Annotated in this window: 52 protein-coding genes and 1 tRNA gene (1 of these 53 running past the window's edge); 14 read left to right on the top strand and 39 right to left on the bottom strand. The window is 71.7% G+C overall.

The genetic code is table 11. The features are described from left to right. Both meaB and ACFWWQ_RS14535 read right to left on the bottom strand, forming a co-directional pair. Positions 1-403: the 5' end (the start) of a methylmalonyl Co-A mutase-associated GTPase MeaB gene (gene meaB, locus ACFWWQ_RS14540; RefSeq protein ID WP_384595452.1), read on the bottom strand. The gene continues 554 nt to the left of window position 1, outside the view; only the first 403 of its 957 coding nucleotides appear in the window; the start codon lies at positions 401-403; the stop codon falls past the left edge of the window. 71 nt (positions 404-474) lie between these two features. Continuing rightward, a complete protein-coding gene (locus ACFWWQ_RS14535) occupies positions 475-1,686 on the bottom strand; it encodes an acetyl-CoA C-acetyltransferase (protein ID WP_384595449.1) in 1,212 nt (403 codons plus the stop codon). Positions 1,687-1,823: 137 nt separating this feature from the next. Here ACFWWQ_RS14535 and mce point away from each other — a divergent pair, with 137 nt between their 5' ends. The 7 genes from mce (at position 1,824) to ACFWWQ_RS14500 (ending at position 12,657) form a co-directional block, all read left to right on the top strand. Continuing rightward, the gene (gene mce / locus ACFWWQ_RS14530) at positions 1,824-2,264 is read left to right on the top strand and encodes a methylmalonyl-CoA epimerase (RefSeq protein ID WP_384595446.1); all 441 of its coding nucleotides are present in this window, start codon (positions 1,824-1,826) and stop codon (positions 2,262-2,264) included. Positions 2,265-2,502: 238 nt separating this feature from the next. Further along, positions 2,503-6,861 carry a polarized growth protein Scy gene (scy, locus tag ACFWWQ_RS14525; RefSeq protein WP_384595443.1) on the top strand — a complete coding sequence of 1,453 codons (4,359 nt, stop codon included), beginning with the start codon at positions 2,503-2,505 and terminating at the stop codon, positions 6,859-6,861. Positions 6,862-6,975: 114 nt separating this feature from the next. After that, positions 6,976-7,911, top strand: coding sequence for a cellulose-binding protein (locus ACFWWQ_RS14520; RefSeq protein WP_384595440.1), 936 nt, complete (start codon positions 6,976-6,978; stop codon positions 7,909-7,911). 146 nt (positions 7,912-8,057) lie between these two features. Continuing rightward, a complete protein-coding gene (locus ACFWWQ_RS14515; RefSeq protein ID WP_384595437.1) occupies positions 8,058-9,062 on the top strand; it encodes an ABC transporter ATP-binding protein in 1,005 nt (334 codons plus the stop codon). Between the two features lie 2 nt (positions 9,063-9,064). Next, complete coding sequence (locus ACFWWQ_RS14510; RefSeq protein ID WP_384595538.1) at positions 9,065-9,835, top strand: ABC transporter permease; 771 nt, start codon at positions 9,065-9,067, stop codon at positions 9,833-9,835. A 174-nt stretch (positions 9,836-10,009) separates the two neighbouring features. Next, positions 10,010-11,254: an ATP-binding cassette domain-containing protein gene (locus ACFWWQ_RS14505; RefSeq protein ID WP_384595434.1), complete on the top strand. Its 1,245-nt coding sequence runs from the start codon at positions 10,010-10,012 to the stop codon at positions 11,252-11,254. A gap of 431 nt (positions 11,255-11,685) precedes the next feature. Further along, entirely contained in the window at positions 11,686-12,657 is a 972-nt protein-coding gene (locus tag ACFWWQ_RS14500; RefSeq protein ID WP_384595535.1) for an ABC transporter permease, read from the top strand. A gap of 244 nt (positions 12,658-12,901) precedes the next feature. Here ACFWWQ_RS14500 and ACFWWQ_RS14495 read toward each other — a convergent pair whose 3' ends face one another. Continuing rightward, positions 12,902-13,219, bottom strand: coding sequence for an ATP/GTP-binding protein (locus ACFWWQ_RS14495; RefSeq protein WP_384595431.1), 318 nt, complete (start codon positions 13,217-13,219; stop codon positions 12,902-12,904). A 190-nt stretch (positions 13,220-13,409) separates the two neighbouring features. On the opposite strand from ACFWWQ_RS14495, the gene ACFWWQ_RS14490 reads away from it, so the two are divergent. Beyond that, positions 13,410-14,459, top strand: a complete 1,050-nt coding sequence (locus ACFWWQ_RS14490) for an LLM class flavin-dependent oxidoreductase (protein WP_384595428.1) — start codon at positions 13,410-13,412, stop codon at positions 14,457-14,459. A gap of 150 nt (positions 14,460-14,609) precedes the next feature. On the opposite strand, the gene ACFWWQ_RS14485 is transcribed toward ACFWWQ_RS14490, so the two are convergent. Continuing rightward, positions 14,610-15,002, bottom strand: a complete 393-nt coding sequence (locus ACFWWQ_RS14485; RefSeq protein ID WP_384595425.1) for an SCO5389 family protein — start codon at positions 15,000-15,002, stop codon at positions 14,610-14,612. A gap of 249 nt (positions 15,003-15,251) precedes the next feature. Here ACFWWQ_RS14485 and nucS point away from each other — a divergent pair, with 249 nt between their 5' ends. Beyond that, positions 15,252-15,914, top strand: coding sequence for an endonuclease NucS (nucS, locus tag ACFWWQ_RS14480; RefSeq protein ID WP_384595422.1), 663 nt, complete (start codon positions 15,252-15,254; stop codon positions 15,912-15,914). Positions 15,915-16,035: 121 nt separating this feature from the next. On the opposite strand, the gene ACFWWQ_RS14475 is transcribed toward nucS, so the two are convergent. From ACFWWQ_RS14475 to ACFWWQ_RS14465, 3 genes are all read right to left on the bottom strand, one after another. Next, a complete protein-coding gene (locus ACFWWQ_RS14475) occupies positions 16,036-18,486 on the bottom strand; it encodes an ATP-binding protein (RefSeq protein WP_384595419.1) in 2,451 nt (816 codons plus the stop codon). A gap of 304 nt (positions 18,487-18,790) precedes the next feature. Continuing rightward, positions 18,791-19,114, bottom strand: coding sequence for an STAS domain-containing protein (locus tag ACFWWQ_RS14470; RefSeq protein ID WP_143940235.1), 324 nt, complete (start codon positions 19,112-19,114; stop codon positions 18,791-18,793). A gap of 204 nt (positions 19,115-19,318) precedes the next feature. Further along, entirely contained in the window at positions 19,319-20,167 is an 849-nt protein-coding gene (locus ACFWWQ_RS14465; protein WP_384595415.1) for a 3-hydroxyacyl-CoA dehydrogenase family protein, read from the bottom strand. Positions 20,168-20,420: 253 nt separating this feature from the next. Between ACFWWQ_RS14465 and ACFWWQ_RS14460 the strand changes: the two genes are divergently transcribed. Further along, on the top strand, positions 20,421-20,993 hold the full coding sequence (locus ACFWWQ_RS14460; RefSeq protein WP_384595412.1) for a cob(I)yrinic acid a,c-diamide adenosyltransferase: 573 nt from the start codon (positions 20,421-20,423) through the stop codon (positions 20,991-20,993). Positions 20,994-21,069: 76 nt separating this feature from the next. On the opposite strand, the gene ACFWWQ_RS14455 is transcribed toward ACFWWQ_RS14460, so the two are convergent. Continuing rightward, positions 21,070-21,645: a hypothetical protein gene (locus tag ACFWWQ_RS14455; RefSeq protein ID WP_384595409.1), complete on the bottom strand. Its 576-nt coding sequence runs from the start codon at positions 21,643-21,645 to the stop codon at positions 21,070-21,072. Between the two features lie 161 nt (positions 21,646-21,806). On the opposite strand from ACFWWQ_RS14455, the gene ACFWWQ_RS14450 reads away from it, so the two are divergent. After that, positions 21,807-23,117: a sensor histidine kinase gene (locus tag ACFWWQ_RS14450; RefSeq protein ID WP_384595406.1), complete on the top strand. Its 1,311-nt coding sequence runs from the start codon at positions 21,807-21,809 to the stop codon at positions 23,115-23,117. Continuing rightward, positions 23,114-23,800 (top strand): response regulator, encoded by a 687-nt coding sequence (locus ACFWWQ_RS14445; RefSeq protein WP_384595403.1) that lies wholly within the window; start codon positions 23,114-23,116, stop codon positions 23,798-23,800. The genes ACFWWQ_RS14450 and ACFWWQ_RS14445 overlap by 4 nt, the downstream gene beginning before the upstream one ends. Before the next feature lie 172 nt (positions 23,801-23,972). Here ACFWWQ_RS14445 and ACFWWQ_RS14440 read toward each other — a convergent pair whose 3' ends face one another. From ACFWWQ_RS14440 to ACFWWQ_RS14320, 25 genes are all read right to left on the bottom strand, one after another. Then, on the bottom strand, positions 23,973-24,422 hold the full coding sequence (locus ACFWWQ_RS14440; protein ID WP_384595400.1) for a DUF2550 domain-containing protein: 450 nt from the start codon (positions 24,420-24,422) through the stop codon (positions 23,973-23,975). 148 nt (positions 24,423-24,570) lie between these two features. Continuing rightward, positions 24,571-24,954: a F0F1 ATP synthase subunit epsilon gene (locus tag ACFWWQ_RS14435; protein WP_030981912.1), complete on the bottom strand. Its 384-nt coding sequence runs from the start codon at positions 24,952-24,954 to the stop codon at positions 24,571-24,573. A gap of 108 nt (positions 24,955-25,062) precedes the next feature. After that, a complete protein-coding gene (atpD, locus tag ACFWWQ_RS14430) occupies positions 25,063-26,517 on the bottom strand; it encodes a F0F1 ATP synthase subunit beta (protein ID WP_384595397.1) in 1,455 nt (484 codons plus the stop codon). Between the two features lie 5 nt (positions 26,518-26,522). Then, the gene (locus ACFWWQ_RS14425; RefSeq protein ID WP_384595394.1) at positions 26,523-27,446 is read right to left on the bottom strand and encodes a F0F1 ATP synthase subunit gamma; all 924 of its coding nucleotides are present in this window, start codon (positions 27,444-27,446) and stop codon (positions 26,523-26,525) included. 20 nt (positions 27,447-27,466) lie between these two features. Continuing rightward, a complete protein-coding gene (atpA, locus tag ACFWWQ_RS14420) occupies positions 27,467-29,059 on the bottom strand; it encodes a F0F1 ATP synthase subunit alpha (RefSeq protein ID WP_384595391.1) in 1,593 nt (530 codons plus the stop codon). A 214-nt stretch (positions 29,060-29,273) separates the two neighbouring features. Next, a complete protein-coding gene (locus ACFWWQ_RS14415) occupies positions 29,274-30,089 on the bottom strand; it encodes a F0F1 ATP synthase subunit delta (RefSeq protein ID WP_384595388.1) in 816 nt (271 codons plus the stop codon). Continuing rightward, positions 30,086-30,649, bottom strand: coding sequence for a F0F1 ATP synthase subunit B (locus tag ACFWWQ_RS14410; RefSeq protein WP_384595532.1), 564 nt, complete (start codon positions 30,647-30,649; stop codon positions 30,086-30,088). The genes ACFWWQ_RS14415 and ACFWWQ_RS14410 overlap by 4 nt, the downstream gene beginning before the upstream one ends. Positions 30,650-30,696: 47 nt before the next feature. Continuing rightward, a complete protein-coding gene (atpE, locus tag ACFWWQ_RS14405; RefSeq protein ID WP_143940224.1) occupies positions 30,697-30,939 on the bottom strand; it encodes an ATP synthase F0 subunit C in 243 nt (80 codons plus the stop codon). A gap of 76 nt (positions 30,940-31,015) precedes the next feature. Beyond that, on the bottom strand, positions 31,016-31,813 hold the full coding sequence (atpB, locus tag ACFWWQ_RS14400; RefSeq protein WP_384595529.1) for a F0F1 ATP synthase subunit A: 798 nt from the start codon (positions 31,811-31,813) through the stop codon (positions 31,016-31,018). 279 nt (positions 31,814-32,092) lie between these two features. Then, the gene (locus tag ACFWWQ_RS14395; RefSeq protein ID WP_384595384.1) at positions 32,093-32,530 is read right to left on the bottom strand and encodes a hypothetical protein; all 438 of its coding nucleotides are present in this window, start codon (positions 32,528-32,530) and stop codon (positions 32,093-32,095) included. Between the two features lie 302 nt (positions 32,531-32,832). Next, positions 32,833-34,176 carry an MraY family glycosyltransferase gene (locus ACFWWQ_RS14390; RefSeq protein ID WP_384595381.1) on the bottom strand — a complete coding sequence of 448 codons (1,344 nt, stop codon included), beginning with the start codon at positions 34,174-34,176 and terminating at the stop codon, positions 32,833-32,835. 141 nt (positions 34,177-34,317) lie between these two features. Then, positions 34,318-35,649 (bottom strand): serine hydroxymethyltransferase, encoded by a 1,332-nt coding sequence (glyA, locus tag ACFWWQ_RS14385; protein ID WP_384595378.1) that lies wholly within the window; start codon positions 35,647-35,649, stop codon positions 34,318-34,320. Between the two features lie 220 nt (positions 35,650-35,869). After that, positions 35,870-36,598: a protein-tyrosine-phosphatase gene (locus ACFWWQ_RS14380; protein ID WP_384595374.1), complete on the bottom strand. Its 729-nt coding sequence runs from the start codon at positions 36,596-36,598 to the stop codon at positions 35,870-35,872. Next, positions 36,595-37,242: an L-threonylcarbamoyladenylate synthase gene (locus ACFWWQ_RS14375; RefSeq protein ID WP_143940220.1), complete on the bottom strand. Its 648-nt coding sequence runs from the start codon at positions 37,240-37,242 to the stop codon at positions 36,595-36,597. The genes ACFWWQ_RS14380 and ACFWWQ_RS14375 overlap by 4 nt, the downstream gene beginning before the upstream one ends. A 50-nt stretch (positions 37,243-37,292) precedes the next feature. Next, positions 37,293-38,138 carry a peptide chain release factor N(5)-glutamine methyltransferase gene (gene prmC, locus ACFWWQ_RS14370; protein WP_384595369.1) on the bottom strand — a complete coding sequence of 282 codons (846 nt, stop codon included), beginning with the start codon at positions 38,136-38,138 and terminating at the stop codon, positions 37,293-37,295. Positions 38,139-38,182: 44 nt separating this feature from the next. Next, positions 38,183-39,262: a peptide chain release factor 1 gene (gene prfA / locus ACFWWQ_RS14365; protein ID WP_384595366.1), complete on the bottom strand. Its 1,080-nt coding sequence runs from the start codon at positions 39,260-39,262 to the stop codon at positions 38,183-38,185. Between the two features lie 163 nt (positions 39,263-39,425). Further along, positions 39,426-39,650: a 50S ribosomal protein L31 gene (gene rpmE, locus ACFWWQ_RS14360; protein ID WP_384595363.1), complete on the bottom strand. Its 225-nt coding sequence runs from the start codon at positions 39,648-39,650 to the stop codon at positions 39,426-39,428. Positions 39,651-39,869: 219 nt separating this feature from the next. Then, positions 39,870-40,994, bottom strand: coding sequence for an LCP family protein (locus ACFWWQ_RS14355; RefSeq protein ID WP_384595360.1), 1,125 nt, complete (start codon positions 40,992-40,994; stop codon positions 39,870-39,872). A gap of 371 nt (positions 40,995-41,365) precedes the next feature. Continuing rightward, complete coding sequence (gene rho, locus ACFWWQ_RS14350; protein ID WP_384595357.1) at positions 41,366-43,450, bottom strand: transcription termination factor Rho; 2,085 nt, start codon at positions 43,448-43,450, stop codon at positions 41,366-41,368. 377 nt (positions 43,451-43,827) lie between these two features. Next, the gene (gene thrB, locus ACFWWQ_RS14345; protein WP_384595354.1) at positions 43,828-44,745 is read right to left on the bottom strand and encodes a homoserine kinase; all 918 of its coding nucleotides are present in this window, start codon (positions 44,743-44,745) and stop codon (positions 43,828-43,830) included. A 320-nt stretch (positions 44,746-45,065) separates the two neighbouring features. After that, positions 45,066-46,151, bottom strand: a complete 1,086-nt coding sequence (thrC, locus tag ACFWWQ_RS14340; RefSeq protein ID WP_143940213.1) for a threonine synthase — start codon at positions 46,149-46,151, stop codon at positions 45,066-45,068. 8 nt (positions 46,152-46,159) lie between these two features. Next, the gene (locus ACFWWQ_RS14335; protein WP_384595350.1) at positions 46,160-47,461 is read right to left on the bottom strand and encodes a homoserine dehydrogenase; all 1,302 of its coding nucleotides are present in this window, start codon (positions 47,459-47,461) and stop codon (positions 46,160-46,162) included. Between the two features lie 138 nt (positions 47,462-47,599). After that, positions 47,600-48,991 (bottom strand): diaminopimelate decarboxylase, encoded by a 1,392-nt coding sequence (lysA, locus tag ACFWWQ_RS14330; protein ID WP_384595348.1) that lies wholly within the window; start codon positions 48,989-48,991, stop codon positions 47,600-47,602. 27 nt (positions 48,992-49,018) lie between these two features. Beyond that, positions 49,019-50,116 (bottom strand): ArgS-related anticodon-binding protein NrtL, encoded by a 1,098-nt coding sequence (gene nrtL / locus ACFWWQ_RS14325; protein ID WP_384595345.1) that lies wholly within the window; start codon positions 50,114-50,116, stop codon positions 49,019-49,021. 191 nt (positions 50,117-50,307) lie between these two features. After that, the gene (locus tag ACFWWQ_RS14320; protein WP_384595342.1) at positions 50,308-50,877 is read right to left on the bottom strand and encodes a PleD family two-component system response regulator; all 570 of its coding nucleotides are present in this window, start codon (positions 50,875-50,877) and stop codon (positions 50,308-50,310) included. 320 nt (positions 50,878-51,197) lie between these two features. On the opposite strand from ACFWWQ_RS14320, the gene ACFWWQ_RS14315 reads away from it, so the two are divergent. Then, positions 51,198-51,269: transfer RNA gene (locus ACFWWQ_RS14315), tRNA-Arg, on the top strand. Positions 51,270-51,400: 131 nt separating this feature from the next. Here ACFWWQ_RS14315 and ACFWWQ_RS14310 read toward each other — a convergent pair. The 6 genes from ACFWWQ_RS14310 to ACFWWQ_RS14285 form a co-directional block, all read right to left on the bottom strand. Then, a complete protein-coding gene (locus ACFWWQ_RS14310) occupies positions 51,401-51,760 on the bottom strand; it encodes a hypothetical protein (protein WP_384595338.1) in 360 nt (119 codons plus the stop codon). A 58-nt stretch (positions 51,761-51,818) separates the two neighbouring features. Continuing rightward, positions 51,819-52,877: a cytochrome c oxidase assembly protein gene (locus tag ACFWWQ_RS14305; RefSeq protein WP_384595335.1), complete on the bottom strand. Its 1,059-nt coding sequence runs from the start codon at positions 52,875-52,877 to the stop codon at positions 51,819-51,821. Between the two features lie 148 nt (positions 52,878-53,025). After that, a complete protein-coding gene (locus ACFWWQ_RS14300; protein ID WP_384595332.1) occupies positions 53,026-53,652 on the bottom strand; it encodes a hypothetical protein in 627 nt (208 codons plus the stop codon). Continuing rightward, complete coding sequence (locus tag ACFWWQ_RS14295) at positions 53,649-54,371, bottom strand: hypothetical protein (RefSeq protein WP_384595329.1); 723 nt, start codon at positions 54,369-54,371, stop codon at positions 53,649-53,651. The genes ACFWWQ_RS14300 and ACFWWQ_RS14295 overlap by 4 nt, the downstream gene beginning before the upstream one ends. Then, positions 54,368-55,651, bottom strand: coding sequence for a putative T7SS-secreted protein (locus tag ACFWWQ_RS14290; protein ID WP_384595326.1), 1,284 nt, complete (start codon positions 55,649-55,651; stop codon positions 54,368-54,370). Before ACFWWQ_RS14290 ends, ACFWWQ_RS14295 begins: the two co-directional genes overlap by 4 nt. 2 nt (positions 55,652-55,653) lie before the next feature. Beyond that, positions 55,654-55,977, bottom strand: a complete 324-nt coding sequence (locus tag ACFWWQ_RS14285) for a hypothetical protein (RefSeq protein WP_384595323.1) — start codon at positions 55,975-55,977, stop codon at positions 55,654-55,656. A gap of 189 nt (positions 55,978-56,166) precedes the next feature. Here ACFWWQ_RS14285 and ACFWWQ_RS14280 point away from each other — a divergent pair, with 189 nt between their 5' ends. Next, positions 56,167-56,742, top strand: a complete 576-nt coding sequence (locus ACFWWQ_RS14280) for a hypothetical protein (RefSeq protein ID WP_384595320.1) — start codon at positions 56,167-56,169, stop codon at positions 56,740-56,742. Positions 56,743-56,857 lie beyond the last annotated feature (115 nt).

Raw genomic sequence — 56,857 nt, 5'->3', positions numbered from 1 at the left:
GCACCCGGATCGCCTGCGGCGCCGCCCAGGCGAGGCCGCCCAGATGGCCCCGGGTGGCCATCGACCGGATGTAGACACCGGGGTCGGAGGCGTGGTCGCTCATCCGGATCCGGTCACCGAGCAGCGCCCCGCCGGAGAACGGCGAGGACGGGTCGACCGCCAGCACCCCGACCCGCTTCCCCGCCTTGCGGTACGCGGTGACCAACGCCGAGGTGGTGGTGGACTTCCCGACGCCGGGCGAGCCGGTCAGCCCGACGACATAGGCGTTGCCGGTCAGCGGGGCCAGCGCCGCCATCACCTCCCGCAGATGCGGGGAGGCGCCCTCCACCAGGGAGATCAGCCGGGCCACCGCCCGGGGCCGGCCCTGCCGTGCCTGCTCCACCAGCTGCGGAACGTCCACCATCGCTGCTCGGCTCCTTCGGCTTCCAGTGATTCGTAGGAACGGTGCGGTTCACCGGCGCGGGCCGGTGGTGCTCACTTCCCCGGGACGCGGAGGATCAGCGCGTCGCCCTGGCCGCCGCCGCCGCACAGGGCGGCCGCGCCGGTGCCGCCGCCGCGCCGCTTCAGCTCCAGCGCGAGGTGGAGGACGAGGCGGGCGCCGGACATGCCGATGGGGTGGCCGAGCGCGATGGCGCCGCCGTTCACGTTCACCTTTTCGTGGGACACCCCGAGGTCCTTCACGGACTGCACGGCGACCGCGGCGAACGCCTCGTTGATCTCGATCAGATCAAGATCCTCGGCGGTCAGGCCCTCCTTACCGAGGGCGTGGAGGATGGCGTGGGACGGCTGCGACTGGAGGGAGTTGTCGGGGCCAGCAACATTGCCGTGCGCGCCGATCTCGGCGATCCATTCCAGGCCCAGCTCCTCGGCCTTGGCCTTGCTCATCACCACGACCGCGGCGGCGCCGTCGGAGATCTGCGAGGCGGAGCCCGCGGTGATCGTGCCGTCCTTGGCGAAGGCCGGGCGAAGCTTGCCGAGCGATTCGGCGGTGGTCTCCGGGCGGATGCCCTCGTCCTGGCTGAAAACGACCGGCTCGCCCTTACGCTGCGGGATCTCCACCGGCGTGATCTCCGCCTCGAAGATCCCGTTCTTCTGCGCGGCGGCGGCGAGCTGGTGGGAGCGGGCGGCGAAGGCGTCCTGCTCGGGGCGGGCGATACCGAGGCGGGTGTTGTGCTTCTCGGTCGACTCCCCCATCGCGATGTTCTCGAACGCGTCGGTGAGGCCGTCGTGCGCCATCGCGTCGAGCATCTGCACGGCGCCGTACTTGTAGCCCTCGCGGGACTTCGGCAGCAGATGCGGGGCGTTGGTCATCGACTCCTGCCCCCCGGCGACGATCACGTCGAACTCCCCGGCGCGGATCAGCTGATCGGCCAGGGCCACGGCGTCCAGGCCCGAGAGGCAGACCTTGTTGACGGTCAGCGCCGGGACGTTCATCGGGATACCGGCCTTGACGGCGGCCTGGCGGGCGGGGATCTGGCCCGCGCCGGCCTGGAGCACCTGGCCCATGATCACGTACTGCACCTGGTCGCCGCCGATGCCCGCGCGGTCCAGCGCCGCCTTGATGGCCACCCCGCCGAGGTCGGCGCCGGAGAAGGAGCGCAGGGAGCCGAGGAGACGCCCCATGGGGGTGCGCGCCCCCGCCACGATCACGGAGGTGGTGCCGTTGGTTCCGTTCGTTGCAGACATGCGGTGCGGCCTTCCTTTGCAGGGAAGTTAACGAGGGTTCCCGTCAATGTACTGAGGGGTACGCGCCGGGTCACCGGCAAGTGGGTGTGACGGCGCGCACGTTGCGTAACCGGCCGTGCGAGCGGTGCACTGGAGCCATGCTGACGCGAATCGACCACATCGGGATCGCCTGTTTCGACCTGGACAGGACCGTCGAGTTCTACCGTGCCACGTACGGCTTCGAGGTGTTCCACTCCGAGATCAACGAGGAGCAGGGCGTCCGCGAGGCGATGCTCAGGATCAACGAGACCTCGGACGGCGGCGCCTCCTACCTCCAGCTGCTGGAGCCCACCCGCGAGGACTCCGCGGTCGGCAAGTGGCTCGCCAAGAACGGCGAGGGCGTGCACCACATCGCCTTCGGCACCGCCGACGTCGACTCCGACGCCGCGGACATCCGCGACAAGGGCGTCCGGGTCCTCTACGACGAGCCCCGGACCGGCTCCATGGGGTCACGGATCACGTTCCTGCACCCCAAGGACTGCCACGGCGTGCTGACCGAACTGGTCACGGCGGCGCCCTCCGCCCCGGCCGGCCACTGACCGATGTCCTCCCCGGCCGGTAGAGTGCTGCTTCGGCCGGGGTACGAGGTGCTCACGCACGGTGCGAGCGCTTCCTGGGGATGGGGCTCGGTCCATACTCCGCCGATGATCTGACACCATTTCTTCGGAAGGGTCGGCTCCGGAGGCGCAGCCTCGTACGACGTGACGTGTACGGGTCGAGCGTCCGCAGCACCGGGGACGGCCACCACCATGACCATGGGACGGATGGGACCGCGCAGTGCGGGGCAACGAGCGCCAGGAGCGTCAGCGGGCTGAGGCCGATCACCTCTCGCAGTTCGAGGCCGAGATGGAACGGCTGAAGACCGAGCGGGACAAGGCCGTCCAGCACGCCGACGACCTCGGCTATCAGGTCGAGGTGCTGCGCGCCAAGCTGCACGAGGCGCGCCGCACGATCGCGAGCCGGCCCGCTTACGACAACGTCAGTCATCAGGCCGAACAGCTGCTGCGCAACGCCCAGATGCAGGCGGAGCAGTTGCGCGCCGACTCCGAGCGGGAGCTGCGCGAGGCCCGGGCGCAGACCCAGCGGCTACTCCAGGAGCAGTCCGAGCGGCAGGCCCGGATGGAGTCCGAGCTGCACGCCGAGGCGGTCGAGCGCCGCCAGCGGCTCGACGAGGAGCTGAACGAACGCCGTCAGACCGTCGAGTCGCACGTCAACGAAAACGTCGCCTGGGCCGAGCAGTTGCGCGCCCGTACGGAGTCCCAGGCCCGCCGTCTGATGGACGAGTCGCGGGCCGAGGCCGAGCAGGCGCTGTCGGCCGCGCGGTCCGAGGCGCAGCGGCTGGCCGAGCGGGCCCGGGAGCGGCTGGGCACCGAGGCGGAGGAGGCCCGCGCCGAAGCGGAATCCATCCTGCGCCGGGCGCGGGCCGACGCCGAGCGGCTGCTGAGCGTCGCCTCCACCCAGGCCCAGGAGGCCACCGACCAGGCGGAGCAGCTGCGTTCGAGCGTGGGCAGCGAGTCGGAGGAGGCGCGCCGCGCGGCCGCCGAGCTGACCCGTACCGCCGAGACGCGGCTGAAGGAAGCCGACACGGCGCTGCGCGAGGCGCGCGCCGAGGCCGAGAAGCTGGTCGAGGAGGCGCAGCAGAACGCCACCAAGCGCCTGTCGGCCACCGAGTCGGAGAACGAGCAGCGCACCCGTACGGCCAAGGCGGAGATCGCCCGGCTGGTCGGCGAGGCCACCAAGGAGGCCGAGGCGCTGCGGGCCGAGGCCGAGCAGCTGCGGGCGGACGCCGCGGCGGAGGCCGAGCGGCTGGTCGACGAGGCCCGCGAGGAGGCCCGGGGCAAGGCGGCGGAGGACTCCGCGGCGCAGCTGGCGAAGGCCGCGCGGACCGCCGAGGAGGTGCTGACCAAGGCGTCCGAGGACGCCAAGGCCACCACGAAGGCAGCGGCCGAGGAGGCCGAACGGCTGCGCACCGAGGCCGAGTCGGAGGCCGACCGGCTGCGCGAGGAGGCGCACGACACCGCCGAGCAGCTCAAGGGCGCGGCGAAGGACGACACCAAGGAGTACCGCGCCAAGACCGCCGAACTCCAGGAGGAGGCGCGGCGGCTGCGCGGCGAGGCGGAGCAACTGCGCGCCGACGCCGTCGCGGAGGGCGAGCGGATCCGCGGCGAGGCGCGCCGCGAGGCGGTCCAGCAGATCGAGGAGGCGGCCGGGTCCGCCGAGGAGCTGCTGACCAAGGCGAAGGCGGACGCCGAGGAGACCCGTACCAAGGCCGGTGCGGAGAGCGAGCGGGTCCGCACCGAGGCCATCGAGCGGGCCACCGCGCTGCGCCGCCAGGCCGAGCAGGCGCTGGAGCGGGCCCGTACCGAGGCCGAGGAGCTGCGCTCCGAAGGCGCGCAGGCCGCGGAGCTGGTCGCGTCGGAGGCGGAGGAGTCCGCGACGCGGCTGCGCGAGGAGACCGAGACGGCCGTCGCGGAGCGCCGCGAGGAGGCGCAGGCCGAGCTGGACCGGCTCACGGCGGACGCCGAGGAGAAGGTCGCGTCGGCCGAGGAGGCGCTGCGCGAGGCGCGCGCCGAGGCGGAGCGGCTGCGCCGCGAGACCCAGGAGGAGGCGGCCCGGCTCACGGCGGAGGCCGCCGAACGGCGCCGTACGCTCCAGCAGCAGGCCGAGGAGGAGGCCGAGCGGCTGCGGACCGAGGCCGCGCAGGACGCGTCGGCGGCCCGTACGGAGGGCGAGTCGGCCGCCGGGCGGCTGCGGACCGAGGCGGCGGCCGAGGCGGAGCGGCTCACGGGCCGGGCGCGGGAGAGCGCCGACCGGGTGCGGGCGGAGGCCGAGGCGGCCGCCGAGCGGGCCGGTAACGAAGCGGCCGAGGCGCTGTCCGCGGCGCAGGAGGAGGCCGCGCGGCGCCGCCGGGAGGCCGAGCAGCTGCTGGGCGAGGCCCGCGAGGAGGCCCACCAGGAGCGCACCTCGGCGCGGGAGCAGAGCGAGGAGCTGCTGACGTCGGCGCGTACCCGCGTCAGCGAGGCGCAGGCCGAGGCGGAGCGCCTGGTCGGGGAGGCCGAGCAGCACTCCGAGGAGCTGGTGACGACCGCCGAGACCGCCGCGCAGGAGGTGCGGGACGCGGTCTCCGGGCTGCACGGGCAGGCCGAGGAGGAGATCGCCGGGCTGCGGTCGGCGGCCGAGCAGGCGGCGGAGCGGACGCGGACGGAGGCCGGCGAGGAGGCCGAGCGGGTCCGCGCGGACGCCTACGCCGAGCGCGAGCGGGCATCCGAGGACGCGACGCGGGTCCGGCAGCAGGCGCAGGAGTCGTCCCGGGCCGCGCAGGAGCTGGCGGAGCGGACGGTCACGGAGGCCATCGAGGAGTCCGAGCGGCTGCGCACCGAGACCGCCGAGAAGGCCGAACGGCTGCGCACCGAGACCGCCGAGAAGGCCGAACGGCTGCGCGCCGAGGCCGCGGAGGTCCTCGACGAGGCGCGCCGGGACGCGGGCACGGCCCGTACGGAGGCCGCAGAGCAGGCGGACCGGCTGGTCACCGAGGCGACCGCGCAGGCCGAGAAGCTGGTCGGGGACGCCACCGCGCAGGCCGGGAAGCTGGTCGCGGACGCCACCGCCAAGGCGCAGCAGCTGCGGACCGACGCGTCGGACGCGCTGGCCGCCGGTGAGCAGGACGCGGCGCGGGCCCGTGCGGAGGCGCGGGGCGACGCCAACCGCATCCGGTCGGAGGCCGCGGAGCAGGCCGACCGGCTGGTCACCGAGGCCCGCGCGGAAGCCGAACGGATCGTCAACGAGGCAACGGAGCTGACCGCTTCGGCACAGGAGGACGCCGACCGTACGGTCAAGGAGGCCCAGGAGGCCGCCGAGCGGATCCGCGCCGAGGGCGAGGAGCAGGCGCGGGCGCGGCTGGCCGAGGCGACCGCGGAGGCGGAGCGGCTTCGGGAGGAGGCCGAGCAGGCGCTGGAGCAGGCGCGGACGGAGGCGGAGCGCACCGGCGACGAGGCGCGTAAGGCCGCCAACAAGACCCGTTCGGACGCCGCGGTCCAGGCCGACGAGCTGCTGAAGGAGGCGGGTACCGAGGCCGAGAAGCTGCGGACGGAGGCGGCCGCGACCGGCGCGCGGGCCGAGCGGGACGCCGACCGTACGCGGGCGGACGCCCGGGAGCAGGCCGACCGCATGGTGGCCACCGCGACCGCCGAATCGGACCGGCTGCGCACCGAGGCCGCCGAGACGGTCACCTCGGCGCAGGAGCACGCCACCCGTACCCGCAGCGAATCGGCCAAGGTCAAGGAGGACGCCGAGGCCGAGGCGGAGCGGCTGCGAGCCGAGGCGCAGGAGGCGGCCGACCAGCTGCGGGACGAGACGCGCAAGGACGCCGCCAAGCGCCGCGCGGACGCCGCCGAGCAGGCCGATCAGCTGGTCGCGAAGGCCCAGGAGGAGGCCGTGCGGGCGGCCGCCGCGGCCGAGGAGCAGGCCGACACGATGGTCGGCGCGGCCCGCAAGGAGGCCAACCGGATCGTCCAGGAGGCGACGACGGAGGGCAACGCGCGGGTGGAGAAGGCCCGTACGGACGCCGATACGCTGCTGAGCGAGGCGCGCGGGGACGCGACGGCCATAAGGGAGCGCACCGAGGAGCTGCGGACCCGCGTCGAGTCCGAGGTCGAGGAGTTGCACGACCGGGCGCGCCGGGAGTCGTCGGAGACGATGAAGAACGCCGGTGAGCGGGTCGACAAGCTCATCGCGCAGGCGACGCAGCAGCAGACGGAGGCCGAGGAGAAGGCCGAGAAGCTGGTGTCGGACGCGAACAGCGAGGCCAGCCGGGTCCGGATCGCGGCGGTGAAGAAGGCCGAAGGGCTCATCAAGGAGGCCGAGAACAAGCGGGCCGAGGCGGTGCGCAACGCGGAGCGGATGCACACCGAGGCCGAGGCCGAGGCCGCCCGGATCATCGAGGAGGGCCGTCGGGAGCTGGACGTCCTGTCGCGTCGCCGCAAGGACATCAACACCGAGATCTCGCGGGTGCAGGATGTGTTGGAGGCCCTGGAGTCGTTCGAGACGCCGGGTGCCGGGGACGGTAAGGCCGGGGGCGGCAAGGCCGCCGCAGGGGCATCGTCAACTCGTTCGAGTGGCAAGCAGTCTGAAGGGTAGCCACTCAAATGAGGGGTCATTCTCCTCTTCAAACGGACATGGGCTCGATGACACGCCGGTCGGGCCCCTAGGATTCTCCTTATCACCTCACCGGTCTCTTTCGACAGGAACCCCATGAGCGACACTTCCTCCCCCTTCGGCTTCGAGCTCGTGCGGCGTGGGTACGACCGCGGTCAGGTGGATGACCGCATTACAAAGCTTGTCGCGGACCGCGACAGCGCGCTGGCCCGTATCACCTCGCTGGAAAAGCGGATCGAGGAGCTACACCTCGAAACGCAGAACGCCCAGGCCCAGGTCACCGACGTCGAGCCGTCGTACGCGGGGCTCGGGGCCCGCGTCGAGAAGATCCTCCGTCTCGCCGAGGAGGAGGCCCAGGAGCTGCGCGAGGACGCCCGTCGCGCCGCCGAGCAGCACCGCGAGCTGGCCGAGTCGGCCGCCCAGCAGGTCCGTAACGACGCCGAGCAGTTCGCCGTCGAGCGCAAGTCGAAGGCCGAGGACGAGGGTTCGCGGATCGTCGAGAACGCCAAGAGCGACGCGTCCACGCTCCGTTCCGAGGCCCAGAAGGACGCGCAGTCCAAGCGGGAGGAGGCGGACTCCCTCTTCGAGGAGACCCGCGCCAAGGCCGCCCAGGCCGCCGCGGACTTCGAGACCAACCTCGCCAAGCGCCGCGAGCAGTCCGAGCGCGACCTCGCCTCGCGTCAGGCCAAGGCCGAGAAGCGCCTCGCGGAGATCGAGCACCGCGCCGAGCAGCTGCGGCTGGAGGCCGAGAAGCTGCGGACGGACGCGGAGCGCCGGGCCCGTCAGACGGTGGAGACCGCGCAGCGCCAGGCCGAGGACATCGTGGCCGACGCCAACCAGAAGGCCGACCGCGTCCGCAGCGAGTCCGAGCGCGAGCTGGCGGCGCTCACCAACCGCCGCGACTCGATCAACGCCCAGCTCACCAACGTCCGCGAGATGCTGGCGACGCTGACCGGCGCGGCCGTCGCCGCCGCCGGCGTCCCGGACGACGAGACCACCTCCCGCGGCATCCCGGCCCAGCAGTCCCGCTGACGCCCGACGCCCTTCCGGCCCGTACGAGCGCCCCCGTTCCGCCTGTACCAACGGCATCCCGCCTGTCAGGCGGTACGGGGGCGCTCGGCCGTCCGGGCGGCGGCCGTCCGGTGGCGGGGGTTTCCGGGCGGCCTTAGCGTGCTTACATGATCGAGCTGGACGGGCTGACCAAGCACTACGGTGACAAGGTCGCGGTGGACCGCCTCACCTTCACGGTGCGGCCGGGCATCGTCACCGGTTTCCTCGGCCCGAACGGCGCGGGCAAGTCGACCACCATGCGCATGATGCTGGATCTGGACAATCCGACGTCCGGTTCGGTGCGGATCGACGGGGAGCACTACCGGCGGCTGACGGATCCGCTGCGGTCGATCGGGGCACTGCTGGACGCCAAGGCGGTGCACGGCGGGCGCAGCGCGCGGGCGCATCTGCTGTGTCTGGCGCAGAGCAACGGCATCCCGCGGCGCCGGGTCGGCGAGGTGCTGGACACCGTCGGCCTCACCTCCGTCGCGAGGAAGCGGTCCAAGGGCTTCTCGCTCGGGATGGGGCAACGGCTGGGGATCGCGGCGGCGTTGCTGGGGGATCCGCGGGTGCTCCTCTTCGACGAGCCGGTCAACGGCCTCGACCCGGAGGGCATCCACTGGATCCGCAACCTCATGAAGAACCTCGCCGCCCAGGGCCGCACGGTCTTCGTCTCCTCGCATCTGATGAGCGAAATGGCGCTGACCGCGGACCACTTGGTGGTGATCGGGCGCGGGCGGCTGCTGGCGGACACGTCGATGGCGGAGTTCATCCGCGGCAACTCGCGTGCGTACGTGCGGCTGCGGTCGCCGGAGCCGGAGCGGCTGCGGGATGTGCTGCACGCCGAGCGGATCATGGCGGTCGAGGCGGCCGGCGGCGCCCTGGAGGTCGACGGGGAGCCGTCGGAGCGGCTGGGGGAACTGGCGGCCCGTCACGGCCTGGTGCTGCATGAGCTGAGTCCGCAGCAGGCGTCGTTGGAGGAGGCGTTCATGCGGCTGACGGCGGAGTCGGTGGAGTACCACGCGCACGACGGGAAGCCGGGGCGGGCCGAGGGGCCGGTGCCGTCGGCGCCGCCCGGCGTGGCGGCCGCACCCGGCGGCTGGGGCAGCGACTGGCGGAAGAAGGGGAGATGACGATGGCGGCGGTCGGGCAGGTGCTGCGCTCGGAGTGGACGAAGATCCGCTCGGTGCGGTCGACGGTGTGGACACTGGGCATCGCGGTGGTCGTCACCGTCGCGCTGGGCGTGCTGATCTGCGCGCTGGCGGCGAACGACTTCCGCACCATGCCGGTGCGCGACCGGCTGACCTTCGACGCCACCAACGTCAGCTTCGCCGGGATGGGCCTCGGCCAACTGGCGATGATCGTGTTCGGCGTGCTGGTGGTCTCCAACGAGTACAGCACCGGCATGATCCGCAGCTCGCTGGCGGCCGTACCGCAGCGGGGCACCTTCCTGTTCTGCAAGCTGACGGTGGCGACCGCGCTGGTCTTCGTCGTCGGCCTGGCCACCGGCTTCCTCGCGTTCTTCGCGGGGCAGGCGATGCTCGGCGACCACCGGGCGCACCTCGGCGATCCCGGGGTGCTGCGCGCGGTGTTCGGCGGCGGGCTGTACATGACGATGATCGCGCTGTTCTCGATGGCGGTGGCCACGATGCTGCGCAGCCCGATGCTGTCGCTGGGCATCCTGATGCCGTTCTTCTTCCTCGTCTCCAACATCCTCGGCAATGTCTCCGCGACCCGGAAGATCGGCCGGTATCTGCCCGACCAGGCGGGTCAGAAGGTGATGCAGGTGGTCCCCCGCTCCACCGATGTGCCGTACGGACCGTGGGGCGGCTTCGGGATCATGGCGGCGTGGACGGCGGCGGCGCTGGTCTGCGGCTACGTTCTGCTGAAGCGGCGCGACGCCTGAGCGGGGCGTACGGGGGCGGGAGCGCGGGGAGCGGGGAGCGCGGGGCGGGTGCGGGCCGTGGGTGCGGCCGGGCGCGCCCCGTTTTGGCGAGAACCGTCAAGGGACGGATAGCCTCCTAATCCTCACGGGGGCACGAGGGCGCCTCTGCCCCGACCATCTCGCGAGGGGCGGAGAATGATCGAGGCAGTCGGCCTGACGAAGCGCTACGGCGCCAAGACGGCCGTGCACAACCTGTCGTTCCAGGTGCGGCCGGGCACCGTCACGGGCTTCCTGGGGCCGAACGGTTCCGGCAAGTCCACGACGATGCGCATGATCCTGGGCCTGGACGCCCCGACGTCGGGCCACGCCACCATCGGCGGCCGTCCGTTCCGCCAGCTCCCCAACGCCCCGCGGCAGGTGGGCGCGCTGCTGGACGCCAAGGCGGTGCACGGCGGGCGCAGCGCGCGGGCGCATCTGCTGTCGCTGGCGCAGCTGTCGGGCATTCCGGCCCGCCGGGTCGACGAGGTGCTCGGCGTGGTCGGTCTCCAGGACGTCGCGGGGCGCCGCTCCAAGGGCTTCTCCCTCGGCATGGGGCAGCGGCTGGGCATCGCCGCCGCGCTGCTGGGTGATCCGCAGGTGCTCCTCTTCGACGAGCCGGTCAACGGCCTCGACCCGGAGGGCATCCTGTGGGTGCGCAACCTGATGAAGCAGCTGGCGGCGGAGGGCCGTACGGTCTTCGTCTCGTCGCACCTGATGAGCGAGATGGCGCTGACCGCCGAGCATCTGATCGTGATCGGCCGGGGCCAGCTGATGGCGGACATGCCGGTCAAGGACTTCATCTCGGCCAACTCCGCCGACTTCGCCCGGGTCCGTACGCCCGGCACCGAGCCGGGGCAGCGCGAGAAGCTGACCGCGGCGCTCGGTGCGGCCGGTGCCCAGGTCGCGCCCGAGCAGGACGGCGCGCTGCGGGTGACGGGACTGCCGCTGCCCCGCATCAGCGATCTCGCCCATGAGGCGGGCGTCCGGCTCTGGGAGCTGTCGCCGCATCAGGCGTCCCTGGAAGAGGCGTACATGCGCCTGACCCAGGGCGCGGTGGACTACCGCTCGGCCTCCGACGCGCGCGCCGGACTCCAGCAGGTACCCGCCGGGCACCCGCAGCAGCTCGGCGCCCCGCACGGCTTCCCGCCCGCCCAGGGCGGCCCGGTGCCCCAGGGCCCGGTGCCCGGCGCGCAGCCGAACCCGTACGCCCCCCAGGGCCCGTACGCGCCGCAGGCCGCCCCGGGCCAGGGGTACCCGCCGCCCGCACAGGGAGGTCCGGTGCCGCAGGGTCCGGTGCCCGGCGCACAGCCGAACCCGTACGCCCCGCAGCCGCCCGCGGCCCCGATGCCGCCGGCCGCTCCCGCCGACCCGACCGCGCCGCACCACGAGGAAGCCCGATGACCAGCCCTCAGCAGCCGCAGCCCGAGCGCGGCCCGAACGACGACGCCGCGGCGCAGGGACAGCCCGCGAGCCAGGGCCGGCCGCCCGCCGCCCCGGCGCAACCCGCTGCCCCGGGCCGGCCGCCCGAGGCCCCGCCGCAGGACCCGGCCGCCTCGCAGCCCTCGCCCGCCCCGCAGGGCGCGGCTCCGGCCCAGCCCGGTACGGCCCCGGCCCATCCCACCGGCGCCGCCCAGCCCGCACCCGCCGCCCCCCAAGGCCAGCAGCCCGCCCGGGAGCACGGCACCGTCGTGCTCGGCTCCGTGCCGCAGCCGCCCGCCCGTGAGGCGGGGACGATGATGCTCAGGGCCCAGCAGCTCCCCGCCCACCAGGGCGACGGCCCGCCGCCGCAGCCGCTGGCGGCCGGCGGCAGCCTGGCCAAGGAGCCCGGCACGATGATGCTGAAGGCCCCGGCCGCCCCGCCCGGTCAGCCGGGCCCCGCTGCGTACGTCCCGCAGGCGGGCGCCCCGCAGGCCCCGCAGCCGCCCGCCCAGGGGTTCGCCGCCCCGGGGCAGCAGCCCGGCCCCGCGTTCCACCAGGGGCAGCCGCATCCCGGCGTGCCCCAGGGTGCGCCCGCCGGGTACACCTCGCCGATCCCGGTGCGCTCCACCCACCTCGGGCATGCGCTCGCCTCCGAGTGGACCAAGATCCGTTCGGTCCGCTCGACGCTGTGGACGCTGGGTGCGCTCTTCGTCCTGATCTTCGGCATCGGCACGCTGACCGCCCTCGCACTGGGCACGCAGCGGTACGTCGACCCCAAGCTCGGCATGGCGTTCTTCGGCGTCCTGCTCGGCACGCTCTGCATCATCCCGCTGGGCGTCCTGGTCATCTCGTCCGAGTACGGCACGGGCATGATCCGTACGACGATGACCGCCTGCCCCAGCCGCGCCCGGGTGCTCGCCGCCAAGGCCCTCGTCTTCACCGCGCTGGCCTTCGTCATCACGACGATCACCACCACGCTCGTCGCCGTGCTCACCAACGGCATGGTCAGCGGCCCGGACCCGACGTCCGGCGAATGGTTCCGGGTCACTGTCGGCGCCGGTCTGTACGTCTCGGTGCTCGGCCTGCTGGCGCTCGCCGTCGGCTCCCTGCTGCGGCACTCCGCGGGCGCCATCAGCGCCATGCTCGGCCTGGTGCTGCTGCCGATGCTGCTGGCGGTCTTCATGCTCGGCTCGGAGAGCCTGAAGTCGGTGAGCAAGGCCCTGATCGAGTACTCGGTGCCCAACTCGCTGGCGTCGCTGTACGGCAACCCGTTCCTCGGCACGGACACCGGCCCGCAGGGCTGGGAGCCCCTCTGGATCCTGATCGGCGCCACCGCGGTCGTCCTGGGCGCCGCCTTCGCCGCCCAGTCGAAGCGCGACGTGTAGGTCGGCTCCTCCCCGGAGGACACCAGGGCGTGCCCGCCCGTTCCGCCTCGGCGCGGGACCGGCGGGCACGCCCTTCGCCGTTCCCGTACGCCGGGCCGCATGCGCCTCGTACGTCCGGACCGGGCCGCACCTCCGCACCGCGCCTTGGCGCCCCGCGGAAAACCCGGTGACGTCCGACGGCCGCGCTGGGCTGGCTGTGGCGGCTGCGGGAGGCGGCGGACCGGGAAGACGCGCGCCGGGGAAACTAGTACCGCGGCGCGTTCCGCGACCGCTGGAGCCGGGCGCTGCGGCGGTCCCGGGCGTTCCAGCACGCCTTGTGCCAGTGGCGGCGGTCGCCGACGTCGCCGAGCTGCGGCCAGGCGACGACGTGCGGGACGCCCGGCGGGATCTCCTGATCGCAGCCGGGGCAGCGGTAGTGCTTGGCGGCGCCGCCACCGCCGACGTGACGGACGGCCCACTCCTCCCCGCGCCACTCCGCGGTCTGTTCCAGACCGTAGCGGTCCCCCTCTGCGCGTTCGGCGGGCTTCGCACCGCCACGCTGGCGGTTTCGACGCGGAGACACAGGGCACCTCGGGAGATCTGCGGGTTCACGGGCCGTCACCAGCGTACGCGCCGCACAGGCGGTCGCGGCGGGCCCGGTGCGTTCCTGCGATCATCGGCAGAACCGTGCGCCGGACCGTGCCTTTGGCACGTGTCAGCCGTTATTGCCTGAGTGGGGGGAAGCCCCGTCGGCTGCGAGGAGGCAGAGAGCGATGCGCGTTGGGGCTTTCGTCCTGGCCGCTCAATTCCCGGGCCAGGGACAGGGGGAAGCACTGTACAGAGCGGTCCGCTGCGCGGAGGTCGCGGAGCGGTCGGGGCTCGATGACGTATGGCTGGCGGAGCACCACTTCGTGCCGTACGGCGTCTGCCCGTCGGCGGTGACGCTCGCCGCCCTGTTGCTGGGCCGGACGGAACGGATCGGCGTCGGCACCGCGGTCAGCGTGCTGCCGACCCAGCATCCGGTGGCGCTGGGTGAGCAGGCGGCGCTGCTGCACCTCACCTCCGGCGGCCGCTTCACCCTCGGCGTCGGCCGCGGCGGCCCCTGGGTCGATCTGGAGGTCTTCGGCGCCGGTCTCGCCGCGTACGAGCGGGGCTTCCCGGAGTCGCTCGATCTGCTGCTGCGCTGGCTGCGCGAGCCGCGGGTCGGCGCGGCGGGCGAGCGGTACGCGTTCCGGGAGGTGGCGGTGGTGCCGCGCCCCGCGCAGGCGCTGGCGCCGCCCGACGCCCCGGACGCGGAACTGCCGGGCCCCGGCGTGCTGGTGGCGTGCACCTCCCCCGCGTCGGTACGGCTGGCGGCCGCGCGCGGGCTGCCGATGCTGCTGGGCATGCACTGCGCGGACGACGAGAAGGCCGAGATGGTGGCGCTGTGGCGGACCGCGGCGCGGGAGGCCGGGCGGGACGGCGACGAGATCGCGGCCGCCCGCCATGTCTCGGCCGGTGTGGTGCAGATCGCCGACGACCGGCGGGACGCGGTCGAGACGCTGACGAAGGCGATGCCCGGCTGGCTGCGCCAGGGGCTGGGCGCGCATGTCACCGTCGACGGCCGGGCCCGCGCCATGCGGGACCCGGTCGCGTACACGGAGAAGCTGTGCGCGCTGCATCCCGTCGGGACGCCGCGGCAGTGCGCGGACAAGCTGGCGGCGACGGCGGAGCGTACGGGCATCACCACCCATGCGCTGCTCGTCGAGGGCTCGGGTGATCTGGCGGCCACCGAGGAGAACGTCCGCCGCCTCGGCGGGGACGTCACACCGCAGTTGGGGTGACCGGCCGGGCGGCCGTACGCCGGACGGGGCGTACGGTGCCGCGCGGTACGCCGGTGTGTCAGCGGTCCGGTCGGTGCCGCTGCCGCGCGCACCCGTGTGCATGGCGCCGGAAGGGCGCGTGGAAAGGGTGCGCGGCGGCAGCGGAGCCGGTCAGCAGTCGCGGAGTACGGGCGACTGGTTCAGCAACTGGCCACGGAGGGAGGTGAAGCGGGCCAGGCGGTCGTCGACCGCCGGGTCGAGGGGGAAAACCGCGACGCGATGGCAGTTCTGGAAAGCGAGACGGACACCGAAGTGACGTTCCAGCGATCCACGGATCGCATCGCTCGCCAGCGCACGCAGCAACTGACCGCGCGCCTGCTCGTCCGGCGGCGGCGTCAGATTGTCGGCGAACTCCCCGCCGTCCGCCTTCAGCCGGTCCACCAGCGAGCTGATCATTCCCCATGCGTAGGGCAGGGAGGTGCGGACGCAGTCGACAAATGCGGCTTCGTCGACCTCGCCTCGCTCGGCCTGTTCGAGGAGGGCCGGTGAGACGTCGAGCGACATGAGGTTCTCCTCTCGCGGCCCCGCCGGAACGGGGGGCCTCACGGAACGGGATAGGGGGCATCGCGACGGAGCGTGTCTGCCTCACGACCCCCCGCATCAACGGTAGGCCGCGCAAGAGCCCGGCACCAGAAGATTGCACAGACAACCGGCCAAGGGCCGCCGCCGGAGGTGCGGGGGTTTCCCCCGGAAACGTCCGCACCTCCGGGGCGAATCGCGCGGGTGGCCCCCGGTCGAGTAGCGTGACGCCCCATGCGTCTCGTCATCGCCCGCTGCTCCGTGGACTACGCGGGCCGGCTCACCGCCCATCTGCCCTCCGCCCCCCGCCTCATCCTGGTGAAGGCGGACGGTTCGGTCTCCGTCCACGCGGACGACCGCGCCTACAAGCCCCTCAACTGGATGTCGCCGCCGTGCACCCTCAAGGAGGGCGACGGCCAGGTCTGGACGGTGGAGAACAAGGGCGGCGAGAAGCTCGTCATCACCCTTGAGGAGGTCCTGCACGACTCCTCGCACGAACTGGGCGTCGACCCTGGTCTGATCAAGGACGGCGTGGAGGCCCACCTCCAGGAACTGCTCGCCGACCGCATCGAAACCCTCGGCGAGGGCTATTCGCTGATTCGGCGCGAATACCCCACCGCCATCGGCCCGGTGGACATCCTGTGCCGTGATGCCGACGGGCAGACCGTGGCTGTGGAGATCAAGCGGCGTGGCGAGATCGACGGCGTGGAGCAGCTCACCCGCTATCTCGAACTCCTCAACCGCGACCCGCACCTGGCTCCGGTGAAGGGCATCTTCGCCGCCCAGGAGATCAAGCCGCAGGCGCGGGTGCTGGCCACCGACCGCAAGATCGGCTGTGTGGTGCTCGACTACAACGGCCTGCGCGGCATCGAGGACGACAAGCTCCGCCTCTTCTGACCCCGGCCGGCCCTCCGGTCCCGTACGACGGCCCGGTACGCGCCCGGCTGCCCCCAGGGGCGGCCGGATCCGTACCGGGCCGCTGCGCGTTTCCGTACGGGCGCGGGCCTCGGCCCCGGCGTCAGGCCGCCGGGGTGTCCGATCCGGTGCCCGACCCGGTGGCCGTGCGGGCGGCGGTGCCGTGGTTCTGCGGGTCGGAGGCGGACGGGCTCTGGTCGGTCGGCTTGCCGGTGGGGTCGGTCGGCTCCGGTGTCGTCGGCTCGTCCGTCGGGTCGTCGGTGGGCGTCGGCTCCGTCGGCCGGTGTGTGGGCCGGGTCGGGTGGCTCGTCGGCTCGGTGGGGTGGCCGGTGGGCCGGGTCGGGCCGGTCGACGGGTCCGTCGGCGTCGGGGAGCCGGTGGGCGAGGCGGTGGTGGGCGCGTCCGTCGACGGGGACGGGCTCTCCGCCTCCTGCGACGGCGTGGCCGAGGCGGCGGTGGCGGGCGGCGGCGCCTGCGGGGACCAGGTGTCCCCGGGCGTCGTCGGCTCCTCGTCCGGTTCGGTGGGCTGTTCCAGGGTGGTGCGGCCGCCGGGGCGGTTGTCGCCGCCGCCGGAGGTCGCGCCGAGCGTGACGACGGTGCCGAGCACCGCGGCGAGCAGCACGCCCGCGCCCGCCGCGGTGAGATTGCGGCGCGTGGTGGCGGACTTCCGGGCCGCGAGGGCCGGTTGGACGGCGGTCTCGTCGCCCTTCTTCGCGGCGGGCGCGGGGCGGAAGGTGACGACCGGTGTCCCGGCCACCGGCGTCTTCGGGCCGGGGGCGGCACGGCGCGGCCCGGTGGTGGACGACGACGTCGCGGGCGGCACGGCGGCGCCGGGCGCGGGCGGCGGCGGGGAGCCGGTGCCCTCGGCGCTCTGCCGCTCCCGGTCGGCGACGAGGGCGAGGGCGCGGCGGCCGGCCACCGCGCCGCTGCGGTCGGAGAGCACCCCGCGCAGCCCGATGGACGCCTCCAGTTCGGCGCGCGCCCGGTCGAGGCTGTCGCCGCAGAGCGCCAGGACGCCCAACTCGTGGTGGAAATAGGCTTCCTCGGCGACCTCGCCGGCCAGCCGCGCGGACTCCTGGCCGTGGCGCAGAGCGCGTTCCCAGGCGCTCCAGTGCAGCCCGGCGGCGAACGCCGGAGCGGCGGTACGGGCCAGCAGCACGGCGGCGCTGGCGTGGCCGCTCTCCCGGCCCGCGGTGAGCGCGGCCATCGCGGCGAGCACGGCGTCCGCCTCGGCCGCGGCGCGCTCCGGGGTGACCGAGGGGTGCCCGGCCCACCAGGCGTAGTGCTGGGTCGCGGTGTGCGCCCGGGCGGTCGCGCCGTCGGCGTATCCGGCGGCGGCCAGTTGGTCCCGGACAGTGGCGGCGAGCCGGTAGTGGCCGCCCGCCGGGGTGATCAGCCCGCAGCCGAGGAGGTCGCCGAGGGCTGCGTCGGCGTGGGCGTCCTGGGTGAGGGCCGGGAGGTGGGCCTGGTGCGGGAGTTCGCCGCTGAGCGCCACCGCGAAGCGCAGCGTCTCCTGGGCGGCCGGGCCCAGCCGTCCGGCGATCACCGGCGCGGGCGCCGCGGTGTCGGCGGCGGAGGGCAGCGGGGCGTGGGGCTGCCCGGGGACGCCCGCGGAGGCGGGCGCGAAGAGGCCCGGGCCGTCGACGGGGGCGCCGTCGGGCCGGTCGCGCAGCCGCAGCAGCGCCGCCGCCTGGACAAAACGCAGCGGCAGCCCCTCGGACTCGAACCACAACTCGGCGGCCCAGGCGGTCTCCTCGTCGGTCAGCGGCCGCTGCACGGCGCGCTCCAGGAGCCGCAGACCGGCATCGCGGCCGATGCCGCCGAGGAAGACCTCCTCGACGGGGCAGCCGGGGCTGGGCGCCGCGACGTCGGGGGTGGCGGAGAAGAGGAAGGCGCACTCGGGGGTGGCGTCGAGCAGTTCGTCCAGGGCCCGGCCGCCGAACTCCAGGTCGTCGAGGACGACGATCGCGCCGATCCCGGCGAGCAGCCGCGGCAGCTCCTCGCGGTCCGGCCGGTACTGCGGTGCGCGGTGGACGGCGGCGAGGAGCGCGTACAGCAGGTCGGTGGGGGTGCGGTGGTAGCCGGAGAGGCGGACGACGCCGTCGGGGGCGATCCCGGCGCAGGCGGTGGCGACGGCGTCGAGGAGGCGGGTGCGGCCCGCGCCGGACGGCCCGGTGAGCCGTACCGAGCGGCCGCGGGTCAGCAGGCGCACCAGCCGCTCGGTCTCCTCGCCGCGCTCCTCCAACGTGGCGGCGCGGGAGGCGTGGACGGGCGCGCCGGGTGGCACCGGGGGTGCCGCCGCGCGGGCGGCCTCGGCGCGTTCCTCGGCGTCCCGCCGGTCGGGTTCGGCGGGGCGTTCCCCGGGCGGGCAGGGCTCCATCTCGCTGCCGTCGAGGGGGTTGACGGTGACGAGGTAGCGTCCGGCGACGAGGCGGACGGTGCGGACTGGCTCTTCGGGGCCGGTCCGCATCCCGCCGAAGGCCGGTGCGCCGGGTTCGTCGCCGCCCGCCGGGATGCCGCTCTCGTCGGGTCCCCGCCGGGTGTTCGGGTCCATGGTCACAGCCCCCAGATGCCCTTCTGTTCGCTCCGCCCGGCCGCGCGGGCCCGTCCTCGTGGGCCGGGTGCGCGCCGTCGTCGTGTGGTCCGGCCGGCCTCGGCCGCGCGGTGCGGGCGGGGCCGGGGTCAGCCGCCGCGGGTGCCGCGGACGCGGAGGTGACCCTAGCCCCGGGATGGTACGGGCCCGCCGCCGGGGCCCTGACATGTCCGGAACGACCCGTTCCTACGGTATGACCGCGGAATCGACGGACGCGAACGGCCCGGAGCGGCCGCGGAACGCGGCCGACCGGGCCCGCCGGGACTCACACCCGGGGCAGCGTCTCCGCCGCAAGCCCGCCCTCGATGGCGAGAATGCGGTGCAGCCGGGTGGCGACCAGCAGCCGTTGCATCTGGGGCGGCACCCCGCGCAGCACGAGACGGCGGTTGACCCGGCCCGCGCGGCGGTGCGCCCCCATGATCACGCCGAGCCCCGTGGCGTCCCAGGAGTCCAGTTCGGTCAGATCCAGCACGAGATCGCCGCATCCGGAGTCGACGGCGGTGTGCAGGGCCGTACGGGCGTCCGCCGCGCTGCGGACGTCGAGGCGGCCCCCGACGATCAGCTCGGCGTGGTCGCCCTTGATGTGCATATGCGCTCCCCGAATGGTGTGGTGCCGTGCTGGAGGTCTACCGAACTGACTGCCTCTCCGACGGCGAAGTTTCCGCCCGTGAGCGAACCGATACCGAATTCACCCGACGGGGTGACCACTTCGCCGTCCGCGAACTGACATCGCGTCAGCGCCCGTGGGCGTGCCTCCTCCTGAGCCTTCCAGGATGCCAGGACGCGCCGCCGTTCAGTGCGTGTAGAACCCGCGGCCGCTCTTACGGCCGAGGTCGCCCGCGTCGACCATCCGCCGCATGATCTCCGGCGGCGCGAACTTCTCGTCCTGCGACTCGGCGTAGATGTTGTCGGTGGCGTGCAGCAGGATGTCGACGCCGGTGAGGTCGGCGGTGGCCAGCGGACCCATCGCGTGACCGAAGCCCAGCTTGCACGCGAGGTCGATGTCCTCGGCGCTCGCCACGCCCGACTCGTAGAGCTTGGCGGCCTCGACGACCAGCGCGGAGATCAGCCGGGTGGTGACGAAACCGGCGACGTCGCGGTTGACGACGATGCAGGTCTTGCCGACGGACTCGGCGAACTCGCGGGCGGCGGCGAGGGTTTCGTCGCTGGTCTTGTAGCCGCGCACCAGCTCGCACAGCTGCATCATCGGCACCGGCGAGAAGAAGTGCGTGCCGACGACCCGCTCCGGGCAGGAGGTGGCCGCGGCGATCTTCGTGATCGGGATCGCGGAGGTGTTGGAGGCGAGGACCGCGTCGTCCTTGGCGAGCTTGTCGAGCGCCTGGAAGATCTCCCGCTTGACCTCGATCTTCTCGAAGACCGCCTCGACGACGACATCCGCGTCGCCGACCGCGTCCAGATCGGTCGTGGTGGTGATCCGGGCCAGCGCCTGCTCGGCGGCGTCCGCGCCCAGCTTCCCCTTCGCGACGAACTTCGCGTACGACGCCTCGATGCCGCCCTTTCCGCGGGCCAGCGCCCCGTCCGTCACATCGCGGAGCACCACGTCCCACCCCGCCTGGGCGGAGACCTGCGCAATACCGGATCCCATGAGTCCGGCACCGATGACGGCGAGCTTCTTTGCCACTGCTGTCCCCTCACACCCTGTGTGTTCCAGAATCGGTCAGGGTGACGTTATCCGTACTGAGCGATCGTTTGGTAGGTAAGAGACACGCGTCACGCCCGGCCCCGGCGAACGGCGCCCGGCGGCCCGTCCGTCCGTGTCCCGCGTCACCCGGAAGGCCGTCAGACGACCCCGCGCGCGGCGGAGTTCGGACCCCGCGACGGGCCGGGCCCCGCGCGTCGGACCCGCCCGGCAGAGCGCCGCGTACGCTCGTGCCATGGTGAATCTGACGCGCATCTACACCCGCACCGGCGACAAGGGCACCACCGCCCTGGGCGACATGAGCCGCACCGCCAAGACCGACCGCCGGATCGCCGCCTACGCGGACACCAACGAGGCCAACGCGGCGCTCGGTGTGGCCCTGGCCCTCGGCGAACTGCCCAAGGACGTCCGGGCGGTGCTGCTGCGCGTGCAGAACGACCTCTTCGACGTCGGCGCCGACCTGTCCACCCCGGTCGTCGAGGACCCGAAGTACCCGCCGCTGCGCGTCGAGCAGAGCTACATCGACAAGCTGGAGGCGGACTGCGACCGCTTCCTGGAACAGCTGGAGAAGCTGCGCAGCTTCATCCTCCCCGGCGGCAGCGCCGGTGCCGCGCTGCTGCATCAGGCGTGCACGGTCGTCCGCCGCGCCGAGCGCGCCACGTGGGCGGCGTTCGAGGAGCACGGCGACACCATGAACCCGCTCACCGCCACCTACCTCAACCGCCTCTCCGACCTGCTGTTCATCCTGGCCCGTACGGCCAACAAGGAGGTCGGGGACGTGCTGTGGGTGCCGGGCGGCGAGCGGTAGCCGTAGTCGCAGTCGTACGAGCGGTGGCCGTCGTCGTACAGGTCCGGGCCGCCCCCGTCGGCGGCCCGGACCGCGCTCAGCGCAGCACCTTCGGGCGCCGCCGCGCCGCCTCCGGCTCCCCGGCCGGCGCCTTCTTCGGCCACAGCAGGTACGACAGGGCGATCACGCCGTGGACGGCCACCAGCCGGGCCATGGTGAGCTGCCACTCCCGCAGCGTCGCGGTGTCGCCGTCCCCGACGTACCAGGCCGCCAGCTGCAGCAGTCCGGCAGCGACGGCGCCCATCACGACCGTCCGCAGCCACAGCTTCCCCTCGTGGCGGGCACGGGCCGGTCCGTAGCGGGGCGGCTTCACCGGCCGCGGGGCGCCGCCGAAGCGGTGCGCGGCATGGCCGTCGGCCCAGCGGATCGTGTACGGGCCGTAGGCGACGGTGCAGCCGAGGTAGACGGCGGCGAGGCCGTGCCTCCAGTCCGCCGTGGCGCCGTTGCGCAGATCGATCGCGGTGACGGTCAGCAACACCAGCTCCAACAGCGGCTCCAACAGCAGCACGGCGGCGCCGGTGCGCGGCATCCGGCACCCGTACCGCAGCGCCAGACCGGCCGCGAGCAGCACCCAGAACCCGACCTCGCAGACGACGATCAACGTGACAACCATGGCGTTCCTCCTCCGGGACGCCTCAAGACTGCCGCCGCCACCCGGCCCGGGGCGTCGTCGCCGGCGATGATTCCGGCTGCATCTTTCGATGGAGTGGCGACGCCGGGACGGCCCGCCGGAACGACGAGGCGGGCGCCGCCCCGGCCGTGTTGGATGGACGGGTGCCGCCGCTCTCCCGCCCCGTCCGCCCGCACCGCGACGACGTCCTCATCGCGGCCGCCGGGCTGCTCGGCGGGGTGCTGCTGTGGGCGCTGGGCCTGCGCGGCGCGCCGCCGGTGCCGGGGCTGCCGCCGTGGGCGTCCCTGGTGGCGGCGGCCGTTGCCGCCGGGGCCGAACTGCTGCGCCGCACCGCACCGCTGACCGGCCTGGCGCTCGCCACCGCCGCGCTCGCGCTGGACACCTGCGCCGGGACGCTGCTCGCCACCGTCGTGATGTTCACCGACCTGGTGTACGCGGCGGTCCTCCACGGCGGGCCCCACGCGGCCCGCCGCATCCCGCCGGGCACCGCGCTGGTGACCGTCCTCGGCACGCTGATCGCGCTCGCCGTGGCCCGCGACCCGCAGGCGCTGTTCGTCGGCGTCTTCCTCGGGCTGATCACCCTCACTCCCGCCTGGACGGGCCTGATCGTCCGCCATCACCGCGACGCGGCCCAGGCGGCCCGGCTGCGGGCCGAGCAGATCGCGCTGCTCGCGGAGACGGACCGGGCGCAGGCGGTCGCCGGGGAGCGCGCGCGGATGGCGCGGGAGCTGCACGACGTGGTCGCCGGGCATCTGTCGGCCATCGCGCTGCACACCACCGCCGCACAGACCCTCGACGATCCGGCCGCTACCCGGGAGGCGCTGGGCGTCATCCGGGAGAACAGCGTGCGGGGCCTGGCCGAAATGCGCCGCCTCATCGGCTTGTTGCGCGCTTCCGGCGGCTCCGAGGCCGACGGCGAACCACCCGCCGTCCCCACCCTCGACGGCCTCCCGGCCCTCCTCACCCGCGCCCGGGCGACGGGGGCGGGCGACGGGCTGAGCTTCAGCCTCCACGACGGCCGCCAGGAGTACGAGGACGGGGCCCGGCCCGGCGGCAGCTCCCGGCCCGGCCACGGCACACGGACCGGCGACGGCGCTGCCCGGCCCGGTGGCACCCCCGCCACCCTCCCCGCCCCCGTGGAGCTGGCCGCATACCGCATCGTCCAGGAATCCGTGACCAACGCCCTCAAGCACGCCGCGCCCGGCGAGGTCACCGTCCGCCTCGACCGGGCGCCCGGCGGCCCGCTCCTCCTCGTCGTGACCAGCCCGTACGGCACCCGCCGCGGGCCGGGCGGCGCGCGGGTACCGGGCTCGGGCGCCGGGCTGACCGGCATGCGTGAGCGCGCCGCCCTGCTGGGCGGCGCCTGCGACGCGGGCCCGGCGGACGGCCCCGACGGCCCCGTATGGCGGGTACGGGCCACACTCCCCGCCGCCGAGGAGGCACCCCCGACATGACCGGCACACCCCCGCACCCGCGGCGCGTCGTCGTCGCCGAGGACCAGTCCGCCGTCCGCGCCGGGCTCGTCCTCATCCTCCGTTCCGACCCCGGCATCGAGGTCGCCGGGGAGGCCGCGGACGGCGAGGAGGCGGTCCGTCTCGCCCGCGAGCTGCGCCCCGATCTCGTCCTCATGGACGTCCAGATGCCGCGGCTGGACGGCGTCTCGGCCACCCGCCGGATCGTCGCCGAGGGGCTGGCGGACGTCCTGGTGCTGACCACCTTCGACCTCGATGCGTACGTCTTCGGTGCCTTGCGCGCCGGGGCCGCCGGATTCCTGCTCAAGGACATGGACGCCACGGCGCTGCTGGCCGCGGTGCACACGGTGGCCGCCGGGGACGGGCTCATCGCACCCGCGGTCACCCGCCGTCTGATCGCGGAATTCGCCGGGGCCTCCGCACCCCGGGAGCGTACGGGGCCCGGGCCCGACCCCGCGGTGCTGGAGGCGCTGACGCGGCGCGAGCGGGAGGTCCTGGGCGTACTGGGCCGCGGCCTGTCGAACGCCGAGGCCGCGGTGCGGCTGGAGATGGCCGAGGCCACCGTGAAGACGCACGTCAGCCGCTTGCTGGCCAAACTGGGGCTCCGCAGCCGGGTGCAGGCGGCCGTCCTTGCCCAGGAGCTGGGCGTGGAACCGCCGCCGTAGTCGTACGGGCGTGAGCGGGCCTTACGGAATCGACCGGCGCGCCCGCTCAGGCCACATTGACCCTCCCCCAGACTCCGTCCGGGGGCACCCCCTTCAGCGGGGCTCCCTTTTAGGCAACATTGACCCTCCCCCAGACTCCGTCCGGGGGCACCCCCTTCAGCGGGGCTCTCTTTCAGGCAACGTTGACCCGCTGGCCGGGCGGTGCCGCCTCCAGCCAGGCGAGGAAGCCGGTGAGGGCGTCCTCGCTCATCGCCAGTTCCAGGCGGGTGCCGCTGTGGCAGCAGACGAGGACGACGGAGTCGGAGAGCAGCGCCAGCTCCTCCTCGCCCTGCGGGGTGCGGCGCTCGACGACCTCGATGGCGGAGCGCTCCAGGAAGCGGCGGGGCCGCGGCGCGTAGGAGAAGACACGGAACCACTCGACGCGGTCACCGTTGTAGCGGGCGACGCCGTAGATCCAGCCCTTGCCGCTGGGCTCGCGTTCGTCCTCCCGTACGTCCCAGCGCAGGCTGCAGTCGAAGGTGCCGCCGGACCGCTGGATGAGCCGCCGCCGCAGCCCGAAGACGAAAAGCCCCAGCAGCACCAGCACCACGACCGCGCCGCTCACGAGCAGAGCGAGGACCATCTCGACCGACCTCCTCGCCTCTGTGGGGGATCCCCGCGCCGGGTCGGGCGCGAGGGAGGGAAACGCACCTGCATTGCCTCAGCCGCGGGCCGCTCCGGAAGTCTCCGGGCAGCCCGCGGCTGAGGATCGATCTCGTCGGTGACGGGGCTCAGTGAACGCCCGTCACCGCACGCAGCCGGACATCGGCGCGACGCTCGGCGGCCGCGTCAGCGTCCGACTTCGCTCGCTCCAGTGCCCGCTCCGCGCGCTGGACATCGATCTCGTCCGACAGCTCGGCGACCTCCGCGAGCAGAGACAGCTTGTTGTCGGCGAACGAGATGAAGCCGCCGTGCACCGCGGCGACGACAGTACCGTCCCCGCTCTCGCCGGTCGTACGGATCGTCACCGGGCCCGACTGCAGCACGCCGAGCAGCGGCTGGTGTCCGGGCATGACGCCGATGTCGCCCGACGAGGTGCGCGCGACGACCAGGCTGGCCTCACCGGACCAGACCTGCCGGTCTGCTGCGACCAACTCGACGTGCAGCTCAGCCACGATGGCTCCTCGGGTCTCCACCTGCCGGGTCCGGCAGATGTTGGGTCAAATACTAGTGGTCGTACGGGCCGGGGGCGGCCAGGGCCGCCCCCGGTGCCGAAGCCGGGGTCAGGAGACGCCCAGCTCCTTGGCGTTCTTCTCCAGGTCCTCGATGCCACCGCACATGAAGAATGCCTGCTCGGGGAAGTGGTCGTACTCGCCGTTCGCGATGGCGTTGAAGGCGTGGATCGACTCGTCGAGCGAGACGTCCGAACCGTCGACGCCGGTGAACTGCTTCGCGACGTGGGTGTTCTGCGAGAGGAACCGCTCGATACGACGGGCGCGGTAGACGGTGAGCTTGTCTTCCTCACCCAGCTCGTCGATACCCAGAATCGCGATGATGTCCTGGAGGTCCTTGTACTTCTGCAGGATCGTCTTGACGCGCATCGCGCAGTCGTAGTGCTCCTGCGTGATGTACCGCGGGTCCAGGATGCGGGACGTCGAGTCCAGCGGGTCCACCGCCGGGTAGATGCCCTTCTCCGAGATCGGACGGGACAGAACGGTCGTCGCGTCCAGGTGGGCGAAGGTGGTGGCCGGCGCCGGGTCGGTCAGGTCGTCCGCGGGGACGTAGATCGCCTGCATCGAGGTGATCGAGTGACCACGGGTCGAGGTGATGCGCTCCTGGAGGAGGCCCATCTCGTCCGCCAGGTTCGGCTGGTAACCCACCGCGGACGGCATACGGCCGAGCAGCGTGGAGACCTCGGAACCCGCCTGGGTGTACCGGAAGATGTTGTCGATGAAGAAGAGGACGTCCTGCTTCTGGACGTCACGGAAGTACTCCGCCATCGTCAGACCGGCCAGGGCGACGCGCAGACGGGTGCCCGGCGGCTCGTCCATCTGGCCGAAGACCAGCGCGGTCTTGTCGATGACGCCGGAGTCCGTCATCTCCTCGATGAGGTCGTTGCCCTCACGGGTGCGCTCACCGACACCGGCGAACACCGACACACCGTCGTGGTTGTTGGCCACGCGGTAGATCATTTCCTGGATCAGAACGGTCTTGCCGACACCGGCACCACCGAACAGACCGATCTTGCCGCCCTTGACGTACGGGGTCAGCAGGTCGATGACCTTGACGCCGGTCTCGAACATCTCGGTCTTGGACTCAAGCTGGTCGAAGGTCGGGGCCTTGCGGTGGATCGGCCAGCGCTCGGTGACCTGGGCGGCCTCCTCGGGCTTGTTCAGGATCTCGCCGAGGGTGTTGAAGACCTTGCCCTTGGTGATGTCACCGACGGGCACGGTGATGCCCGCACCGGTGTCGGTCACCGCGGCCTGGCGGACCAGACCGTCGGTGGGCTGCATCGAGATCGCCCGGATGAGGCCGTCACCCAGGTGCTGGGCGACCTCAAGGGTCAGCGTCTTGGTCGTGCCCTGCTCGGCAGGGTCGTCGACGTCGACGTGCAGCGCGTTGTAGATGTCCGGCATCGCGTCGACGGGGAACTCCACGTCGACGACCGGGCCGATGACCCGCGCGACGCGGCCTGCGGCCACGCCCGACGCGGCGGTCGGCTCAACAGTGGTGGTCATAGTTGTCAGTCACTCCCCGCGGTCGCGTCGGCCAGGGCGCTGGCGCCACCGACGATCTCGCTGATTTCCTGGGTGATTTCGGCCTGGCGGGCCGCGTTGGCAAGCCGCGAGAGCGACTTGATGAGCTCTTCGGCGTTGTCGGTGGCCGACTTCATCGCGCGCCGCGTGGCGGCGTGCTTCGAGGCGGCGGCCTGGAGCAGCGCGTTGTAGATCCGCGACTCGACGTACCGCGGCAGCAGGGCGTCGAGGACGTCCTCCGCCGAGGGCTCGAACTCGAAGAGGGGAAGGATCTCCCCGCTCTTCGCCGGCTCCTCCTGCTCGCCCGCGGCGGTACCGAGGCTGAGCGGCAGCAGCCGGTCGTCGAGTGCCGTCTGCGTCATCATCGACACGAACTCCGTGAAGACGATGTGGAGTTCGTCCACACCTCCCTCGGCGGTGTCCTTCTGCACGGCGGCGATCAGCGGTGCGGCGACCGCCTTGGCGTCGGCGTACGTCGGGCTGTCGGTGAAGCCGGTCCACGACTCCTGCACCGTCCGCTCGCGGAAGGCGTAGTACGACACGCCCTTGCGCCCGACGATATAGGCGTCGACCTCCTTGCCCTCGGCCCGGAGCCGCTTGGTGAGCAGCTCCGCGGCCTTGATGACGTTGGAGGAGTAGCCGCCGGCCAGACCGCGGTCGCTCGTGATGAGCAGCAGCGCGGCGCGGGTCGGCCGCTCCGCCTCGGTCGTGAGCGGGTGCTGGGTGTTCGAGCCGGTGGCAACCGCTGTCACCGCGCGGGTCAGTTCACTCGCGTACGGCGTCGATGCCGCCACCTGGCGCTGCGCCTTGACGACGCGCGAGGCGGCGATCATCTCCATCGCCTTGGTGATCTTCTTGGTCGCGGTGACGGAGCGGATGCGACGCTTGTAGACCCGGAGCGTGGCTCCCATGGATCAGGTCCCTTCCGTCGTCACTTGGCGGTGCTGACCGGAGCGTCCTCACCGAGAAGCTTGCCGTCCGAGGTCTCGAACTGCTGCTTGAAGGCGGCGACGGAATCGGTGAGCGCCTGGATGGTGTCGTCGGACATCTTGCCGCCCTCGACGATGCTGACCAGCAGGTCCTTCTTCTCCCGGCCCAGGTAGTCCAGGAGCTCCCGCTCGAAGCGGCGGATGTCCTCGACGGGCACGTCGTCCATCTTGCCGGTGGTACCGGCCCAGATGGAGACGACCTGGTTCTCGACGGGGTACGGGGCGTACTGACCCTGCTTGAGCAGCTCGGTCATGCGCTTACCGCGCTCCAGCTGGGCCTTCGAGGCGGCGTCCAGGTCGGAACCGAAGGCGGCGAACGCCTCCAGCTCGCGGTACTGGGCGAGGTCCACACGGAGACGGCCGGAGACCTGCTTCATGGCCTTGTGCTGGGCGGAGCCACCGACACGGGAGACCGAGATACCGACGTTCAGCGCCGGGCGCTGGCCCGCGTTGAACAGGTCGGACTCCAGGAAGCACTGGCCGTCGGTGATGGAGATGACGTTGGTCGGGATGAACGCCGACACGTCGTTCGCCTTGGTCTCGACGATCGGGAGGCCCGTCATCGAACCGGCACCCAGCTCGTCGGAGAGCTTCGCGCAGCGCTCCAGCAGACGCGAGTGCAGGTAGAAGACGTCACCCGGGTACGCCTCGCGGCCCGGCGGGCGGCGCAGCAGCAGGGACACGGCGCGGTAGGCGTCGGCCTGCTTCGAGAGGTCGTCGAAGATGATCAGGACGTGCTTGCCGGCGTACATCCAGTGCTGGCCGATGGCCGAACCGGTGTAGGGCGCCAGGTACTTGAAGCCCGCCGGGTCGGACGCCGGGGCGGCGACGATGGTGGTGTACTCCAGGGCGCCGGCCTCCTCCAGCGCACCGCGCACGGACGCGATGGTGGAGCCCTTCTGGCCGATGGCGACGTAGATGCAGCGGACCTGCTTCTTCGGGTCGCCCGAGCGCCAGTTGTCGCGCTGGTTGATGATCGTGTCGACGGCCAGGGCGGTCTTGCCGGTCTGGCGGTCGCCGATGATCAGCTGACGCTGGCCACGGCCGATCGGGACCATCGAGTCGACGGCCTTGTAGCCGGTCTGCATCGGCTCGTGGACCGACTTACGGACCATGACGCCCGGAGCCTGCAGCTCCAGGGCGCGGCGGCCCTCGGACTCGATCTCGCCGAGGCCGTCGATCGGGTTGCCCAGCGGGTCGACGACGCGGCCGAGGTAGCCCTCGCCCACGGCGACCGAGAGCACCTCACCGGTGCGCTGCACCGGCTGGCCCTCCTCGATACCGCTGAACTCGCCGAGGACGACCGCACCGATTTCGCGCTCTTCGAGGTTCAGCGCGAGACCGAGGGTGCCGTCCTCGAACTTCAGCAGTTCGTTCGCCATCGCCGAGGGAAGGCCCTCGACCTTCGCGATGCCGTCACCGGCCTCGCTGACCGTGCCGACCTCCTCGCGCGAGGCCGCGTCCGGCTTGTACGCCTGGACGAAGTTCTCCAGCGCGTCCCGGATCTCCTCCGGCCGGATCGTGAGCTCCGCCATCTGGGTTCCCTGCTCTCCTTGTTGGGCCCGAAGTTACTTGCGGGGGTCTGGGGTTACGTCCCCAGGGGGTTTCCGCCTACGGCCCAACTCGGGCCGCCGTCGTGCTTGTGCTGTCTCCCGGTGCGGGCTCCCGGCCGCGGCTGGACCTCTCGGTCCGGCCCGTCGGTGCCGGTGCCCTGCCACCGGTGGTGCAGCTCTTGAGTTGGTGGCTGGGTCAGCCGGCCATCCGCCGTGCCGCCTCGTCGAGGCGGTCCGCGATGCTCCCGTTGATGACCTCGTCGCCGATCCGGACCTGCACACCGCCGAGGACCTCGGGGTCCACGTCGAGGTTCAGGTGGATCTGCCGTCCGTAGACCGCGGCCAGCGCGTCTGCGAGGCGCGTGCGCTGTCCTTCGTCCATCGGCACCGCCGTGGTGACCACCGCGACCATGCGGTCGCGCCGGCGCGCGGCCAGCTTGGAGAGGGCATCGAGCCCTGCTTCCAGGCTACGGCCTCGCGGCTGGGCCACGAGCCGGCCCACGATGCGTGTGGTCACCGGGTTGGCCCGGCCGCCCAGCAGCGTGGTCACCAGCTCGCTCTTGGCGGCGACCGAGGCGTTGCGGTCGGTCAGTGCGCGGCGCAGGTCGCCGTTGGAGGTGAGGATCCGGCCGAACCGGAACAGCTCGTCCTCGACGTCGTCGAGCCGGCCGGACCGCTGTGCCGCGGCGAGGTCGGCGCTGTAGGACAGCTCCTCCATCGCGTCGGCGAGGTCACGCGAACGCGACCAGCGGGACCGGACCATGCCGGACACCAGGGCGGCGGCCGGACCGCCGATCTTGGTGCCGAGCAGCCGGTCGGCCAGCTCGGCCCGCGCCTCGCCGGACTGCGCCGGGTCGGTCAGGACCCGACGCAGCGAGACCTCGCGGTCGAGCAGAGCGGTGACGGCAGCCAGCTCCTCGGCGAGCTTCGTCGCGTCGACGGATGCGTTGTCCGTCTGCGCGTCGAGCTGCTCGCGTGCGGAGGCGAGTGCCTCGCGGCTCGCTCCGTTCATCGGCCGGCCTCAGCCTTCGTCGTGTCCGACGCCGCCTTGGCCTCGATCTCGTCGAGGAAGCGGTCGATGGTCCGGCTCTGCCGGGCGTGGTCCTCGAGGGACTCGCCGACGAGCTTGCCGGCCAGGTCGGTGGCGAGCTTGCCCACGTCCTGGCGCAGGGACTGCGCGGCCTGCTTGCGGTCGGCCTCGATCTGGGCGTGACCGGCAGCGATGATTTCCTCACGCTGCCGCTGGCCCTCGGCGCGCATCTCGGCGATGAGCGTCGCGCCCTGCTCCTGCGCCTCCTGGCGCAGGCGCGCGGCCTCGTGGCGGGCGTCGGCGAGCTGGGCCCGGTAGTCCTCCAGGACCTGCTGGGCCTCGGCCTGTGCGGCCTCCGCCTTCTCCATGCCGCCTTCGATCTTCTCGCGGCGCTCGTCCAGAACCTTGTTGATGTTCGGGAGGAGCTTCTTGGCGAGGAAACCGAAGACGATGAAGAAGGCGATCAGGCCGATGACAAGCTCTGGGATCGGCGGGATGAGCGGGTTCTCGGGAACCTCGACCTCACTCGCCAGGCTGACCAGGGTCACGTCAATGCCTTCCGTCTAAGGGGATCGTCGGTGCGTTTCGTTTACTTGTAAACGAAGCCCATGACGATGCCGATGAGGGCGAGCGCCTCACAGAAGGCGAAACCCATGATCTGGTTGGTGCGGATCAGGCCCGCGGCCTCGGGCTGGCGGGCCAGGGCCTGGGTGCCGTTACCGAAGATGATGCCGACGCCGACGCCGGGGCCGATGGCGGCCAGGCCGTAACCGATCGCGCTGGCGCTGCCGGTGAACGCGTCTGCGGAGGCGAGGGTCTGGAGAGCGGACATGCCGGTTCTTCCTTCTCTTTCAAGTACCGGTGGGGGTTGGCCACCGGACGTCTGGGTGGTGAGGCAGGCGAGGTGCTCAGTGGTGCTCGGCGAGCGCGCCCTGCACGTAGTTGCAGGCCAGGAGGACGAAGACGTACGCCTGGACGGCCTGGATGAACAGCTCGAAAGCGGTCATCACGATGGTCATCACGAACGAGGCGCCCGCGTAGACGAAGCCGACGCCGTTCGCCAGGTAGAAGCTGGCGATGGTGAACATCACGATGAGCATGTGGCCCGCGAACATGTTCGCGAAGAGTCGCACCGCGTGGGTGAAGGGCCGGATGAGCACGTTCGAGAAGAGCTCGATGACCATCAGGAGCGGCAGGACCGCGCCCAGCGACTTGTCGTAGCCGGTGATGTTCTTCAGGCCGCCGACGAAGCCGTGCTTCTTGAAGGTGAGGAACATCCACAGGACCCAGACCATCAGGGCCAGACCCGCGGGGAAGGCGATGACCGAGGTCACCGGGAACTGGGCGACCGGAATGATCGACCAGAGGTTCATGATCCACACGAAGAAGAACAGGGAGACCATGAAGGGGACGTACTTCTCGCCCTCCTTCTTGCCGAGCGCGTCGTACACGAGCCCGCGGCGCACGAAGTCGTAACCCGCCTCAGCGACCATCTGGAGCTTGCCCGGCACGACCTTCGCGCGGCCGAAGGCGGCCCAGAAGAACCACACCACGACGACCGTGCTCAGCAGAGCCAGCAGCATCGGCTTGTTGAAATTGAAGCCGCCGATGGTGAAGAGCGGTTCGAAGACGAACGAATGAAGGCCCGGGGCCTCGAAGCCACACCCCGGGATGAAGAGGTGGCACTCCGTGTCGAAGGCGAGCATCGTTTCAGCACTCACCGCGGGCTCCTTCAGCGTGGCGCATGGGTACGGCAACCTCGTTGTGTCGGCGCGGCATTGAGCCACGGAGCGGCACTGGACTGGTCTTGCGGATTAGGGGGCGGCGTCTCGGCGCTGGGCCGGGTCGGATCGCAGGCATCGGCCACGAGGCCCACCGGCTCCAGCTCGTGGAACTCGGGTGCTCAGCCGCCTGCGCCAACTGTGCCGTAGTTGGCACCGGACGATAGCAGGCCCGCGATCGGGCTTTTATTCCGGCCCTACGTGTCACGTCGGCGACCCCGCCGTCTCCGCCTTCTTCGCCTCTGCGGAGTCAGGGTCCACGTAGAGAATCTTCGCCGTCATGTGACCGCGGGTCTGTGCCGCGATCCACACGAGGGTGGCGCCGAGCAACGTGAAGGCAAATGCCTTCGTATCAAAGAGAGTTGTGTCCTTGAAAGTCAGCAGGAAGACCGCGACCAGCAGGATCTGCACGGAGTAGAGCAGAAGGCCCATCATCTGGAAGAGCTGCGGGTAATTCTTCGCGGTCTGCTGGAGGACGACGAGCCCCGCTCCCATGACGAGGACCACCAACAGGGTGCCGATCACGGCACCGACGGCCCCCGCGCCACCGACGAGCGCGGCACTGACCGCGACGGCGACGACGCCGGCGGCAAGCGTGGGCACGAGGGCATAGACGAGAAGTCGGGCGTCATTCGACTGCATGGCGGCGCTCCGGCACGGGGTGGGGGTGTGTTCGTCAGGGACGAGCGTAGACCCGGCCGGCGGAAGAACCTGCTGAGCCCAAAGGCCCCGCGCTGTGGGGACCTTCGGCCCTGTCGCCGAGTCTCGTGAACGGTATCACAAACTATTTGATGAGGTCTTTACCTCTATGGTGTGCTGCCTGTCACACGTGAGCGTGACCCCGCGCGTTGGTGCAGCGACAGGCGGCGCTTTGTCTGCTATAGGACCAAGTCACCCGATTTAGCGACGCAGTTGACGGACGTCCATGACGTCGCACACGAGTTTCAGCGGTGGCTGTCCGCCCGGCGGCGGTCCACGAAGCGTGACCGCTCGCCGATCGCGGTGGCGCCGTGCAGCCCCGCGGCGACCGCCTCCCGCGCCTCGTCCCGCTCCTCCCGCACGCCCTCGGCGGGCTCCCCCGAGGCCGCTTCGGCGGGCTCCGGGCGGACGATCCTGCGGTAGCGCGGCGGCACGATGCGCTGCGCCCACATCGGCGCCCGCGGCGTGAACCGCGGCAGCAGGAGCAGCACCAGCCCGACCGCGCTCAGCAGCACGATGCCCAGGACGATCCACATGCTCGCGTTGTTGACCGAGTACGCGACCGCGCCGAACGCGATCAGCGCCGACCAGAAGTACATGATCAGGACAGCGCGGCTGTGGGAATGACCGATTTCCAGCAGCCGGTGGTGGAGGTGTCCGCGGTCCGCGGCGAACGGCGACTGGCCGTTCCAGGTACGCCGGACGATCGCCAGGATCAGGTCGGCGACCGGCACCGCGATGACGGTCAGCGGCAGCAGCAGCGGGATGTAGACCGGCACCATCGAATGCGTCGCCTCGCGGATACCGCCGGTCTTCAGGCTGAGCAGGTCCGGGTCGACCTGACCGGTCACCGACACCGCTCCGGCCGCCATCACCAGGCCGATCAGCATCGACCCGGAGTCGCCCATGAAGATCCGCGCCGGGTGCATGTTGTGCGGCAGGAAGCCCAGGCACATGCCCATCAGCACCACCGAGAACAGCGTCGCGGGCGCCGCCGCCTCGATGCCGTAGCCGAACCACATGCGGTACGCGTACATGAAGAACGCCGCGGCGGCGATGCACACCATGCCGGAGGCGAGACCGTCGAGACCGTCGACGAAGTTCACCGCATTGATCGTGATGACGACCAGCGCGACGGTCAGCAACGTGCCCTGCGTCGGCGACGGCAAGTACGTGCCGACGCCCGGGATCGGGATGTACAGGATCGTCAGGCCCTGGAGGACCATCACACCCGCGGCGACCATCTGGCCGCCGAGCTTGACCAGCGCGTCCACGCCCCACTTGTCGTCCAGGACGCCCAGCAGCCAGATCAGCGCGGCGCCGGAGAGCAGGGCGCGCGGTTCGTTGGAGTCCGCGAAGACGCTCTTGAGATTGGTCAGATGGGAGGCCACCAAAAGGCCCGCGCACAACCCGCCGAACATCGCGATGCCGCCGAGCCGGGGAGTCGGCTCGCGGTGCACATCACGGGCCCGGATCTCCGGCATCGCCCCGGCCGCGATGGCGAACTTGCGCACCGGGCCGGTCAGCAGATAGGTCACCGCGGCCGTGACGCACAGCGTCAGCAGGTATTCACGCACGGGCTGCCCCACAGATATAGCTGGCCATCACAGCCCCACACCCTATGCGGGTCCACGACCACGGCGTACACACAGGTGGCGGGCTGCCGGGTGACGGACGTCCGTAACCGTCCCCGCGGTGTGTGACGGAGGGGGGCCGCGCGCGGTTCCCGTTCAGTTCCGGCCGGGATACGGCGGAAAACCGCCGACGAGCGCCGCGGTGCGCGGGCGGACCGCGGCGTCCCCGCGCAGCGCGGCCCCGATCAGCCCCGCGATCCGCGCCATCTCCGCCTCGCCCATCCCCTGCGTCGTCACCGCCGCGCTGCCCAGGCGGATGCCGGTACGCCGGGCCGTGCCGTCCGGGCAGGCCAGCGCGCAGGTGTCGAGGACGATCCCGGCGGCGGCCAGCCGCGCCCGGGCCGTGCCGGCGTCGAGGCCCAGCGGTGCGGTGTCGGCGACGATCAGATGGGTGTCGGTGCCGCCGGTCGAGAGCGTCAGGCCCTGGTCGGCGAGGGCGGCGGCGAGCGCACGGGCGTTGGCGACGGTCCGCCGGGCGTAGCCGCGGAACGCGTCGGTGGCGGCCTCGCGGAAGGCGACGGCCTTGGCGGCGACGGAGTTCATCTGCGCGCCGCCCTGGCTGAACGGGAACACCGCCCGGTCGATGCGCTCCGCGAGCCGCGCGCCGCACAGGATCATCCCGCCGCGCGGCCCGCGCAGTACCTTGTGCGTGGTGGCGCAGACGACATCCGCGTACGGCACCGGGCTGGGCGCCACTCCCCCGGCGATCAGCCCGGCGGGATGGGCGACGTCGGCGATGAGGTAGGCGCCGGTCTCGTCGGCGATATCGCGGAAGGCGGCGTAGTCGATATGGCGCGGGTAGGCGATCGAGCCGCAGACCAGGGCCTTGGGACGGCGCTCGCGGGCCAGGGCGCGGACTTCGTCGAGGTCGAGGAGGCCGGTGGCCGCGTCGACGCCGTATCCGGCGAAGTCGAACCAGCGGCCGGAGAAGTTGGCGGGCGAACCGTGGGTGAGGTGTCCGCCGTGCGGCAGGGACAGGGCCAGAACGGTGTCTCCGGGGCGCAGCAGGGCGGCGTAGGCGGCCAGGACGGCCGAGGACCCGGAGTGGGGCTGGACGTTGGCGTGTTCGGCGCCGAAAAGGGCTCTGGCGCGTTCCACGGCGATCCGCTCGGCGAGGTCGACGATCTCGCAGCCACCGTGGTGGCGGGCGCCCGGATAGCCCTCCGCGTACTTGTTGGTGAGCGGGGAGCCGAGGGCGGCGAGGACCGCGGGCGAGGTGAAGTTCTCCGCGGCGATCAGCTGAAGCGTCTCGCTCTGCCGGGCGCTCTCGCCGACCAGCACCCCGGCGATCTCCGGGTCGGCGGCGGCCAGCGCCGCGAAATCCGCCGGGAACGCCCCGGCGTCGGCAGCCGTTCCGGCGCCCGGCGAGGTGCCCGGGCGCGCGTCGGCCGGTGACGTGCTGCGGGGTGACGCGGTGGTGGCGGACATGGCACGCTCCGGGCCTCGTGCGGGGACTCACGTCCAATGTAGGCGCGGTGCGGCGATCGGGCGCGGCGGCGGGGCCCGGGCGTACGGGCCGCGCCGCGGGGCCGGGAGACGGCCGGGAGAGGCGGCTACGAGGGCGGGCCAGGGCCACGGATGGCCCGGCGTACGGCGAGCCAGGAGCGCGAGCGCCGGCACCCGCCAGGTGCCCGCCCGCACGCACCCCCTACGCCCGCGCCGGAACCCCTGTGAGGGCGGTGACCACCGGGTCCAGGGCCTGGTTGATCTCGTCGCCGATGGAGCGGAAGAAGGTGATGGGGGCGCCGTACGGGTCGTGGACCTCGTCGGACTCCGGGTCGGGCGCCAGCAGCCAGCCGCGCAGCGCGGCGGCGGCGCCGACCAGGGTGCGGGCCCGCTCGACCAGGCCGCAGTCGGGCAGCTCCGGGTCGGGCTCCGGCAGGGTGGCCAGGTCTATCGCCCGCACCAGCCGGTTGAACTCCTTCAGCGTGAAGGTGCGCAGGCCCGCGGAGTGGCCCATCGAGATGACCTGGGCGCGGTGGTCGCGGGTGGCGGTCAGGACCAGGTCGGCGCGGATGACGTGCTCGTCGAGCAGTTCGCGGCCCAGAAACCCGGCCGGGTCGGCGCCGTAGTCGGCGAGGACCGTCGCGGCGTGCGTCTCCATGGGCGCGCCCTCATGGCCCCAGGTGCCGGCGCTCTCCACCACCAGGCCGCCGGTGCCCGCACCGCCCAGGCGCAGGTCGAGCGCGTGGCGGTGCAGCCGCTCGGTGATCGGCGAGCGGCAGACGTTGCCGGTGCTGACGTGCAGGATCCGGAAGCGGGCGGGCACGACCGGCGCCGCGGCGCGGGCCTGGACGGCGGCGTAGCCGGACGGCGGCACCGACGGGAAGGCGGTCTCGCCGGGCCCCGTTATGCCGCGCCCCAGGGGCGCCATCAATTGGCCACCTCGAGCTCGGGCACGACCTTCCGCAGCTCCTCGGCGCTGAGGGCGCCCTCGCGCAGCAGCACCGGGATGCGGCCGGTGACGTCGACGATCGAGGACGGCACGGCGGCGGGCGTGGGGCCGCCGTCGAGGTAGACGGAGACGGAGTCGCCCAGCATCTCCTGGGCGGCGTCGCAGTCCTGCGGGGAGGGGTGTCCCGTGAGGTTGGCGCTGGAGACCGCCATCGGGCCGAACTCGGTGAGCAGTTCGATGGCGACGGGGTGCAGCGGCATGCGTACCGCGACGGTGCCGCGGGTCTCGCCGAGGTCCCAGGTCAGCGACGGCTGGTGGGTGGCGACGAGGGTCAGACCGCCGGGCCAGAACGCGTCGACCAGCTCCCACGCCTGCTCGGAGAAGTCGGTGACCAGGCCGTGCAGGGTGTTGGGCGAGCCGATGAGGACCGGCGAGGGCATACCGCGGCCGCGGCCCTTGGCCGCCAGCAGATCGCCGACGGCGTCGGCGCTGAACGCGTCGGCCCCGATGCCGTAGACGGTGTCGGTCGGCAGGACGACCAGCTCGCCGCGGCGGACGGCCGACGCGGCCTCACGCAGACCGGTCGCGCGGTCGGTCGCGTCGCTGCAGTCGTATCGCCGTGCCATTTAACGGTCCTCCTCGTGCGGAACGGATACATCGGGCGTCGGGGCGGCCGTCATGGCGTCACCCGGCGCGCGGTGGCGAAACGGGGCCGGTTGTTCAGGTCCGGGTGGTCGGCCGCGTCGGCCCAGCCCCGTTCCTCGGCGAAGATCCACGGCACCTGGCCGCCCTGGGTGTCGGCGTGCTCGATGACGACGAGCCCACCGGGCCGCAGCAGCCGGTGCGCGGTCCGCTCGATGCCCCGGATGGTGTCCAGGCCGTCCTCACCGGAGAACAGCGCCAGCTCGGGGTCGTGGTCGCGGGCCTCGGGGGCGACGTACTCCCACTCGGTGAGCGGGATGTACGGCGGATTGGAGACGACCAGGTCGACCTGGCCGTCCAGCTCGGGCAGCGCGGTCAGCGCATCGCCGTGGTGGAGGTTGACCCGCGAGCCCTCGACGTTGCGCCGGGCGTATGTCAGGGCCTGTTCGGACAGCTCCACGGCGTGCACCGTGGAGCGCGGCACCTCCTGCGCGAGGGCGAGGGCGATGGCGCCGGAGCCGGTGCACAGGTCGACGATGAGCGGTTCGACGACGTCCAGGGCGCGCACCGCGTCTATGGCCCAGCCGACGACCGACTCGGTCTCCGGGCGGGGCACGAACACGCCGGGACCGACGTGGAGTTCGAGGTAGCGGAAGAACGCGCGGCCGGTGATGTGCTGGAGCGGTTCGCGGGCCTCGCGGCGGGCGATCGCCTCCCAGTACCGGGCGTCGAAGTCCGCGTCGGCCACCGTGTGCAGTTGGCTGCGCTTGACGCCGTGCACATGCGCGGCCAGCTCCTCGGCGTCGAAGCGCGGTGAGGGCACCCCGGCGTCGGCCAGCCGCTGGGTGGCCTGGGCCACCTCGGCGAGCAGCAGGTTCACGGGTTCCTCCAGCCGGTCGTGCGGGCGTGCGGGTGGTGCGGGTCTTACTGGGCGGCGGCGAGCTTGGCCGCCGAGTCGGCGTCCACGCATGCCTGGATGACCGGGTCCAGCTCGCCGTCGAGCACCTGGTCCAGGTTGTACGCCTTGAAGCCGACGCGGTGGTCGGAGATGCGGTTCTCCGGGAAGTTGTACGTCCGGATGCGCTCGGAGCGGTCGACGGTGCGGACCTGGCTGCGGCGGGCGTCGGACGCCTCGCGCTCGGCCTCCTCCTGGGCGGCGGCCAGCAGCCGCGAGCGCAGGATGCGCAGGGCCTGCTCCTTGTTCTGGAGCTGGCTCTTCTCGTTCTGGCAGGAGACGACGATGCCGGTGGGCAGGTGGGTGATGCGCACCGCGGAGTCGGTGGTGTTGACGGACTGGCCGCCGGGACCGGAGGAGCGGTAGACGTCGATCCGCAGATCGTTGGGGCCGATCTCGACCTCGACCTCCTCCGCCTCGGGCGTGACGAGCACACCGGCGGCGGAGGTGTGGATGCGGCCCTGCGATTCGGTGGCGGGGACGCGCTGGACGCGGTGCACGCCGCCCTCGTACTTCAGGCGGGCCCAGACACCCTGGCCGGGCTCGGTGGCCCCGCCGCCGCCCTTGGTCTTCACGGCGACCTGGACGTCCTTGTAGCCGCCGAGGTCGGACTCGTTGGCCTCCAGGATCTCGGTCTTCCAGCCGGCCCGCTCCGCGTAGCGCAGGTACATCCGCAGCAGGTCACCGGCGAACAGTGCGGACTCCTCGCCGCCCTCACCGGCCTTGACCTCCAGGATGACGTCCTTGTCGTCGCTCGGGTCGCGGGGGACGAGCAGCAGCCGCAGCTTCTCGGTCAGCTCGTCGCGCCGGGCGTCGAGCTCCTTGACCTCGTCGGCGAAGTCCGGGTCGTCCGCGGCGAACTCGCGCGCGGTCTCCCTGTCCTCACCGGTCTGCTTCCAGGAACGGTAGGTGGTGACGATCGGGGTGAGTTCGGCATAGCGCTTGTTGAGCCGCATGGCCTCGCGCTGGTCGGCGTGGACCGCGGGGTCGGCCAGCTTCTTCTCCAGACCGGCGTGCTCGCCGATCAGTTCCTCGACCGCCTCGAACATCGTGGGGTTCCTTAGCTGACTGGTGTTTCCGGGTGCCGGTCACCTGGTGCGGCTGGGCAGCCGCGGCGTGCCGGACCCCCGGCCGGGTCCGTGGCCTGGACGACAAAACGCCGGTCCGGTCGCCCCTCGGAGGGGCGACCGGCAACCGGCGCCTTGCGGGTCGCTACTTCTTGGCCGAACCGGCGGCCTTGCCGAAGCGGGCCTCGAAGCGGGCCACACGGCCACCGGTGTCCATGATCTTCTGCTTGCCCGTGTAGAACGGGTGGCACTCGGAGCAGACGTCGGCGCGGATGCTGCCGCCCTCGACGGTGCTACGGGTGGTGAAGGACGCGCCACAGGTGCAGCTGACCTGCGTCTCGACGTACTCCGGGTGGATGTCGCGCTTCAAGGGGATCTCCTAGGTTCGGGAGTGCTCCGGGTCGTGCCGCGGATTTGCGTCACGTGAACCGGGGCCGACGGTCCAGTCTGCCAGGACTTGTCGCATCTCCCAAAACCGGGGTGGACCGCCGGGTATTCCCCACCCCGGGAGCGGGGAAACCCCGGCGGCCGGAAGGTTACGCGCCGTTCCCGGGCCTCCACATCGCGTGGCTGCCCAGGGGGGCCGCGGCTACTTCACGTACGAAGCGGTACCGCCCTTGTCGCCCGCGGAGTCCTTGAGCGCGGTCTTCGGGATGGCACGGTCCTGCCGCAGCGCGCCCCAGACCTGCGCGGTCTGCCGGGGCAGCGGGACGACGCGCGCCGGGTCGAGCTTGTCGTACTCCACGGGCAGCGTGACCATGTGGATGTTCTGCGAGCCGATGCCGCCGAGGCTCTTGGCGAGGCCGGTGAGCGCGCCGACGGAGTTGAGGTCGGTGTCGGTGGTGACGGTCTTGGTCGCGGTGTCGGCGATGTCGTAGAGCTTTGCCGGGCTGGTGAGCACGCCGACGTTCTTGACCTGCTGCATCAGCGCCTTGACGAAGGTCTGCTGGAGCTGGATGCGGCCCAGGTCGCTGCCGTCGCCGCCGGGGACACCGTGCCGGGTACGGACGAGCCCGAGGGACTGCTCGCCGGTGAGGACGTGGTGCCCGGCGGGCAGGTGGAGATGGCTGGAGTTGTCGTCGATCGGCTTGCTGGTGGTGATTTCGACGCCGCCGAGCGCGTCGATGAGCTTCTTGAAGCCGGTGAAGTCGACCTCGACGAAGTGGTCCATACGGATGCCGCTGAGCGATTCAACGGTCTTGACGGCGCACGCGGGACCACCGACCTCGTAGGCGGTGTTGAACATCGCCCGCCGCGCGCCGGCCACCTCCTTGCCGTCCTTCACGCAGGCGGGACGGGTGATGAGGGTGTCGCGCGGGATGCTGACGACGCTCGCCTTCTTGTGGCCCTTGTAGACGTGCAGCACCATCGCGGTGTCGGAGCGCGCGCCGCCCTCGTCGGTGCCGTACGCGGCGTTGCTGCCGGACCGGGAGTCGGAGCCGAGGACGAGGATGTCGAGGGAGCCGTTGTCGACGTTGCCGGGCCGGTCCTTGCCGAGGGCGGCGTTGATGTCGACGCCCTTGAGGTTGCCGTTGAGCTGGTAGTAGACGTAGCCGAGTCCGGCGCCGGTGAGCAGCAGGCAGCTGACCGCGGCGCAGAGCGTGAGGGTCAGGGCGCGGCGGCGTCGGCTGGGCGCCTTGCGGCGGCGGCCCGTGGCGCGTATGCGGCCGCGGCGGCTCGCCGTCGCCCGCTGCGTCCCGTTGCTGTCGGCCATGTGCTCCTCGGTCCGTGTGCGCTGCCCCCGCCCGCCCCGTGCGGGCACGGCGCGTCATGTCGTGGGAGACGGGGAGCCGGACGGAAGGGTTGCACAGCGACCTGTACGCACCGGGCGGACGCGGGCGGGCGGACGCGCGCCGCCGTCCGGCCCGTACGTCCGTCCCGACCTGGGCCGATGGCCGGTTTCCGGCCACCGCCAAGCGGCTGGTTCCGGGCATCTCCTGTGCGAAAGGTCTCAGCGGGACACCTCCGGACGGAGGTATACGAACCGGCCGTCGGCGGTTCACCCTTCAGGCCGGGCCCGGACGGCGCGAAGCCCCCGCACGCGAACGTGCGGGGGCTTCGTGGCGGCGTTGCGCGGCCGGGGCGTCAGTCGTTGCTGTTGCCCATGCCCGGCGTCGTCTTCTGGATCTGGAGCAGGAACTCCGCGTTGGACTTCGTCTGCTTCATCTTGTCCAGCAGCAGCTCGATCGCCTGCTGCTGGTCCAGGGCGTGCAGCACCCGGCGCAGCTTCCAGACGACGGCGAGCTCGTCGGCGCCCATCAGGATCTCCTCCTTACGGGTGGACGACGCGTCGACGTCCACCGCCGGGAAGATCCGCTTGTCGGAGAGCTTGCGGTCGAGCTTGAGCTCCAGGTTGCCGGTGCCCTTGAACTCCTCGAAGATCACCTCGTCCATCCGCGAACCGGTCTCGACCAGCGCGGTGGCCAGGATGGTCAGCGAACCGCCGTCCTCGATGTTGCGCGCGGCGCCGAAGAACCGCTTCGGCGGGTAGAGCGCGGTCGAGTCGACACCACCGGACAGGATGCGGCCGGAGGCGGGCGCCGCGAGGTTGTACGCGCGGCCCAGACGGGTGATGGAGTCCAGCAGGACGACCACGTCGTGACCCAGCTCGACGAGACGCTTGGCGCGCTCGATGGCCAGCTCGGCGACGGTGGTGTGGTCCTCGGCGGGACGGTCGAAGGTCGAGGAGATGACCTCGCCCTTGACCGACCGCTGCATGTCGGTGACCTCTTCGGGCCGCTCGTCGACGAGGACGACCATCAGGTGGCACTCGGGGTTGTTGCGGGTGATCGAGTTGGCGATCGCCTGCATGATCATGGTCTTACCGGTCTTCGGCGGGGCCACGATCAGACCGCGCTGGCCCTTGCCGATCGGCGTCACCAGATCGATGATCCGGGTCGTCAGACCGCCCGACTCACCCTCCAGGCGCAGCCGCTCCTGCGGGTAAAGGGGCGTCAGCTTCCCGAACTCCGGGCGCTGGCGGCCCTGTTCGGGCGCCACGCTGTTGACGGTGTCGAGGCGGACCAGCGCGTTGAACTTCTCGCGGCGCTCACCGTCCTTGGGCTGCCGCACCGCACCGGTGACGTGGTCACCCTTGCGCAGACCGTTCTTACGGACCTGGGCCAGCGAGACGTACACGTCGTTCGGGCCCGGCAGGTAGCCGGAGGTCCGGATGAACGCGTAGTTGTCGAGGATGTCGAGGATGCCCGCAACGGGGATCAGGACGTCGTCCTCGGAGACCTGCGGCTCGTTGCCGAACTCCTCGCGCCCGCCGCGACGGCCCCGGCGGTCGCGGTAGCGGCCACGGCGGCCACGGCGGCCGCCCTCGAAGTCGTCGCCGTCGTCGTGACGATTGTCCCGCTGACGGTCCTGACGGTCCGGACGGTCCTGACGGTCCTGGCGGTCCTGGCGGTCCTGGCGGTCCGGACGGTCCTGACGGTCGCGGCGGTCGCCCTGGCTGCTCTGGTTGCCGGAGTCGCTGCCGTCGTTCTTGTTGCGGCGGCCCTGCTGGCGGTCGCGGCGGTCGCCCTTCTGGCCGCGGTCCTGACGGTCGCCGCGGTCCTGACGGTCGCCGCCCTTGTGCTGCTCGGACTGCTCGCCCTTGGCGGGCCGCTCGTCGACGACGGTGTCGGCCTTGCCCTTCGGCTCGGCCTTGGTGTCGGCCGCGCCCTCGGGGCTGCCGGCGGCCGCGGTGGCCCGGCGGCGACGGCGCTCGCCGGCCGGCTGCTCGTCACTGGCCGGCTGACCGGGGATGTCGATCTGCTGCTGAGCGGCCTGCTTGTCGGCGCTCTTGTCGGCCTTGGCCGGCTTGTCGGCGGCCTTGGCGGCGTCGCCGTCACCCGTACGGGCCTTGGAGGTGGTACGGCGCTTGGGCTTGGTGTCGGTCTCGGCGGGCGCGTCGGCCTTGGCGGAGCCGGAGGAGCCGGCGGCCTGCCTCTCCTTGATGACCTCGATCAGCTGGCTCTTGCGCATCCGCGCGGTGCCCTTGATGCCGAGGCCGGAGGCGACCTGCTGCAGCTCTGCCAGGACCATGCCGTCGAGGCCGGTACCGGAACGGCGGCGCCGCGTGGTGCCGGCAGCACCGGTGGCAGGCGCGGCGGGAGCGTCCGTGGCGGGCGCGGTGGCACTGCCATCGGTGCGCACGCCCATCAGATCGGTGGTGTCGCTCACGAAGGGTCCTTCCCTGGAGCGGGCGTCGGCCTGTCTGGCTCGGCGACCGGTTGTGCTGTCCGGCTGGTGGTCCCGCGGTGTTGCGAACCGGGCCGGGGCGGTGGTCCCGCCGGATACGGCGGAAAGATCAGTTCATTGGTCCGGCGCGAAGGGATGCTGTGTGACCCATGTCCGTCACGCCGATTCCGGAGCGTGCTCACTCTTGCTCGGGCTATTGCTTCGAGCAGTTTGGGAGGCTCCCGGAAGAAAGGTGGTCCCGATAGGGACACGAAGCATCGCGCCACTCAGGCGTCGAGTACTGACTTGAGGTTAACACTACCGGATCCAACAAACATTCCCCCTTCCCAAGACCGGCAATCGTCGATCACCCGCGTCGGTCACCCGGCGAGCGGCAGGACGCATGCGCCCGCCGCGTCGAGGGCCAGCCGGTTGGCCGCCCAGCCCTCTCCCGCCAGTGCGGCGACCTTGTCGGCCGAGGCGTCCTCGGCCAGTGCGAGCACCGTCGGGCCCGCACCGGAGATGACCGCGGGGACACCGTCCGCACGCAGTCGGTTCACCAGCGCCACGCTCTCCGGCATCGCGGGGGCGCGGTATTCCTGGTGAAGTCGGTCCTCGGTCGCGGCCAGCAGCAGCTCGGGGCGCCTGGTCAGCGCCTCGACGAGCAGTGCGGCGCGACCGGCGTTGGCCGCGGCGTCCACATGCGGGACGGTGCGCGGCAGCAGTCCGCGGGCGGTCTCGGTGAGCACCGGTTTCCCGGGGACGAAGACGACGGGGACGATCGACGCGGCCGGCTCCATCCGGATGGCGCGGGCCGCCCCCGTGTCCGTCCAGGCCAGGGTGAAGCCGCCGAGCAGGCAGGCGGCGACGTTGTCGGGGTGGCCCTCGATCTCGGTGGCCAGCTCCAGGAGCGCGGCGTCGTCGAGTCTCTGCTCACCACCGATGGTGACGGCACGCGCGGCGACGATTCCGGCACAGATGGCGGCCGACGACGAGCCGAGGCCCCGGCCGTGCGGAATGCGGTTGGCACAGACGATTTCCAGCCCGCGCGGCTGTCCGCCGAGCAGGTCGAAGGCGGTGCGCAGGGAGCGTACGAGCAGATGACTCTCGTCGCGCGGGAGGGTTTCGCTGCCCTCACCTGCGATGTCTACGTGCAGACCGGAGTCGGCGACCCGCACCACGACATCGTCGTACAGCCCCAGCGACAGGCCGAAGGCGTCGAAGCCGGGGCCGAGATTGGCGCTGGTGGCGGGGGTGCGCACCCGGACGGCGGCGGCACGGAACGCGGGACCGGCCATCGCTCGATGACTCTCCTTGATTGATGCTGCGGTATGCCCCGCGCCACCGCGGCGCCGAGGCGCCCGGTCGGCCGCCGGGGACTGTTCTGACCTGCCCTGCACACCACTACGTCATGCCATGCGGAGGGGAGTTGACTACCAGCCTATCGAAGGAAGGTTCTGTGGCGACATAGGGCGCACGGGAGGCGCACGGTGCGTGTCGCAGACCGAGCCGTGCCTCACTTCTGACTTTGCAGCCTTTGCACTCTTTGCTGCACGGCGGGCCACCTGCCCCGGGAGCTGGTGACCCGCCGTACGCCCGGCGTGTGCAGTTGCCGGGGTTACGCGAGACCGAGACGCTGGGCGGCGGCGTCCGCGTCGATCGGGACGGTGACGGGCTGCGGCGCACCGGCCACCGCCCAGTCGGGGTCCTTGAGGCCGTTGCCGGTCACCGTGCAGACGATGCGCTGACCGGGGTCGACCTTGCCCTCGTCGGCGGCCTTGAGCAGACCGGCGACCGAGGCGGCCGACGCGGGCTCCACGAAGACGCCCTCCTGCGCGGCCAACAGCCGGTAGGCGGCCAGGATCTGACGGTCGGTCACCTCATCGATGAAGCCGCCCGACTCGTCCCGCGCCTGCTCCGCGAACGACCACGACGCGGGGTTGCCGATGCGAATGGCGGTGGCGATGGTGTGCGGGTCCTTGACGACCTCGCCGCGCACGATCGGGGCGCTGCCGGACGCCTGGAAGCCCCACATCCGCGGGGTGTGCGAGGCGATGCCGTCGGCGGCGTATTCGCGGTAGCCCTTCCAGTACGCCGTGATGTTCCCGGCGTTGCCGACGGGCAGGACGTGGATGTCGGGCGCGTCGTCGAGCATGTCGACGATCTCGAACGCCGCGGTCTTCTGGCCCTCGATACGCACAGGGTTCACGGAATTCACAAGTGCGACCGGATACTTGTCCGAAAGTCCACGGGCGAGCGTCAGGCAGTCGTCGAAATTTCCGTCGATCTGGAGGATCTTCGCGCCGTGCACCAGCGCCTGGCCCATCTTGCCGAGGGCGATCTTGCCCTGCGGGACGAGCACCGCGCAGACCATCCCGGCGCGCACCGCGTACGCGGCGGCGGAGGCGGAGGTGTTGCCGGTGGAGGCGCAGATCACCGCCTTGGCGCCCTCCTCCTTGGCGCGGGTGATGGCCATCGTCATCCCGCGGTCCTTGAAGGACCCGGTGGGGTTGGCACCCTCGACCTTGAGGTGCACCTCGCAGCCGGTGCGCTCGGACAGCACCTGCGCGGGGACGAGCGGCGTGCCGCCCTCCCGCAGGGTGACCACCTCGGTCGTGTCGCTGACCGGCAGCCGGTCACGGTATTCCTCGATGATTCCGCGCCACTGACGGTTCGCGGCGGACGCGGTGGAATTGGCAGACATGGGTTCCTTTACTCCCCTTCGACCCGCATGATGCTGGCGACACCGCGGACGGTGTCCAGCTCGCGCAGGGCCTCGACGGTCGACGACAGGGCGGCGTCGGCCGCCCTGTGGGTGACGACGACGAGGGACGCCTCGCCGTCTCCGTCGGGCCGCCCTTGCTGACGGACGGTGTCGATCGACACCCCGTGCTCGGCGAAGACCGTGGCGACCTGCGCGAGGACGCCGGACTTGTCGGCCACGTCGAGACTGATGTGGTACCGCGTGATGACCTCGCCCATCGGGCTGACGGGCAGCCGCGTGTACGCGGACTCCCCCGGCCCGGTGGTGTCGGCGACCTTGTTGCGGCAGACCGCGACGAGGTCGCCGAGCACCGCGGACGCGGTCGGCGAACCGCCGGCGCCCGGCCCGTAGAACATCAGCTGACCTGCGGCGTCGGACTCCACGAACACCGCGTTGTACGCCTCGCGGACGGAGGCCAGCGGATGGCTGAGCGGGATCATCGCGGGGTGCACCCGGGCGGTGACGGACTCGCCGTCCGCGGCACGCTCGCAGATGGCGAGCAGCTTGACGGTGCACCCCATCCGCTTGGCGGAGGCGATGTCGGACGCGGTGACCTCGGTCAGGCCCTCGCGGTGCACATCGTCGATGGTCACGCGGGTGTGGAAGGCGATCCCGGCGAGGATCGCGGCCTTCGCGGCGGCGTCGAAGCCCTCGACGTCGGCGGTCGGGTCGGCCTCGGCGTACCCGAGGGCGGTGGCCTCGTCCAGCGCCTCGCTGTACCCGGCGCCGCTGGTGTCCATCTTGTCGAGGATGAAGTTGGTGGTGCCGTTGACGATGCCGAGGACGCGGTTGACCTTGTCACCGGCGAGCGATTCGCGCAGCGGGCGGACCAGCGGGATCGCGCCGGCGACCGCGGCCTCGTAGTAGAGGTCCGCGCCGTGCCGCTCCGCCGCGGCGTGCAGCGCGGCGCCGTCGGCGGCGACCAGCGCCTTGTTGGCGGAGACGACGCTGGCGCCGTGCGCGAAGGCGGTGGTGATCAGCTCACGGGCCGGTTCGATGCCGCCGATGACCTCGATGACGACATCGACGTCATCGCGTTTGACCAGCTCCAGCGCGTCGGTGGTGACCAGCTCGGCCGGGATGCCCTCGCGCACCCGGTCGGGGCGGCGGACGGCGATCCCGGCCAGCTCCACGGGGGCACCGATGCGGGCCGCGAGGTCGTCGGCGTGCGTCGTCATGATGCGCGCCACCTCTGAGCCGACCACACCACAGCCCAGGAGCGCCACCTTCAGCGGACGCGTACGCATCATTCGACCTCTGCTTTTCATCGATACTGCCGTTTTTCTTCTTGGTGGTTTCTCAGTCTCACGCACCGGACGGCACTTTCCGCGCCTCGTCCGGATACCGAGACATTTATGGCGTCCGCGCCGGACACGCGAACGACTTCGTCATCCGACATCCAACCGCAGGAGATCCTCCTCCGTCTCCCGGCGGACGATGACCCGCCCCGCACCCCCGCCGACGGCCACCACCGGCGGCCGCAGCGCGTGGTTGTAGTTGCTGGCCATCGAGCGGCAGTACGCGCCGGTCGCGGGCACCGCCAGCAGGTCACCGGGGGCCACGTCGGACGGCAGGAAGGCGTCCCGGACGATGATGTCGCCGCTCTCGCAGTGCTTGCCGACGACGCGGGAGAGCATCGGCTCGGCGTCCGAGGTGCGCGAGACCAGCGCGACGGTGTACTCCGCGTCGTACAGCGCGGTGCGGATGTTGTCGGACATCCCGCCGTCGACGGAGACGTACGTCCGCAGCCCCTCCAGCTCCTTGACGGTGCCGACCTCGTACAGCGTGAAGGCGGTGGGGCCGACGATGGCGCGGCCCGGCTCGACGGAGAGCCGCGGCACGCGCAGCCCGGCCGCCTCGCACTCCTTGGTGACGATCTCGCCGAGCGCCTTCGCGATCTCGTGCGGCTCGCGCGGGTCGTCGTCCGAGGTGTACGCGATGCCGAGGCCGCCGCCGAGGTCGATCTCCGGCAGCTCCACGCTGTGCTCGTCACGGACCTCGGTCAGCAGCTGGACGACGCGCCGGGCGGAAACCTCGAACCCGGCCATGTCGAAGATCTGCGAACCGATGTGGCTGTGGATGCCGGTCAGCTCCAGGCCGTCGAGGGTGAGCGCCCGCCGCACGGCCTCGGCGGCCTGCCCGCCGGCCAGCGCAATGCCGAACTTCTGGTCCTCGTGCGCGGTCGCAATGAACTCGTGGGTGTGCGCCTCGACACCGACGGTGACGCGGATCTGCACCCGCTGCCGCCTGCCGAGCCGCTGCGCGATGTGGGCGACCCGCACGATCTCCTGGAACGAGTCGAGCACGATCCGCCCGACGCCCGCCTCGACGGCGCGGGTGATCTCCTCGGTGCTCTTGTTGTTGCCGTGCAGCGCGATCCGCTCGGCGGGCATCCCCGCGTCCAGCGCGGTCGCCAGCTCACCGCCGGAGCAGACGTCGAGGTTGAGCCCTTCCTCGGTCAGCCACCGCACCACCGCGCGGGACAGGAACGCCTTTCCCGCGTAGTACACGTCGGCGCCCGTCCCGAACGCCTCCCGCCAGGCCCGGCAGCGCGCCCGGAAGTCCTCCTCGTCGAGGAAGTACGCGGGGGTGCCGAACTCCTCGGCGAGCGTCTTCACGTCGAGTCCGCCGACGGTCACCACGCCGTCGGCGTCGCGCCGGACGGTACGCGACCAGACCCGCGGGTCAAGGGAGTTGAGGTCGGCGGGCGGCCCGGCGTAGTGCCCCTCGGGCAGCACATCGGCGTGACGGGGCCCGGCGGGGTGGGCGGAACGGCTCATGGTGGTGGAGATCCCCTCGGATGTCGTTCAAAGTCGTACGGGTGCGGAAACGCCGAGCAGGCGGAGGCCGTTGACGAGCACCGTCCCGCTGGCCTCGGCGAGGGCCACCCGGGCGCGGTGCACGGCCAAGGGTTTCTCCTCACCGACGGGCAGCACCCGGCACCCGCCCTGCCAGCGCAGATACGCGTCGGCCACCGCTTCCAGATGCCGTACCACGCGGTCCGGCGCCCGGTACCGCGCCGCGGCGGCAACGGCGTCCGGGAAATCGGCGAGGAGGAGGTGGAGGGCGTGGGTGTCCGGGTCGGGGCCGGTGTCGATGTGACTCTCGGGGCCCGTCTCGATGTGACTCTCGGGGCCCGTCTCGATGTGGCTCTCGGGGCCGGTGTCGATGTGACTCTCGGGGCCGGTGTCGCCCGGCGCTCCCGTGAAACCCAGCTCGCGGGCGTTGCGCACCACCGCCTGGGTGCGGGCGTACGCGTACTGCGCCCGGAAGCGCGGGTTCTCCTCCCGCTGCGTGGGCCGCTCGGGCGGCCGCACCGGGTCGTGCGCGGCCGGTCGCAGCAGCACCCACCGCGCCTCGTCCTCGCCGAGCCGGGCGACGAGCCGGGCCAGCTCGGCCCGCGCACCGTCGGACGACGCGGCTCCAGCCTCCGGCGCGACGTCGTCCGGCTGCGTCCCGGGGCCGGCCACGGCCGCGTCGACCCGCGCCAGGGCCTCGGCCACGACAAGCCCCCGGGCGCCCCCGGGCAGCGGCGCGGTCGCGGCTCCGGGGCGGCCCGGGCGGGCGCCACCGGTGCCGTACCGCGGGCCCTGCGCGAGGACCGTGCGGACCAGCTCCGCCGGTGCACCGTCCCCCAGGGTGAAGTTCAGAAATCCGGGCCCGGCGACCTCGACCCGCGCGATGCCCGCGCAGCCGGCCAGCCGCTTGCGCAGCACCTCGGCGACCTCACGGGCGGGCAACCCCGCACCCGCGGCGAGCTGCAGCGCGACGTTGGACGCGTAGTCCCCGGAGTGCGGCGCGGGCCGCATCACGACCCGCTCCGGCACCACCACGGAAAGCTCCCGCTCCGCCACGGCACCACGCACGGAGCGCAGGACGGTACGGGACAACTCGGCGGGGGTCACAGGACAAGCGTAGGGGAGAACGGGGGCACCCATGCGACCAGGTTTCGCCTGGTGGACAGCGGGGGCCGGCCGTAGGCCCTGTCGGGTCACCCGGGACGGTGCCGGGGGCCGGGTGAGGGCGGTGCGCGGGGGCGGCGCCCGGACCGCTCAGGGCAACGTCGGGGGCACCTCAGGGTTCCCCCGGGGTCCGCTCAGGACGACGCCCGGCGGTCGCCGGGATCGCCCCGCCAGCCGTGGCGCCGCTCGCCGTAGCCGTGCGGCGCGAGGTGATCCTGCCGGTCCAGATGGTCGCCGCAGTCGAGATGCGCGGCGTGCTCGGCGAGGCCCGGCTGTTGTCGTACCAGAGCCATCCCGGCGGCCCGCTCCGCCGCCAGCCGGTCCGCCACCGCGGTGTCGCCGTCGGTCGTCGGCCGCCGCCCCTTCCGGGCCAGCCGCGCCACCGTCTGCACCATCTCCATCGGCTCGAACGGCTTACTCAGAAACGCGTCGACGCCCACGGCTTCACCGCTGTCCATCTCACCCTGGTTGCAGGCGCTGATGATCGCGATGGGGATGCCCCACGTCCGCGGATCGGCCCGCAACCGCGCCGCCGTGTGCAGACCGTTGAGCCGCGGCATCACGACGTCAAGGGTCACCACATCAGGTCTCACGTGGTGCACGACATCCAGACACTCGGCACCATCAGCCGCGGTCACGACCTCGAAGCCCTCCAGCTCAAGGTTGACCCTGATCAACTGCCGGATCCCCTTGCTGTCATCCACAACAAGGATCCGACCGCACAAGCCAGGCACACGACGAGACTAGGGGCCCGCCTGCGACGGCGTACCGCTTTCCCGCACTTCGCCCCCGTGCGGGGGACGTTTCCCCGACCGCCGCTCCTACGCCTCTGACATGCGCTAAGACGCGGTGCCGGGGGTCGGGCCGGGCCTCCGCGGGGCGCGTGTGGGTGGCGGTGGCCGTCGGCCGGGGCGGCGCTCCCGGACCCGCGGAACGATCTCCACGGTCCTCCCCGGAATCACGTACCGGAACACCCCATCGGAGCTGGTAGTGTTCTACCCGTCGCCAGGCAACACAGCGAAACGCCCCCGTAGCTCAGGGGATAGAGCAACGGCCTCCGGAGCCGTGTGCGCAGGTTCGAATCCTGCCGGGGGCACTTCACAGGAAGTGCCGAAAAGGGTCCTGATCAGCTGAGAAGCTGATTGGGACCCTTTTCGTACGCAGCGAAACGCACACGGCCCGCCTTGCCGCTACCTCATCCTCGGGAAGCGCCTTGACCTGCGCGCCTCAGGCTGTGGTGGTTGTTCCGTAATCCGGGTCGTAAAAGCGCAGCATGGAGACGAAGCGATCGAGCAGGTCGAGTTGTTCGGCCCTGAGTGACGGCGCATTAAAGTGCATGACTGTGTTGCGGACGTCCTTCACGCGGCCGAGCAGCTCGATGAATTGGCCTCTGTCGACAAGGGGCCAGCCGAGTTTGTCCCAGCGTTCCTCGTTGTCCAAGAGACGAATGTATTCGCCGAACATCATCTCGTCGACGGACTTCTTCCTCTTGTGCACTTTCTGGACGTCGGCCTCGTCGTAGACGCGCCCCAGACATCGGCGCAGTCGCCGCTCGATCTCACCCGGCACCGTACACATCGGCACCATGCATCGGTTCAAAAGGGCTGGAATCGCACAGGGCCGAGCCGCCGCCTCCAGTGGCGGTTCAGCCCCTCGGGGTGCCGCTTCCCCCTCGTCGGTACCGCTCCCCCACCACGCCCTGGTCGGTCTCCCACCAGGGTCGGGTCAGTTCCTGGGGCGGTGCCTTGGCGTCGGCCGGGGGCGCTGTCGTGTCCGGCGCGGCCGGGGGGCTCGGGACGGCGGGTGCCGCCGCCGTCGCCAGTTCGCAGTCCAGTCGGGCGTCCAACGCCACCGTCCTGCCGCGTTCGGAACGTACCCATTCCGCGAAGACCGCGATGAGGAAAGGCAGGCCGATCAGCTCGGCGATGGTGAGCATCAGGCCGCCGCCGATCATCTGGTCGCGCTGCAGGGTGGGGTCCCAGGGGCGGTGGTGGGCGGTGTACCAGCCGCCCGCGACGAGGGTGCCGCTGGTCATCACGACGATGCCGGGCACGGAGTCGACCAGCCCGTCGACGAGGACGAGGAGGGCGCGGACGGGGTGGCTGCACCAGTCGGGCAGCAGCGCCTCGCGGGTGAGCATCGGCAGGACGAAGAGGCTGCCGACGACGAGGAGTTGCAGGTACATCAGCTCGTGCAGCGGGCCGTGACGCAGGGCGGTCGCGAAGTACGGCGTGAAGTAGATCGCCAGCTCGGAGGCGAGCACCAGGAAGGTGCTGACCAGCGGGAACGTCAGCAGGCGCAGCAGGCGGCCGGAGAGTGCGCCGCGTAGCCGGCGGGCGGTCGGCGACCGTTCGTCCAGGCCCCGTAGCGCCAGTGCCAGCGGGTCGCCGAGGGCCAGGCCGAGCGGGGCGATCAGGTCGAGAACGATGTTCTGCACCGCCGCCGGCCAGAACAGTTCGTGGTCGTAGACCGCCAGCCCCGACATGGTCGCCACGACGATCGCGCCGAGCCCGAGGCCCGCGAAGGCGGCGCTGCGGGCGAGCGGCCACCGCTCGCCGCGGCGCGCCAGCCGTACGACGCCCCAGGCGTAGAGGCCGCCCAGCAGCAGCACCAGGGCGAGGGCGTACGGGTCCAGTTGCCAGCTGTCGGCCAGCCGTGCGGCGGTCAGCTCCGGCAAACCGGCGGAAAGCGGTGTCGGTGTCACGGGGCACCACGCTAGACCTGCCGCCGGGCGGCGTGTGCGCGGGGCGCCGGGTACGGGTGCGGACCGCTGCGCGTCCGCCCCGCGTGCCGGGCAGCGCGGGGCGGACAGGGGGCGCTCAGGGCGCCCGGGGCAGCGGTATCGGCCCGGCTCAGCGGAACCGGCTGGGACGGGCGATGCGGGCCTGCGAGGCCCGGTGCCTGCGGTCGGGGCCGGCGCTTTCGCGTTCCTTGGCGCTTTCCGCCCAGTGCTTCGGCTGCATGAACAGCAGCTCACCGGTGCCCGGCACCAGGGCCACGCCGCCGAACGGATCGTCCCCCGCGAACCAGACGCCCGTGTCCATCTCCGGCCAGCCGGAGCGGCTCAGCACCTCCTTCGCACGCAGCGTGAGCGCGTCCTCGCGGCGGCCGCCGAGGCGGAGGTAGAGAGTGTGGGACGCGTACTGGCCGTCCTTCTCCACCGGAGTGCGGAATTCTATCGGATAGGTGCGGAAAACCCGCGCGCATTTGCGGGTCAGCGCTATGCGCTCCCGGAACGTCAGCAGGACGATCAGGCCGCCGAAGAGACCGATGAGGAACACCGGTATCAGGTAGGTGTTCCGGAACACGAGCAGCTGGACCCAGAGCAGGAAGAACGCCGGGAAGTATTTCAGGAATTTCTTCGTGGCGGTGGCGTAGTGGTACTTCAGCGCTCCCTCGAAATCCGTGCCGTCGGTCGGGTACGGGGCCGGCACGGCGTTCCGGAGCTTGGCTCGTACGCGCTCTTCCGGGGTCGTCATCCGAAGGGGCTCCTTTCTGCTGTGTCGGGGGCGGTGGACGGCCCGGAATTCCCGTTCGCCGCGGACTCTTCCGCCGGGTCCGTGAAGGACAGCGTGCGGGCGACACCGATCAGTACGCCGCGGTAATCCTGGGCCAATTCCACGGCGGGGGTGACCAGTTGCAGCATAATGATCGAGGCGTTACCGGGGCGGGGAATGGCCACCGTTCCCTGCCAGACGGTGCCGTCGCGGGATTCCTCTTCGCCTTCCCCTTCCGGCCCCTCGGGGGGAGCGGCCGGTGAAGGCGCGCGGCGGACCGTTTCCCAGACGTATCCGGTGCCGACGGGGATTTCCACCGGGACGATGCCGTCGGCGGCGCTGGTTCCCGTGCTGTCACCGCCCAGGAGTTGCATCAGGACGGCGTCGGGATTGGCGCCCGACGTCGCGACGGTGGAGACCGTGAGTACGGAGAGGGTGGGTTCACCGTCGTCGTCGGGGTGCATACCGAGGGCACACCCCAGCACCTCGCGTTTGCGGAGCATGGTGAGGACGCCCGCGTAGAGCCGGAATATCTGGTCGGCGCGGTCGCGGTGCTCGGGAGGCAACAGGGTGATCTGGCGGGCAGTCTCCTGAATTCCATCGGGTGTGGGCTGGAGGTCCAACGGGAGGTAGCCGTAGGGGAGTCCGTACCAGAATTCTGGTTTCGGTTCGAGCGCCATCGGATCGATAAGGCCGTTCACAGGCGGATGCCCCTCATCATTTCTGCTACGTCGGCGACGAATCCCATGGTGCCGCTCTTCACGCCGGTACCGGTAATTATTCCCTTGGCGGTTTCGGTGCCGTCGTGCCCCAGGCCGTCCTTCGGGAGCACCCCGATGCTCTCCAAGGACGACTCCATGTTCGCTGCGACATTGGCGCCGTTGAGAGCATGCTGAAGTGCGCTGGTGGATTCGGTGGCGGCGTCAAGTGCCTTGAATCTGAAAGCTGGCACGATTTCGCTACCAAATTTACCCATTTTCGACCCGAGGGACATGGCCTCGCCGCCTTCGCGCGCCACCGCCGCGGCGAGCCCCGCCTCACCGCCCGCCCGAGCGAGGGCACCGACACCCGGCACCATGCCGAGGGTGTCGCCGACCATGGAGGCCCCGGCGAAGATGCCTTCCTTCCAGCCGTATTTCCCTGTCAGCGCATCTCTGAAATCCTCGCTGGCGAGGTTCTTGGCCATGGACACCGCGCTGGCGGCGACCGCGACACCCGCGAACACCGGGGCCAGCGGGGTCGGCAGCAGCGCCAGGACACCGGCAATGGCCCCGATGGTTCCGGCGTGGTCCAGGACGAGTTCGCCGAACTTTTTCAGCCCGTCACCGATGGCGCTGAGCGTTTTACCGAACCAGCCCGGCTCTTTGGGTGCCAGCTTGTCGTCGGCGTTGTCCAGCTTTTCGGCGACATCCTTGGCGCAGTGGATGTGGATGCTTTCGAGTTCGCGCGCCTTTTTCAGGACGTCTTCATAGGCGGCGTTGGCGTCGTCCGAGTGCTTGGTCGCATCGTTGAGCGCCTGCTCGGCAGCCCGCAGGCGGTCCGTGGCAGCGTCCGCCTCCGCCTGGCTGGGGTATTCTTTTCCACCGAGCTTGAGGTCCGGGTCCGCCTTTGCCTCGTCGTAGCGTTTCTTGGCACTGTCGGAAGCGGCCTTCTTCTCCCGCGCGGCGTCATCGTATTTCTTCGCCAGATCGCGGTGAGAGGAAAGATCACCCTCCCAGCCCTTGAGGCTTTTGGCGGCCTTTTCCAGAGAGTGACCGGCGTTCATCACGGCCAGCTTGAGGTCACCGTCCACCGTGTCACGGAAGGCGCTGGCGGCATCTCCCTGCCAGCTGGAGCTGGCGTCGAGGAGTGAAGTGATCTGCTCGTAACAGGTGTTCAGCGTATCGGCTGCCGCCTGCACTTTGCTCTGGAGAGCCGATACCGAATCAGGGAGTCCGGGAACCGGGTTCCAGCCCAGGCTCGGATAAGGATTTGCCGTCATGGTCAGCGCTCCCCCGCGTTGGCGGCTGCGGTGTCGTGCATCTTCTTGAGCGCCTTGGAGAGGTTGTCTTCCAACTCCTTGTAGCTCAGTGCGGTTTTATCCACGCCTTCGTCGACCGCCCCGATCAATTCCTTCAGCTCGCCGGTGCCGTACTTCCACCGCTCCTGAAAGGTCTCGCACGCCTCGTCCAGCCGCGCCGTCCCGATCTGTTCGGCACTGACGGACGAAAGGGCTTTGCGTGCACTCTCCAGATCCGAAATGGATCTCTTCAACACGCGGCCGAAATACCCAAGTTGCGTGAGATCCACCTTGAACTCATCGGACACCGGAAACCTCTTTCCCCCAACAAACGATGTGAACATACGCCGCACGAGGGGCATTTGGGGCGCCCGCATGCCGCCCGGTACGACGCCAGGCTAAGGTATAGCAACCATCAAACATTCTTAATATCCGGGCCCGGTGGACGGTTCCCACTCGAAACCGCAGGGCTGATGCTCGAAAAGGGGGAACTTCTAGTGAGGTCTGCGGGACATGACGTTCCAGGCACGGCCGCCTTCGAGGACGCGGGGACGCGGTCCGCCTGGGCTGCGGAGCGGCGGCGGGTACGGCTCCTCCTGACCGGCTGGACGGTCCTGTACGTGGGAGCCTTCATCGCGCTCACGTTGCTCGACGAGTTCGGCGTCATCGCGCTGTCCGACGTGAAGTGGAGCGGCCGCCGAGGTCGCGGCGCCGGAGATCTGCTCGGTCTGGTCGGAGGTCTGATCCTCCTCGTCTACTTCTTCGTCCTCTGCTACTACGTCATCTTCCTGCGCGCCCTGAAGCGCATCCGCCGCCTGCTGGAAGCGCACCCGTGGCGCCCGGTGGCCGAGGTCCGGCAGATCCCGCGGAACAAGGACATCGGCGTGCCGGTGCGGCTGCGCCTCGGCGATGCGGACGAATGGACCCGGGACATGTCCACCCGCGGGACGCGCCCCCGACGCCAGTGGCCCGAGGCGCTGGAGCAGGGTGCCTGGCACGCCGGTGACCTGGAGGGCCCGGGGGTGCTCGCGCTGCCCGGCGGTGGGCGGCCCATGGAGATCAAGCCTCGGTGAGGGGCGATCACCTACGCGGGCGGGGGGGGGGGGGGGCGGGGGGGGGCGCCCGGGGGGCGCCCCCCCCCCCCCCCACCCCGCCCCCCCCCCCCCCCCCCCCCCCCCCCCCCACCCC

Origin of the sequence: Streptomyces sp. NPDC059080, assembly GCF_042739975.1 — a bacterium.
GTDB classification, from domain to species: domain Bacteria; phylum Actinomycetota; class Actinomycetes; order Streptomycetales; family Streptomycetaceae; genus Streptomyces; species Streptomyces benahoarensis.
This window is presented reverse-complemented; position numbering and strand designations above follow the sequence as displayed.

Coding starts and splice junctions, on each gene's coding strand:
- ACFWWQ_RS14535 (WP_384595449.1), bottom strand. CDS start 1,686: ATGTCTGCAACGAACGGAACCAACGGCACCACCTCCGTGATCGTGGCG.
- mce (WP_384595446.1), top strand. CDS start 1,824: ATGCTGACGCGAATCGACCACATCGGGATCGCCTGTTTCGACCTGGAC.
- ACFWWQ_RS14520 (WP_384595440.1), top strand. CDS start 6,976: ATGAGCGACACTTCCTCCCCCTTCGGCTTCGAGCTCGTGCGGCGTGGG.
- ACFWWQ_RS14515 (WP_384595437.1), top strand. CDS start 8,058: ATGATCGAGCTGGACGGGCTGACCAAGCACTACGGTGACAAGGTCGCG.
- ACFWWQ_RS14510 (WP_384595538.1), top strand. CDS start 9,065: ATGGCGGCGGTCGGGCAGGTGCTGCGCTCGGAGTGGACGAAGATCCGC.
- ACFWWQ_RS14505 (WP_384595434.1), top strand. CDS start 10,010: ATGATCGAGGCAGTCGGCCTGACGAAGCGCTACGGCGCCAAGACGGCC.
- ACFWWQ_RS14500 (WP_384595535.1), top strand. CDS start 11,686: ATGATGCTGAAGGCCCCGGCCGCCCCGCCCGGTCAGCCGGGCCCCGCT.
- ACFWWQ_RS14490 (WP_384595428.1), top strand. CDS start 13,410: ATGCGCGTTGGGGCTTTCGTCCTGGCCGCTCAATTCCCGGGCCAGGGA.
- ACFWWQ_RS14485 (WP_384595425.1), bottom strand. CDS start 15,002: ATGTCGCTCGACGTCTCACCGGCCCTCCTCGAACAGGCCGAGCGAGGC.
- nucS (WP_384595422.1), top strand. CDS start 15,252: ATGCGTCTCGTCATCGCCCGCTGCTCCGTGGACTACGCGGGCCGGCTC.
- ACFWWQ_RS14475 (WP_384595419.1), bottom strand. CDS start 18,486: ATGGACCCGAACACCCGGCGGGGACCCGACGAGAGCGGCATCCCGGCG.
- ACFWWQ_RS14470 (WP_143940235.1), bottom strand. CDS start 19,114: ATGCACATCAAGGGCGACCACGCCGAGCTGATCGTCGGGGGCCGCCTC.
- ACFWWQ_RS14460 (WP_384595412.1), top strand. CDS start 20,421: ATGGTGAATCTGACGCGCATCTACACCCGCACCGGCGACAAGGGCACC.
- ACFWWQ_RS14455 (WP_384595409.1), bottom strand. CDS start 21,645: ATGGTTGTCACGTTGATCGTCGTCTGCGAGGTCGGGTTCTGGGTGCTG.
- ACFWWQ_RS14445 (WP_384595403.1), top strand. CDS start 23,114: ATGACCGGCACACCCCCGCACCCGCGGCGCGTCGTCGTCGCCGAGGAC.
- ACFWWQ_RS14440 (WP_384595400.1), bottom strand. CDS start 24,422: ATGGTCCTCGCTCTGCTCGTGAGCGGCGCGGTCGTGGTGCTGGTGCTG.
- atpD (WP_384595397.1), bottom strand. CDS start 26,517: ATGACCACCACTGTTGAGCCGACCGCCGCGTCGGGCGTGGCCGCAGGC.
- ACFWWQ_RS14425 (WP_384595394.1), bottom strand. CDS start 27,446: ATGGGAGCCACGCTCCGGGTCTACAAGCGTCGCATCCGCTCCGTCACC.
- atpA (WP_384595391.1), bottom strand. CDS start 29,059: ATGGCGGAGCTCACGATCCGGCCGGAGGAGATCCGGGACGCGCTGGAG.
- ACFWWQ_RS14415 (WP_384595388.1), bottom strand. CDS start 30,089: ATGAACGGAGCGAGCCGCGAGGCACTCGCCTCCGCACGCGAGCAGCTC.
- atpE (WP_143940224.1), bottom strand. CDS start 30,939: ATGTCCGCTCTCCAGACCCTCGCCTCCGCAGACGCGTTCACCGGCAGC.
- atpB (WP_384595529.1), bottom strand. CDS start 31,813: ATGCTCGCCTTCGACACGGAGTGCCACCTCTTCATCCCGGGGTGTGGC.
- ACFWWQ_RS14395 (WP_384595384.1), bottom strand. CDS start 32,530: ATGCAGTCGAATGACGCCCGACTTCTCGTCTATGCCCTCGTGCCCACG.
- glyA (WP_384595378.1), bottom strand. CDS start 35,649: ATGTCCGCCACCACCGCGTCACCCCGCAGCACGTCACCGGCCGACGCG.
- ACFWWQ_RS14375 (WP_143940220.1), bottom strand. CDS start 37,242: ATGGCACGGCGATACGACTGCAGCGACGCGACCGACCGCGCGACCGGT.
- prfA (WP_384595366.1), bottom strand. CDS start 39,262: ATGTTCGAGGCGGTCGAGGAACTGATCGGCGAGCACGCCGGTCTGGAG.
- ACFWWQ_RS14355 (WP_384595360.1), bottom strand. CDS start 40,994: ATGGCCGACAGCAACGGGACGCAGCGGGCGACGGCGAGCCGCCGCGGC.
- thrB (WP_384595354.1), bottom strand. CDS start 44,745: ATGGCCGGTCCCGCGTTCCGTGCCGCCGCCGTCCGGGTGCGCACCCCC.
- thrC (WP_143940213.1), bottom strand. CDS start 46,151: ATGTCTGCCAATTCCACCGCGTCCGCCGCGAACCGTCAGTGGCGCGGA.
- ACFWWQ_RS14335 (WP_384595350.1), bottom strand. CDS start 47,461: ATGATGCGTACGCGTCCGCTGAAGGTGGCGCTCCTGGGCTGTGGTGTG.
- lysA (WP_384595348.1), bottom strand. CDS start 48,991: ATGAGCCGTTCCGCCCACCCCGCCGGGCCCCGTCACGCCGATGTGCTG.
- ACFWWQ_RS14310 (WP_384595338.1), bottom strand. CDS start 51,760: ATGGTGCCGATGTGTACGGTGCCGGGTGAGATCGAGCGGCGACTGCGC.
- ACFWWQ_RS14300 (WP_384595332.1), bottom strand. CDS start 53,652: ATGACGACCCCGGAAGAGCGCGTACGAGCCAAGCTCCGGAACGCCGTG.
- ACFWWQ_RS14290 (WP_384595326.1), bottom strand. CDS start 55,651: ATGACGGCAAATCCTTATCCGAGCCTGGGCTGGAACCCGGTTCCCGGA.